The sequence below is a fragment of the Halomonas halmophila genome (genome assembly GCF_006540005.1).
Classification (GTDB): domain Bacteria; phylum Pseudomonadota; class Gammaproteobacteria; order Pseudomonadales; family Halomonadaceae; genus Halomonas; species Halomonas halmophila.
Genome location: NZ_BJOC01000031.1, coordinates 1 through 45,484 on the forward strand (window position 1 = coordinate 1; position 45,484 = coordinate 45,484).

29 protein-coding genes and 3 tRNA genes are annotated in these 45,484 nt (G+C 63.6%); 22 read left to right on the top strand and 10 right to left on the bottom strand.

Translation table 11 applies throughout. The features are described from left to right. The 4 genes from HHA01_RS14765 to HHA01_RS11400 all read left to right on the top strand — a co-directional run. Window positions 1–5,452: hypothetical protein (locus HHA01_RS14765; RefSeq protein ID WP_218023807.1), on the top strand; the 5,452-nt coding region annotated here is incomplete at its 5' end. 77 nt (window positions 5,453–5,529) lie between these two features. Next, window positions 5,530–6,591 carry an NAD(P)H-dependent flavin oxidoreductase gene (locus HHA01_RS11390; RefSeq protein WP_141320791.1) on the top strand — a complete coding sequence of 354 codons (1,062 nt, stop codon included), beginning with the start codon at window positions 5,530–5,532 and terminating at the stop codon, window positions 6,589–6,591. 929 nt (window positions 6,592–7,520) lie between these two features. Further along, entirely contained in the window at window positions 7,521–14,156 is a 6,636-nt protein-coding gene (locus tag HHA01_RS11395; RefSeq protein WP_170214871.1) for a YadA-like family protein, read from the top strand. A 17-nt stretch (window positions 14,157–14,173) separates the two neighbouring features. Beyond that, complete coding sequence (locus tag HHA01_RS11400) at window positions 14,174–14,989, top strand: OmpA family protein (RefSeq protein WP_141320795.1); 816 nt, start codon at window positions 14,174–14,176, stop codon at window positions 14,987–14,989. Window positions 14,990–15,062: 73 nt separating this feature from the next. Here HHA01_RS11400 and HHA01_RS11405 read toward each other — a convergent pair whose 3' ends face one another. The 5 genes from HHA01_RS11405 to HHA01_RS11425 all read right to left on the bottom strand — a co-directional run bounded on the left by HHA01_RS11405 (window position 15,063) and on the right by HHA01_RS11425 (window position 19,684). After that, on the bottom strand, window positions 15,063–15,974 hold the full coding sequence (locus HHA01_RS11405) for an SH3 domain-containing protein (RefSeq protein WP_141320797.1): 912 nt from the start codon (window positions 15,972–15,974) through the stop codon (window positions 15,063–15,065). Between the two features lie 125 nt (window positions 15,975–16,099). Beyond that, entirely contained in the window at window positions 16,100–16,507 is a 408-nt protein-coding gene (locus HHA01_RS11410; RefSeq protein ID WP_141320799.1) for a hypothetical protein, read from the bottom strand. A gap of 694 nt (window positions 16,508–17,201) precedes the next feature. After that, window positions 17,202–17,277: transfer RNA gene (locus tag HHA01_RS11415), tRNA-Thr, on the bottom strand. Window positions 17,278–17,352: 75 nt separating this feature from the next. Beyond that, window positions 17,353–18,663: a glycine cleavage T C-terminal barrel domain-containing protein gene (locus tag HHA01_RS11420; RefSeq protein ID WP_141320801.1), complete on the bottom strand. Its 1,311-nt coding sequence runs from the start codon at window positions 18,661–18,663 to the stop codon at window positions 17,353–17,355. Between the two features lie 199 nt (window positions 18,664–18,862). After that, the gene (locus HHA01_RS11425; protein WP_141320803.1) at window positions 18,863–19,684 is read right to left on the bottom strand and encodes an acyl-CoA thioesterase; all 822 of its coding nucleotides are present in this window, start codon (window positions 19,682–19,684) and stop codon (window positions 18,863–18,865) included. 92 nt (window positions 19,685–19,776) lie between these two features. On the opposite strand from HHA01_RS11425, the gene tadA reads away from it, so the two are divergent. Then, window positions 19,777–20,256, top strand: a complete 480-nt coding sequence (tadA, locus tag HHA01_RS11430; protein ID WP_218023808.1) for a tRNA adenosine(34) deaminase TadA — start codon at window positions 19,777–19,779, stop codon at window positions 20,254–20,256. Window positions 20,257–20,268: 12 nt separating this feature from the next. On the opposite strand, the gene mltF is transcribed toward tadA, so the two are convergent. Beyond that, window positions 20,269–21,738, bottom strand: coding sequence for a membrane-bound lytic murein transglycosylase MltF (mltF, locus tag HHA01_RS11435; RefSeq protein WP_141320845.1), 1,470 nt, complete (start codon window positions 21,736–21,738; stop codon window positions 20,269–20,271). A 233-nt stretch (window positions 21,739–21,971) separates the two neighbouring features. Between mltF and purL the strand changes: the two genes are divergently transcribed. Further along, window positions 21,972–25,925 (top strand): phosphoribosylformylglycinamidine synthase, encoded by a 3,954-nt coding sequence (gene purL, locus HHA01_RS11440; RefSeq protein WP_141320807.1) that lies wholly within the window; start codon window positions 21,972–21,974, stop codon window positions 25,923–25,925. Between the two features lie 102 nt (window positions 25,926–26,027). Here purL and HHA01_RS11445 read toward each other — a convergent pair whose 3' ends face one another. Next, a complete protein-coding gene (locus HHA01_RS11445) occupies window positions 26,028–26,228 on the bottom strand; it encodes a hypothetical protein (protein WP_141320809.1) in 201 nt (66 codons plus the stop codon). A gap of 134 nt (window positions 26,229–26,362) precedes the next feature. Here HHA01_RS11445 and radD point away from each other — a divergent pair, with 134 nt between their 5' ends. From radD to HHA01_RS11485, 8 genes are all read left to right on the top strand, one after another. Beyond that, the gene (gene radD / locus HHA01_RS11450) at window positions 26,363–28,156 is read left to right on the top strand and encodes a DNA repair helicase RadD (protein WP_141320811.1); all 1,794 of its coding nucleotides are present in this window, start codon (window positions 26,363–26,365) and stop codon (window positions 28,154–28,156) included. 86 nt (window positions 28,157–28,242) lie between these two features. Continuing rightward, window positions 28,243–29,286 (top strand): segregation and condensation protein A, encoded by a 1,044-nt coding sequence (locus tag HHA01_RS11455; RefSeq protein ID WP_141320813.1) that lies wholly within the window; start codon window positions 28,243–28,245, stop codon window positions 29,284–29,286. Beyond that, window positions 29,283–30,266 carry an SMC-Scp complex subunit ScpB gene (gene scpB, locus HHA01_RS11460; protein ID WP_141320815.1) on the top strand — a complete coding sequence of 328 codons (984 nt, stop codon included), beginning with the start codon at window positions 29,283–29,285 and terminating at the stop codon, window positions 30,264–30,266. Before HHA01_RS11455 ends, scpB begins: the two co-directional genes overlap by 4 nt. After that, window positions 30,259–31,122: a 23S rRNA pseudouridine(2605) synthase RluB gene (gene rluB, locus HHA01_RS11465; RefSeq protein ID WP_141320817.1), complete on the top strand. Its 864-nt coding sequence runs from the start codon at window positions 30,259–30,261 to the stop codon at window positions 31,120–31,122. The genes scpB and rluB overlap by 8 nt, the downstream gene beginning before the upstream one ends. Window positions 31,123–31,254: 132 nt before the next feature. Further along, a tRNA-Lys gene (locus HHA01_RS11470) sits at window positions 31,255–31,330 on the top strand. Window positions 31,331–31,362: 32 nt separating this feature from the next. Next, window positions 31,363–31,438: transfer RNA gene (locus HHA01_RS11475), tRNA-Lys, on the top strand. A 306-nt stretch (window positions 31,439–31,744) separates the two neighbouring features. Further along, a complete protein-coding gene (nadA, locus tag HHA01_RS11480; RefSeq protein ID WP_141320819.1) occupies window positions 31,745–32,773 on the top strand; it encodes a quinolinate synthase NadA in 1,029 nt (342 codons plus the stop codon). A 125-nt stretch (window positions 32,774–32,898) separates the two neighbouring features. Further along, a complete protein-coding gene (locus HHA01_RS11485; RefSeq protein ID WP_141320821.1) occupies window positions 32,899–33,999 on the top strand; it encodes an oxidoreductase in 1,101 nt (366 codons plus the stop codon). Window positions 34,000–34,036: 37 nt separating this feature from the next. Here HHA01_RS11485 and nudE read toward each other — a convergent pair whose 3' ends face one another. Then, window positions 34,037–34,618, bottom strand: a complete 582-nt coding sequence (gene nudE / locus HHA01_RS11490) for an ADP compounds hydrolase NudE (protein WP_141320823.1) — start codon at window positions 34,616–34,618, stop codon at window positions 34,037–34,039. A gap of 116 nt (window positions 34,619–34,734) precedes the next feature. Between nudE and yrfG the strand changes: the two genes are divergently transcribed. The 6 genes from yrfG to leuA all read left to right on the top strand — a co-directional run bounded on the left by yrfG (window position 34,735) and on the right by leuA (window position 41,456). Continuing rightward, window positions 34,735–35,415: a GMP/IMP nucleotidase gene (gene yrfG / locus HHA01_RS11495; protein ID WP_141320825.1), complete on the top strand. Its 681-nt coding sequence runs from the start codon at window positions 34,735–34,737 to the stop codon at window positions 35,413–35,415. Beyond that, complete coding sequence (locus HHA01_RS11500) at window positions 35,408–35,788, top strand: RNA-binding S4 domain-containing protein (protein ID WP_141320827.1); 381 nt, start codon at window positions 35,408–35,410, stop codon at window positions 35,786–35,788. Before yrfG ends, HHA01_RS11500 begins: the two co-directional genes overlap by 8 nt. 165 nt (window positions 35,789–35,953) lie before the next feature. Beyond that, entirely contained in the window at window positions 35,954–36,829 is an 876-nt protein-coding gene (gene hslO / locus HHA01_RS11505) for an Hsp33 family molecular chaperone HslO (RefSeq protein WP_141320829.1), read from the top strand. Window positions 36,830–37,253: 424 nt separating this feature from the next. Then, window positions 37,254–38,834 (top strand): phosphoenolpyruvate carboxykinase, encoded by a 1,581-nt coding sequence (locus HHA01_RS11510; protein ID WP_141320831.1) that lies wholly within the window; start codon window positions 37,254–37,256, stop codon window positions 38,832–38,834. 109 nt (window positions 38,835–38,943) lie between these two features. Beyond that, window positions 38,944–39,441, top strand: a complete 498-nt coding sequence (gene msrB / locus HHA01_RS11515; RefSeq protein WP_141320833.1) for a peptide-methionine (R)-S-oxide reductase MsrB — start codon at window positions 38,944–38,946, stop codon at window positions 39,439–39,441. Between the two features lie 308 nt (window positions 39,442–39,749). Further along, the gene (gene leuA / locus HHA01_RS11520; protein WP_141320835.1) at window positions 39,750–41,456 is read left to right on the top strand and encodes a 2-isopropylmalate synthase; all 1,707 of its coding nucleotides are present in this window, start codon (window positions 39,750–39,752) and stop codon (window positions 41,454–41,456) included. A 96-nt stretch (window positions 41,457–41,552) separates the two neighbouring features. Here leuA and epmB read toward each other — a convergent pair whose 3' ends face one another. Next, window positions 41,553–42,569, bottom strand: coding sequence for an EF-P beta-lysylation protein EpmB (gene epmB, locus HHA01_RS11525; protein WP_141320837.1), 1,017 nt, complete (start codon window positions 42,567–42,569; stop codon window positions 41,553–41,555). Between the two features lie 108 nt (window positions 42,570–42,677). Between epmB and efp the strand changes: the two genes are divergently transcribed. Then, window positions 42,678–43,244 (top strand): elongation factor P, encoded by a 567-nt coding sequence (gene efp / locus HHA01_RS11530; RefSeq protein WP_141320839.1) that lies wholly within the window; start codon window positions 42,678–42,680, stop codon window positions 43,242–43,244. A gap of 200 nt (window positions 43,245–43,444) precedes the next feature. Then, on the top strand, window positions 43,445–44,419 hold the full coding sequence (gene epmA / locus HHA01_RS11535) for an EF-P lysine aminoacylase EpmA (RefSeq protein WP_141320841.1): 975 nt from the start codon (window positions 43,445–43,447) through the stop codon (window positions 44,417–44,419). 29 nt (window positions 44,420–44,448) lie between these two features. Here the strand turns inward: epmA and asd are convergent, their stop codons facing one another. Further along, a complete protein-coding gene (gene asd / locus HHA01_RS11540; RefSeq protein ID WP_141320843.1) occupies window positions 44,449–45,306 on the bottom strand; it encodes an archaetidylserine decarboxylase in 858 nt (285 codons plus the stop codon). Window positions 45,307–45,484: the final 178 nt, after the last annotated feature.

A 45,484-nucleotide genomic window follows, 5' to 3' on the forward strand; every position in this document is an offset into this window, starting at 1 on the left:
CCTGAATGCACCTAGCCCCGTCGATACCGATGATCAGAATGGCGGTGAAGACGGCGATAACCCGGAGCTGCTGGGTGAGATTACCTTGACGCTGAGCGGTGACGCACCCGAAAGCACAACCTTGACCAAGGGTGACGATACAGCGTTAACGTTCAATGGCGAGGGCAACTACACCATCGTGATTGTGGAAAACTCGGGGGATACTACTCCTGATACGAGCTACCATCACGCGGACGTTGCAGGTGGTGACTCGGATATCAACTACCTGACTCAGGACGAATACGAAGCTATCAAGGCCCAACCGGGGGAAAATCGCCATGAAAACTTTGATGTCACGGCCAGTGTGACCAGCTATGAGGTCGACGACAGCGGCAACCCGCTGGATGGGGTAGATGGTGCCACCAGCGAAACCTCGGTGAATGTCGGCGTACAGGCGGTGACGGACGACGTCGAGCTGCTGTTCGATACGAGCGTGACCGACGGAATCACCAATGTCGACGATGTTAGTTACGGTGGCGACGGCGGCAATACCGAGGCAACGGCGACCATCGCCGAGGACACAAGCTTCGATCTCAGGGAAATGCTGAGTGCGCAGTTCGAGGATCTGGATGGTTCGGAAGCCCGCTCCATAACCATCGATAACACCACGGGAAGCGATATCCTCATCGATGGCTCGACACTGGCAAGCGGTGACAGCATCACCATTGGTGCCACTGGCCAGACCGGCGATATCGCCAGCTTCCCCGAGATAGAGATCGGGGCCGCGGCCGATTTCAGTGGTGATCTCAATGGCATCATCGCTACCATCAACGCTGATGATTTTGATGATGATGGTTTCGAGGGGGATGACTCTCCGCGAGATGGTGTCGCTGAAGCCGATCTCAGCAATAACAGTGTCGAGCTAAACCTGCGCGTAACGCCGGTAGCGGATGATGTGACGGTAGCCGATTCGCAAACCGAGGAAGATACGCCAGTGAACTTCCTCTCCGGCGTCGGCGTCAGCGATACCGGTACGGGCTCCGAGGTCATCGACTCCGTGGCCTTCGAGATTCCGACCGATTGGGAGGTCACCGAGGCCACGGTCAATACCGGTGGTTGGAATGTCTCAGGGGATGGCAGTGAGAGCGATCCGTACACCATCGAGTTCAATGATTCGCTTAGCCAAACCGAGCGCGAAGAGGTGTTGAGTGACTTTACCATCACGCCGCCTGCGCACAGCAGTGAAGATCAGGATATTGGACTGACCATTTCTGCCACGGATACCAATACGGTTGGCGGCAGCGAGGAAACGAATACACAGGAAACCACGGAAACGGTGACGGTCGAGGTCACCCCGGTCGCTGAAGTCACGGACCCACTGGATGATCCGGCTGAAGGTGATTTTGATAGCGACGGCGACGGCGCCGACGATCTGACCATGAACCCCGACCATACCTATGGCACCGGCGTGGATGGTACCGAGGACGAGTGGTTTGCGCTCAATATCGCAAGCGGAGACGATGCCTTCGACCTGTCCGAAAACTGGAGTAACCAGGATGGCACCGAGAATGGTGGTACCGAAGAGACCTCTGCGCTGCTGAAGCCTGAGCTTGTGGATAGCGAAAGCAATGTACTCAACGAGAGCGCCAATGGCGCCACCTTCCGCTATTCCACCAATGGCGAGACGGGGGATGGTGCTGAATGGGAAGAGTTGCCCTTCAACGGCTCCCCGGTGGAGGTGCCCATCGAGTATCTGGATACCGTGCAGTTCAGGGCCGCGCCAAATCAGAAAGGCCAGTTCGAGATCACTGTGCAGGCCAAGACGGTGGATACCGATGCCGAGGGCAATACGGATACCGCCATTTCCGGCGAATCGATCCTCGACGGTATCTATATCGACCAGCCGGTGGCCGACCAGGCCTCCATGAGCGTCACCTCGCCGGCCGAGGGCAACGAGGATGAGGCGATCCCGCTGGATATTCGCCCGCAAAGTTCGGATCCCAATGAGAGCTTCACGGTCACCATCAGCGATGTGCCGGATGGCGCAGGGCTGACCTACGACGGAAAGGAACTCACGCCTGACGGGGACGGCGACTATGTGATCGAGGACTTCGATAGTAGCGTGCCGCTGAAAGTGACGCCGCCGCAGGACAGTAACGAGGACTTTACGCTGCAGGCAGGGGTCGTCACCGTCGATGAGTATGGTGGTGTCACCGATACCCTGGACTCGCCGGTCACCAAGGACATAACAGTCGCTGTCGACGGGGTTGCCGACGAGCCTGATGTCACCACCGATACGCCGGTCTACGCTGAAGAGGACCTGGATGATGACAACAGCGACGCGAATAGTGGCGTCACGCTGAGCGATATCATCACCGACGCCAGCTCGGGCGAGACGGAAGGTGACGGTTCGGAAACCCTGACCTATCGCATCAGCGGGCTCAAAGAGGATTTCGATGTCGAGGGTGCGACCCTGATTCGCGGCAGCGGCGATAGCCGCGAGTGGGTGGCTACCGATCCGAATGCCGTCTCTATCACCACGCCGGAGAACTTCAGCGGCCAGGTGGATTTCTCGGTCACGCCCATCGTCACCGAGAACGACGGTGATACCCGGGAGGCTACCGAGCAGGACGTTTCCTTCCAGGTCACGCCCTCGCCGGAGGCGGAGTTCAGCATCCAGTCCAGCCTGTCCGAGGACCAGGTGGGGCAGCTCAACCTGAGTCTCGAGCAGCAGAATGGCGATACCAACGAAACGTTGACTGCAGTGCGGATCGATGTCGCCAGCGTCACGGGCAATCAGTTCGAGCTCTACTATGGCGAAGAAGGCACTACCACCCTGGCCGATGCCGTGGATAGCGAGTCGGGTGTGACCGAGGTGACGGTTGATGGAACGACGTACTATCAATTGACCGATGATGCCTGGAACGATATCTACGCCCAGGGCGATGCGCACGTCTCCGGCCCTGCCGGCACCCTTGAGGTGGAGTACGAGGTCACCGATACGCCCAACGACGGCTATGAGGGGAGTGTCGACGACACCACGGTGGTCAAGAACAAGACCCATGAGGTCGTCATCGACGCGGTGACCGATGAGCCCACGGTGACCATTGACGGAATCGCCAATGTCGATGGCAGCGATGCCGATATTGATGATGATACGAATGACGTGATTGCCGACGGTAACGATAGTGTGGCGGTGACCGTCGATATCACGCAGCCGGATACCGATGGCAGCGAGTCCCTCAAGTACCTGCTGATCGACAATGTCCCCGCCGGGGTCAGCGTCGTGGACGGTGAATTCGTCGGGCAGGTCGCCGGCGGCACGGGCAGCCAGTGGCGCATCGATATCGATCCCGATGTCGCCTTCGATGGCACCGATCCCCTGACGCAGACCGTCGGGTTCACCATGGGTGATGGCACCCAGGTGGATGCCATCGAGGATCATGAGATCACTATCACCGGCGTGACCCAGGACGAAGCCCCCGGTGTGGAGGAGCGCGCCAGCGATAGCTGGACGCTGACCGGCGAGGGCGAATTCGGTGACGGCGGTGAACCACCCGCGGATATCAGCTCCTGGCAAGACACCAATACCACCATGACCGAGGACACCAGCATGGCGCTGTCCGAGCTGGTGATCGCAGAGATCGGCGACCCCGCGGAGGGAGGCCGCAGCGCGGTGACCATTTCCAATCTGCCGCCAGGGGCCGTGGTCGACGGCATGCAGCAGACCACCTTTGATGGTGAGACGGTGTGGTACGCCAGTGCCGATGATGGCAGCAATACCGCTCTGCAGACCCTACTGAACGATATCACCGTGACGCCGCCGGCCGACTGGAACGATAACGATGGTCCCTTCTCCTTCGATACTACCCTGACCACCCAGTCGCCGAGCGGCGAGGAGAACTCGGAGACGATCAACGTTACGCCGCCGGTGGACCCGGTGACCGATACGCCGACCGTCGAGGTGTCCGGAGGCGATGTAGCCGACGGCGAGGATGTCGACTTCACCATCGATGTCTCCAGCCCGGCGGATGATCCCGATGTCAGCCTGGTAGATGGCCAGGTCGTGCTGACACTGGATGAGAGCGGGATGACTGCCGGCGATGGCGCCACGGTCGGTGGTACGCTTGAGTACAACGGTGAGGAGGTCACGCCGGATGGCGACGGTAACTATGTGATCGATGGCGTTGCCGTGGGCGATTCCGTCAATGTGAGCTATCGCCCGGCGGATAACACCTGGGGCAGCGTCTCGCTGACCGCTGAAGCGACGACCCAGGAGAATGGCGCGAGCAATGAAGAGACGTCGACCGGGTCGAGTTCTTCCGAGATTGCGCCGCCGCCGCCGGAGGTCACTGTCGATGATGTCAGCGGCTCTGAGGATCCGGAGAATCCGATCGAGCTGCAGGATCTGGGTGTTTCGCTGCCGGATGACTCCCAGAGCCTCGATGCCTTGCTGCTCGAGAATGTGCCGGACGGTTGGTTGGTCAAGACCGGCGATGCCGCCGGATCGGCGACGCTTGCCGAGAACGTCGGTGGAGGTAGCTGGTCGATTCTCGACAGTAGCGGCGACATGCCCGCTTTTGTCGGCCTTGAACCGCCGCGTAACTGGAGCGGTACTCTGGAGGATGCCCTGACCCTGACGGCGCGGACGAGCCAGGACGGCGAAAGCACCAATACGTCCACCGATTTCGCGGTGGATGTCGAGGCCGTGGCCGATGGCATCACGATGTCGCCTGAACTGAGCTTCGGCCAGGAAGGCGACAAGATCCCGCTCAACCTCAGCGCGGGGATGTCCGACATGGACGGTTCGGAAACCGCCACCATCGAGCTGACGGGGCTCGGCGAGCATGCCGGCTTCTTCACCGACGGCGGCGATACGCTGCTGGATAGCCTGCCGGACGCCAGCGTGAGCTACGACAGTGGCAGTGACACCTACACCCTGAGCGGCATTGCTTCAGACCAGATCAATGATCTGCATCTGGTGCAGGGTGCCACCGATGGCAACCAGAGCGTCAGCTACGAGGCATTTACCACGGATGGCAGCGATACGTCGGAGACGGTATCGGGTGACTTCGATGTCAATATCGAAGCCGTGGAGCCGACCTCCGGCGACGATACCCTGCTGTACACCGGGGAGGCTTTGGATGGTCTGGCAGGCGCCGATGTGGTCGAGATGCGTTTCGGCGAAGATCCGAACCCCGACGATCTCGATAATGTCGAGACGCTGGACTTTATGGGTGAAGGTCAGGATCACAGCGTCGCCCTGGAGGCACAAGACGTGCTCGACATGACCGACGAAGACAATGTGCTCAGCATTCTTGGCGATGATGGGGATAGCGTCGATCTCACCGGTGGCTCTTGGACAACAACAGGTGAGCCTCAAACCGAAGATAACGTGACCTATCAGCTGTATAACGGTCCTGATGATGAGGCCACCCTCAAGGTTCAGCAGGACGTATCGGTGGATATCTAAAGGAGGCGCCGCCTGCCTCGCTCGGGCCGCCGGCCCAGGCGGGGCGGCGGTATGCCGTAACAGCGAGGAATGTTGCCATGCCATATGTCGAGGCGTTCTGCCAGCGACTGGGTATACGCTATCCGATCATCCAGGCGCCGATGGCGGGTGTTTCGACGCCGGCCCTGGCGGCGGCGGTGACCAATGCCGGGGGTCTCGGTTCGCTGGGCCTGGGCGCCAGTGGTGTCGACAAGGCGCGTGAGCAGATTCGCGCTACCCGCGAACTGACCAGCGGCCCGGTCAATGCCAACTTTTTCTGTCATCGTCCCGCCGTGCGCGATGAGGCAGGGGAGGCGGCCTGGCTCGAGCATCTGGCGCCGCGTTTCGCCGAGTTCGGTGCGCAACCGCCGTCGGCGTTGCGGGAGATCTATCAGAGCTTTGTCGGCCATACGGCCATGCTCGAGATGCTGCTGGAGGAGCGGCCGGCGGTGGTCAGCTTTCACTTCGGCCTGCCGGGCGAGGCGGTCGTGCAGCGCTTGCGTGAGGCGGGTTGCCTGACGCTGGCCTGCGTGACGACGACCGTGGAAGCGGCCGAGGCCGAGCGTCAGGGCGTGGATGCGCTGGTGGCGCAGGGCGTCGAGGCGGGCGGCCATCGTGGTGTATTCGAGCCCGAACAGGATGACGCCATGGGCATGCTGGCCCTGGTGCGCTGCCTGTCGGTGCGCACCCAGCTTCCGGTGATTGCTGCCGGCGGCATCATGGATGGTGTCGGTATCGACGGGGCCTTGCGGTTGGGGGCCTCGGCCGTGCAACTGGGTACGGTCTTCATCCTCTGCCCGGAGTCCGCCGCCGATGAGGCGTATCGCCACCACCTCAAGAGTGATGCGGCCAAGCACACGCGCCTTACCCGGGCGATTTCCGGGCGGCCGGCGCGTGGGCTGGCCAACCGTCTGCACGAGATTCCCGACGCGCGAGTTACGGCCGATTACCCGGTAGTCTATGACGCCGCCAAGGCCCTGCATGCCGCGGCCAGTGCGCAAGGCAATCACGACTTTGCCGCTCACTGGGCCGGCCAAGGGGCTTCCATGGTGCGCGAGTTGCCGGCCGCGCAACTGGTCAGTGCACTCGCCGACGAATGGCAACAGGCCAGGGCTTCATGAGCTTTGGTCGGGCGGTTTCACAATAGTTCACGGGATATAGCTGGCTACGGCCGGCATAGGGTGTCTAGAGTGATGACTGCGGTATTCATCTCAGTGAGAGATCGTGGCTCGCCAGGGATGGCATCCTCCGGGGATCATCGGAAGGGCGCCCGACGAGATGTCTCCAACAGGGAAGTTGGGATACCGCAAACCCAAGGGTCCTCCATGCAGGGCGCTTGGGTTTTTTATTGGTTACTGCCCCGAGCCTCCCGACAAAAAGCTTGCAGTGAAAAGAACGGCCACCGCGTCAATGTGACGGGGTGGCCGTTGCCGTTTGTGGCATTGGTAGCTGGTGGACCTACAAGTGACTTCCTGCCTGGCGACTTCTTGGAAGCTCAGGTGTTCAAGTCGTACTAGCTTGGCAACCGCCGTTTGTCGAGTAACAAAGCAATAGGGGCTCTTGTTTTATCGAATGCTGGGTTTTTATCCACCCCTCTCTCCTCCTCCCTCCTCTGGATCTTAAAAATAGGGTATCAGAGGTGGTTACCATTACCCGCGCTTCTGGTTTAAATACTTTAATTTCAATTGGTTATAAGTCAATCCGGCTTCTTCTGGGAAGGGATTAGAAATCTAACCTTGATGGTATTAGTTAATTAAGACTACCTTGGTGTCGCGGGATGGCTTTATTAGTCTCGCTTTGTTTAGTTTTCGATAAGCTTTTGGAATGAAAACTAGTATCTGAAAGCTCGTTGCCACATTCGGCTTCGTGACCGAGGCTCGGTACGCACGTGCTGGCTCAGGTGGTAGCAAAGCGCTCGGCGTGACACGGAATCTTGCTTTGGCCTTAGAAGAAGGAAGCGCCTGAGGAATCAGGGTTGTCGCATGAGAACAAAATTTGCGCTAAATGAAGCAACCTGGTCTCGCGCATGGGGATTAAGGAAGGGAGCAGTATGAATACTATCTTTTGCATCGTTTGGAACGCTTCCCGCGGGCAGTCCGTCGTGACGTCCGAGCTGGCTAAACGTCGCACCAAGTCTCGTGATGGGGTGGTGCGCCGTATCTCGCTGGCCTTGGGACTGGTTGCTGGCATTGGTGCGCTTTCGCCGGCCCAGGCCTACGAGGCCGGCGGAGGAGATGACTGTAATGACAATGATGGACGTGTTGCCATTGGCAATGGTGCCACGGCGTGTAACGACTTAGCCATTGCGCTCGGGAATAACTCTGAAGCTGGCGGCGAGAGTGCCATTGCTATCGGCCGAGGTTCGTATGCTGAAACTGTCGATACCGGAGCGGGCACCACCGCAGGTGGCGTAGCCCTGGGTGGACTGGCGGAATCCTATGGTGGGGTCGCTGTAGGGTTTGGTGCTGTCGCGGGAGCTGGCGGTGCCGGAACGCAGTTGTCGGCGACAGCCTTGGGGATTGGCACCCAAGCGACAGGTAACCGGTCGATCGGCATCGGGACGACGGATGCAGCGCCGGTATCTGCGACTGGGTTTGCCTCTATGGCCATTGGCAACGATGCGACTGCCTCGTCACTAAGGAGCATGGCGATCGGTCGGGGAGTCAACGCTTCCGCGTTCGATGCGATGGCCTTTGGTAACAACACCGAGGCCAGTGCGAACAGTGCGATAGCCTTCGGTGATGTCTCTACGGCGTCGGCCACTTCGGCTATCGCCATGGGTACAGGAGCAACGGCCGATGCCGAGGACGCGGTGGCCATCGGCACGAATGCTTCCGCCACCAACGGCAAGGCGGTGTCGATCGGGGCGGAAAACGTCGCCTCGGGCGATGGTGCCGTGGCGATCGGCGATCCCAATACGGCGACCGGCAACGGCGCCGTGGCACAAGGCATGGACAATACGGCGACCGGCGACGGCACAGTGGCGCTCGGCAACACCAATATGGTGGGTGGCGGTGGCCAGGCGGTGGGCACCGCCGGCACGGCGGCCCAGGGCGCAATCGGTATCGGTTACCAGAACGAGGTGATCGGCCAGGGCTCAGTGGCACTTGGTAACACCAGCAGTGCACTGGGTGCCGGGGCTGTGGCCATCGGTGACACCGCGGAAGCCACTATTGTAGACAGCGTGGCGCTCGGCAGCGGCTCGCTTGCCAATGGCGACACCCTGGGTGATGCCGCTTTCCAGCCACTGGATGCTGCAGGCAACCCGATTGCCGTTACGGCGCCGACGGCCACCAGCGAGGTGTCGGTGGGCGATGCCGGCAGCGAGCGGCGCATTACCAATGTGGCCGCCGGTTCGGCAGATACCGATGCGGTGAACGTCTCGCAATTGGCAGCGGTAGATCAGAAGGCCGGCACGCCGCTGACCTTCGCCGGCGACAGCGGCACTAACGTGGATCGTCAGTTGGGTGAAACGTTGAACGTCACCGGCGGTGCCGCGGGCACGCTGACTGACGACAACATCGGCGTGGTGGGCGACGGCACCGATACGCTGGCCATCCAGCTCGCCGAGAACATCGACCTGGGCACCAACGGGAGCGTCACCACCGGCAACAGCACCCTGGACGACAGCGGGCTGGCCGTGGGTGACGGCAGTGGCAACGTCACCACCGTGACCAATGACGGCCTGACCGTTGCCAACGGTGGCCCCAGCGTGACCAATAGCGGTGGCATCGATGCCGGAGGCCAGGTGATCAGCAACGTGGCCGATGGCGTGGCGGATGGCGATGCCGTCAATGTCAGCCAGCTCAACGGCGTCAGCGACGTGGCCAATGCCGGCTGGAACCTCAGTGCCCAGGGCGGTGGTGCCACCAACGTGGCGCCGGATGGCGAGGTCAATCTGCGCAACGCCGACGGCAACCTGAATGTGACTCAGGCGACCGCCAACGGCCGCGAGGAAGTGACCTTCGATCTGGCCAATGAGGTGAGCATCGGCACCGATGGGCCGACCCTCAATGACGACGGTATCGATATGGGCGGCGACACCGTCACCAATGTCGGTGATCCGGTGGATGGCGGCGATGCGGTCAATCTCGACTACTTCGACGAGAACCGTGCCCACTACTACAGCGTCAACGATGACGGCGTTCAGGGTGGCAACTACGACAACGACGGCGCGACCGGCGTGAACGCCATCGCCGCCGGGGTGGATGCCACGGCCACCGGGGACGGCAGTCTCGCCATGGGCTTTGGCGCCGACGCGCGGCAGGCCGATGGCATCGCCTTGGGTAGCAGTGCTATCTCACAGGGTGCTTCCTCCATTGCCATGGGGGATGGTGCCACCAACGATGTATTCGGCAATAACCAGATCGCCATTGGCAGCAATGCTTCTTCGTTCGGTGAAGACGATCTGGCGATCGGTACGGGTGCCGCGGCCAGCGGTCAGCGCAACATAGCACTGGGTACGGACGCCTCCACGGATGTAGGGATCCTGGACGGTATCGCCATCGGTACGGATGCCTATGTCGGTGCCAACAACGGCATCGCCATGGGCAATGGGGCATCGGCAGACCATGCCGGCAGCGTGGCGCTGGGCACCGATTCGGTGACCGCCGCGCCGGTGGGGACGACGGACATCACCCTGGCGGGAACCAACTATACCTTTGCCGGTGGCACGCCGACCGGCACGGTGAGCGTGGGTGACGTCGGTAACGAGCGCACCCTCACCAATGTGGCGGCCGGCCGGATCTCGGCCAGCAGTACCGATGCCATCAACGGCAGCCAGCTGTTTGCCACCAATCAGGCCGTGGAGGACGCGGCGGCCACTGCCAGCCAGGGCTGGAATCTCAGTGCCCAGAACGGTGGTGCTACCAACGTGGCGCCGGGTGGCGAGGTCAACCTGCGCAACGCCGACGGCAACCTGGAAGTGACCCAGGCGACCGCCAACGGCCGGGAGGAAGTGACCTTTGATCTGGCCAATGAGGTGAGCATCGGCCCCAATGGGCCGACCCTCAACGACAGTGGCATCGATATGAACGGCGACACCATCACCAATGTCGGCGATCCGGTAGATGGCGGCGATGCGGTCAATCTCGATTACTTCGACGAGAACCGTTCCCACTACTATAGCGTCAACGACGGCGGTACCCAGCAGGACAACTACGCCAACGACGGTGCCGATGGCGTGGATTCCATGGCGGCCGGTGTGGCGGCGTCCACCGGGGCTGGTGCCGAACGCGCCCTGGCGCTGGGCTATAACACCAGTGCCACTGGCGTGGACAGCGTGGCCATCGGCCAGTATGCCAGCGCCGAGTCAGGGGGGGCCGTTGCCATCGGGCGTGACGCCACGGCCAATGGCGGCCAGGCGATCTCCATCGGCTACGGCAATACCGCCACGGGCGATGGCGCGGTGTCGATCGGCGACCCGAGTACCGCCATCGGCGACGGCGCCCTGGCGCTGGGCAAGGACAACTACGCCGAAGGGACCGGTGCGGTGGCCGTGGGTAACAACAACACCTCCGAGGGTGACGGGGCCCTGGCGATCGGTGACAGTAATACCGCCGATGGCAATGGTTCGATCACCATGGGCGTCAATAACCAGGCCACCGGTGACGGTGCCGTGGCCATGGGCAACGACAACATGGTGACCGGCGACGGGGCCTTCGCGGTGGGCAACAACGCCACCAGTGGGGCGCTCGACACCCTGGCCCTGGGCACGGAGGCTTCGGCGACATCGCAGCATGCCATGGCGTTGGGCAACAGCTCGGACGCCTCGGGCTTCGGGGCCTTCGCCGCTGGTAATACTGCCGAAGCGTCGGGCGACGGAGCCATGGCGGTTGGCCAGGTTTCTACGGCCTCGGGGCTGCGCTCTTCGGCGATCGGGCTTGAAACCGTATCCAGTGCGGAAGACGCCTTGGCGGTGGGCACCGAGGCCGAGGCCAGCGGGCTGCGGAGTACGGCAATCGGTAATTTCAGTGTCTCGAGTGGCCAGGCAGCCCTGGCGATGGGCTCTAATTCTCAAGCCAGCGTGGAAGGTAGTGTGGCTTTGGGGGCACGTTCCAATGTGCTGCACGAGCAGAGTGTCGCTCTGGGGGCGGCGACCGAAACCGTGCGCGGTGCTCAAACTGGCTACACGGGCTACGGCAAGGACACTACAGAGGATTCGGTAGGGGAGATCGCGATTGCCCAGGTTGCGGTCTTCGACGATGAAGGCGTTCAATTGACTGAACCCGGCAATCGCCAGATTACCGGGGTAGCGGCTGGTGTCGAGGACACCGATGCGGTGAACGTCTCGCAGCTCAAGGGCATTGAGACGCACTACTACAGCGTCAACGACGATGGGGTGATCGGTGGCAACTACGACAACGATGGGGCCACCGGCGCCAATGCGATTGCCAGCGGGGTAGACGCCCTGGCGTCCACCGAAGGCAGCGTGGCGCTGGGCAGCGGCTCGGTCGCCAATCGTGCCCTGGCATCGGCTTCGGGAGCCATCCCGGCGGGTAGCGCGACCATTACCTACAACACCACCGACAAGGAATTGCTGGGGGCTGTCTCCGTGGGTGACAGCGACTCCTACCGCCAGATCACCAATGTGGCGGATGGTACCCAGTCACAGGACGCCGTGACGGTGCGTCAGCTGCAGGGGGCCATGGAATCGGTAACCATCACCGGCACAAAGTACTTCCATGCCAATTCGGACCAGCCGGACTCGCTTGCGGTGGGCGAGGACAGTATCGCGGTGGGGCCGACCACGGTGGTCAACGGCGATGCCGGCATCGGCATGGGCAACGGTGCCACCGTTGGTCAGATGGCTCCCGGCGGCACCGCCATCGGTGACGGTGCCGAGGTGATGCTGGCCGATGGCATGGCGCTGGGGACCGAATCGCTGTCCGAGGCTCAGCAAGGCATCGCGCTGGGGGCCGGAGCGACGGTCAGCCACGACCAGAGCGTGGCACTGGGCAGCAACTCGGTGACCGCCGAGCCGGTGGCCACGCCGGGGACGACGATTGCCGGTACTGACTATGACTTCGCCGGCATCACGCCGGATAGCACGGTTAGCGTAGGCGATGCGGGCGATGAGCGCACCGTAACCAACGTGGCCTCGGGGCGTGTCAACGAGACCAGCACCGATGCCGTCAATGGCAGCCAGCTGTATGCCGCCACCCAGTCGATCGAGTCGCTGAGCGATGAGGTCGAGGCCGGCCAAACGCACTACTACAGCGTCAACGACGGTGGCACTCAGGGGGGCAACTATGCCAACGATGGTGCGACCGGCGTGAACTCCATCGCGGCCGGGGTGGATGCCACCGCCACGGCAGATGGGGCCATCGCCATGGGCGACGGTGCCACGGCCAGTGAGACCGACAGCGTGGCGATGGGCTCCGGGGCCACGACCGAGGCGGCGGTCGGCACGGCCGATATCACGGTCGGCGGCCAGACCTATGCCTTCGCCGGTGCCTCGCCGGTCGGTACGTTCAGCGTCGGCTCCGCCGGTGCCGAGCGGACGATCACCAACGTGGCGGCCGGCCGCATCTCGGCGGACAGCACCGATGCCATCAACGGTAGCCAGCTATATGCCACCAATCAGGCGGTGGAAAACGTGGATGGTCGTGTGAGCAACGTCGAAGGCGACGTCAACGAGCTCGATGATCGCGTGACCAACGTCGAGGGTGACGTGTCGAATATCGGTAATGAAATCGATCAACTGGATAACCAGGCGGTGCAGTACGATACCAACGGCGATGGCAGTGTCGACTACGACTCCATAACCCTGGAAGGCGATGAAGGCACGACCATCAGCAATGTCGGGGACGGGGAAGTGTCCGAAACCAGTAGCGACGTGGTGAATGGTAGCCAGCTGTGGGAGGTTCAAGAGCAGATCACCAACATCGAAACGGGTGAGACGAAGTACTTCAAGGCCAACTCGGAAGCGGCGGATGCGCGTGCCGAGGGTGCCGAGAGCGTGGCCATGGGGCCGGAGAGCGTTGCCCGGGGTGATCACAGCGTGGCGACCGGCGACGGCGCGGTGGCCGAGAGCGAAGGCGGCGTGGCGCTGGGGGCTGGCTCGCAAGCCACTCGTGAAGGCATGAACGGTGCCGAGGAAGCCTTCTCGGGCGAATCCGTGGCCTCGGCCCAGGGCGCGGTCTCGGTGGGCAGTGAAGGTGGCGAACGCCAGATCACCCACGTGGCGGGCGGTACCCAAGCCACGGACGCGGTCAACGTTCGCCAGCTGGAATCGGTACAGGCCGGCTCGGTGAGCTACGACCGGAACGATGACGGCAGTGTGGACTACAGCTCGGTGACGCTGGGTCAGGAAGGCACGCCGACGCAGATCCACAATGTGGCGGCTGGCGAAGCGCCGACGGATGCGGCCAATGTGGGGCAGTTGCAGGAACTGAACCAACAGTTCAATCAGCAGATCGGCGGGCTCAGCAACCGCATCGATGACGTCGAGGACTATGCCAATGCAGGTTCGGCCAGTGCCATCGCGGCTGCTTCCGTGCCCCAGGCTTACTTGCCGGGCAAGAGCATGGTATCTGCCGGGGCGGGTACCTACAGCGGTGAATCGGCGGTTTCCGTGGGAGTGTCTCGCCTCTCCGAAAATGGTCGCTGGGCCGTGAAACTCAATGCCACGGGTGACTCGCAGGGTAACTTCGGTGCCGGTGTCGGCGCTGGTTTCCACTGGTAATCGCAAGGGGATCAATCATGGAACATAGACGCTGTTGCACCACGGTACTGGCGATTGGAGCCGCCGGCATGATGTCCCTGGCCTTGCCGGGGTGTGCCACCAGCGGCCAGGGCGAGGCGGCAACCTCGCCCACCGCCGGGGCCGAGAGCGAGGTGACGTTTCCCGAGCCAGGCGATGCCTGGCTCGAACAGGGGACCTACGTCAACATCGAGAATCTGCGCAAGATGCAGGCCGGGGTCTCCAAGGATCAGATCTATGATCTGCTCGGGCGACCGCATTTTTCCGAGGGCCTGTTCGGGGTGCGCAAGTGGAACTATATCTTCCATCTGCCGGCCGGTGATGGGAGCTACATGACTTGCCAGTATCAGGTACAGTTCGATGACGCCATGCTGGCCGAGAGCCTGCATTGGCGTGAGTCACGTTGTGCCGCCCTGCTTGAGCCCCGCGCAGATGAACCGACACGTATGTCCCTGGCGGCCGATACGCTGTTCGATTTCGACAGCGCCCAATTATCGCCGGAAGGGAAACGGCAGGTCGACGAACTGGCAGAGCGTATCCGTAGTGACTTCGTTGATCCCGAGGTGATGGTCGTTGGCCACACGGACCGGCTAGGCAGTGATGCCTATAATCAAGCCCTGTCCGAGCGGCGTGCCGCTACGGTGCGCTCTGCCCTGATCGATAACGGCATCGAGTCGATGGTAATTCAAAGTCGTGGTTTCGGAGAACATCAACCGGTATCGCGTTGCGAGGGGAGTCGGGGGGCGATTGGATTGAAGGAGTGTCTACAACCCAATCGGCGTGTCGATATCGAGGTGAAGGGCGAGCAGCGCTGAGCCCGCCGGCTGTTTCGAACACTCCCATAGGGGCCTGGCTCCCAGGGAAGTGTTCACGCTGACGGGGGCGCCGTTACTCCAACAGGCTGGAGGATATCCAGCCGAGTCCTTCCTTTTGTGTCAGGTAGACTTGGCTCCAACCACCAGAGCTTCCCAGGATGCGTAAGGTATCGCCTTGATGAACCTTGGTGATGATATCGTGGTCGGTGGAATTGCCGGCACGAATGTTGGCGGTTCCCACCTTGACCTTCCTGGCTTGTAAATGCTCCAGGCTGCTGTCGATATTGTCGGCGGCGGCGTGGTTACCTTGCTGAGCCGACATAGCAAACCAGAAGACCGCCCAGGCGTGGTTGCTCTCTATACCCTTGCCCTGAGCGTACATGGCACCCAGATTGTTCTGGGCATAGGCATCTCCGCTTTTAGCTGCCTTTCGATACCATTTCATTGCTTGGGTATTGTTCTGCTCTACACCACGGCCATTTTCGTATAGTGAGCCAATATTATTCTGTGCGGGGGCCACGCCCTGCTTGGCAGCGGCTTCAAGCCACTTGGCAGCTACTGCATCGTTTTGCTTCACCCCTTTGCCTTCCAGATAGAGCAGTCCCAGCCGAAATTGGGCCTGGGCATTTCCTGCTTCGGCCGCGCGTTCATACCAGCCTGCTGCCAGCTTCGGGGCTGTATCCTCACCCGCAAGATACTGCTCGGCCAATGCCGTCTGGGCAGGAAGGTAGCCTGAATCCGCCGCCAGTGTGTACCACTTGTGGGCCTTCTCCAGGTTTTGGCTGGTGCCTTTTCCGCGTTGGTACATCTCGGCCAGGCGAAACTGTGATTGAGCGTCGCCTTGCTCGGCAGACTGGCGCCACTCGTAAAGGGCAGAAGCAAAATTGCCGCGCTGGTACTCGTCGGCTCCCTTTTCGTAGTCGGCGATAGCCAAGGGAGTAGTATGTAAGCAGAAGAGGCCTATGATGGCCTTTTTCCATTGCATGATTAGCCCCTTTTCGTTCGCAAGCATTACCCGGAACGGGCATGGTCTGCAGCAGGCGCCGGACAGTGCCCGGCGCCTGTCATGAAGGTATCACTTCCGTATCGATTTGGCACCGGGGCAGAGGGTTATTGAGCATTGGTGTTAGCGGACTGGCCGTCCTGCGACGTATTCTCCGATGAGGGCTGCTCCGATTCCATGCCCTGGGAGCTGGAATCGCCACCGGTGAGCATGTCGATGCGCTGGTGTGTCATGACACATATGATACCCGCGTCATTCTCGAAAATGGGGTAATTGGTGTCACAGTAAAGTGCTGCCGTGTTAAGTGTATTAAAGGCGCGTAGGTCACGCTTTGATGGTGTCAGCCTGGCCATGAATAGCTCTCCTTCTGGGCACTCCATTGCCTGTTTATCTGTAGTGGCGATGCACAGGCTTGACTGATCAATCTGGGCAGGTTCTGACTGTTCTGGCAGACACCCTGTCATCAGAAAGGAAAAGCCTAAAATCGCTACAGAAAGAGGAAGGTTGCGTATCATTATTGAGATGCCTTGTACGTTGGTGATGTTGTAGTACTTTATGGGTTTTTGGTATTATTGATAGTGTCTTATGAATTTTGAAGGACTATTTCGTTTGTAGCAAGGGGATGAGTGCAACATATCTCTTGGTCTGTTGGCGGGCTTTTGTGGTACTACGCCATCAATCCGGTTGTCATCTCAATGGTATCTTTGACGTCTCATGTTGGGGAGAACACGATGACGCTCAGGTTTTCCTGGTCGTGATCAGATTAAGTCGACCCCTGGCAGCAAGTGCTGACGAACCGGACCATGCTTTACCAAGGCTGTTCGTATCTTAGATCAGGTAACCTTCCCTGTTGTCGTAAATTGCGAACTCTGGCGGTCATAGGTTAACGCTGACCATGCAGGGTATCTGCCACGTCGACCAATATCGTAACGACGCGGCTTGTACCTATGGTGACAGGAGATACGCTTTGTTTGGTGCGTTTGCTGGACCAGGTGAGCACAGTATCGGCTATCGCTTACGTAAGTGTGCTGCATAAGGGCTGGTGCCGGTTATCTGGCTCCCGTTTAAGGCGTATCCTTGGGCTAAGAGTATGTTGGCTAACGGTGAAGCTCTGTATTGGCCATTACGGTGTGTGACGCCGATAAAGGGTGGACAGTAAAAGAACGGCCACCGCGTCAATGTGACGGGGTGGCCGTTGCCGTTTGTGGCTGGTGCCGGTGAGTGGACTCGAACCACCGACCTACGCATTACGAGTGCGTTGCTCTGCCAGCTGAGCTACACCGGCTTCATGCCGAGCGTAACGCCTGGCGTGCCGCTGTTTCCAGAGGCCTGCCTCGGCGAGGCAGGCCTCTGCCGTCCCTCAATAGGCATAGTCGCGACCGGCGGCCCTGGCGCGCTCGCGCGAGCTCGGGTTGACGGACTCGCGGAAGGGCATCTCGCATACGGTGGCGGCGACGGGCTGCCCCGGGATGTCGAGAAACTCGTCGGGGAGCCAGGCCACCAGCTCCGTGCCCAACACCGCCGAGGCGACCGGCACATAGGCCATGGCGATGTTGGTGCCGAGTTCCGGCGAGTACCAGGGCGAGGTGATCCAGCCGCAGGGGTCGCTCTCGGCGTCCGGGCCGACCAGCCAGAAGTCCGGTGCGTAGTCCTCGATGGGTTTGCCGTCGAGCTTCAGGCCCACCAGTTGGTGGGTGAAGGGCGGGTTGCCGGCATTGACCTGGGCACGCGTCTCTTCCAGTACGTCCTTGCCGATGTAGTCGGCCTCCTTGCCCTTGGGCACCATGTGGCCCAGGTTGCACTGAAAGGGGTTGGTCTCGTGGTCCAGGTCCTGGCCGTAGGAAAGGATGCCGGCGGCGATACGGCGATGGTGGGCCGGGGCGATGACCATCAGGTTGTATTTCTCGCCGACGCTTCGAATGGTGTTCCATACGGTCTCGGCGTTCAATGTCGAATCGTAGGCATAGACTTCGTAGCCCTTCTCGCCGGAGAAGCCGGTCTGCGAGATCAATACATCGACGCCCTCGATTTGCGCGGCCATCAGCCCGTAGTAGGGCACGTCGCGTACCGCCTCGCCCACCAGGTCGGCGACCAGGTCCTCGGACTTCGGGCCCTGGATCTGCAGCGGGCTGACGTCGATTTCGTCGATCTGTACGTCGTAACCCATGCCGTGGTTGATGCCGCGGAACCAGTAGGCCAGGTCGGAGTCGCTGATGGTGAACCAGAACTCGTCGTCGGCGACGCGCAGCATCACCGGGTCGTTGAGCACACAGCCGCGTTCGTCGCAGAGCACCACATAGCGACCCATCATCGTCGGGACCCGAGTCACGTCGCGGGTGCAGACGTAATTGCAAAAGGCCTCGGCCTCGGGTCCCTTGACGCGGATGGGGCGCTCCACCGCGACGTTCCACAGCGTCACGTCGTTGACCAGGGCGCGATACTCTTCCATGGCCCCGCCGTCCTCGGGGCGTACATAGGCGCGTGGATGGTACATGCGGTTGTAGACAGTCGCCTTCCAGCAGCCGGCCTCGACGGAGAGGTGCCAGTAGGGCGATTTGCGCACCCGGTTGGAAAGCAGCAGTTGAATGCCGGGGTCACCGCTCTGACGGAGGTTGACCGGCACCAGGCGATCACTTTGATCGATGGAAGTTTGGAAGTTGACGTTGGACATGGCGCGGCACTCCTCGTCCTTGGCTGAAAGTTCGAGACGGGTCTCATCACGAGCTCCTGGTGGATATCCGCTTGCCGGTGAGGGCCGGTGGTGGATGCAATCCGCCATTATTTTCAAGGTAGGAGTGCAGCTGTGTGCCAGCGTCTCCATGACGACGCTGGAGTTGCTGGTGGCGACACGGGGCCGGGATTGGCCTTCTTCAGGCGTCGGTATCGCGCACTCGCGTCAATCCTTCCTGAGCACTGGAGGCGACCAGCCGACCGCTGCGGTCGAAGATGCTGCCGCGACTGAAGCCGCGTGCGCCGCCGGCCCAGGGGCTGTCCATGTCATACAGCAGCCAGTCGTTGACCCTGACGTCATGGTGAAACCACAGCGAGTGATCGAGGCTGGCGATCTGCAGCCCGGGGTCGCCGAACTGGATGCCGTGGGGGACCAGTGCCGTGGTCAGCAGATTGAAGTCCGAGCTGTAGGCCAGCAGGTAGCGGTGCAGGGCAGGGTCGTCGGGCAGCTCGCCGGCCAGGCGGAACCACAGGCGCTTGCGGGCCGGCTGGCCGGGTTCGGCGCTGTCCTCGACATGGCGGAATTCGATGGGGTGGCCGGGGAAGCGGGTGATGCGGTCGTCGTCGGCCTCCGGCGCTTCCGGCGCGGCCACGTCCGGCATCCGTGGCTGGTGCGCTATGCTGGTTTCCTGGCCATGGAAGGAGGCGCTGCAGAAGAAGATTGGGCGGCCTTTCTGGATGGCGGTGATGCGGCGCGTGGTGAAACTGGCGCCATCGCGGACCGCATCGACCTGATAGACCACCGGCATCTGTGGATCCCCGGGGCGCAGGAAGTAGCCGTGCAGCGAGTGAACGCGACGGCTGGCATCGACGGTATGCGTGGCGGCCGAGAGCGCCTGGCCGAGCACCTGGCCGCCGAACAGCTGGGGCAGGCCCAGGTCCTGGCTGTGGCCGCGAAACAGGTTCTCTTCCAAGGGTTCCAGGGCGAGCAGTTCGACCAGGGCGTTTAGCGAGTCGGACATTGGAGGGGTATCCTTGATCCTTGACGCGTGCGGTATGCGTTGTGTCGCACGCCATTATCTTCATGTCGAGCAGTCTACTGGAGTCCAGGGTGATACGCAGCGATGAATACTACATGCACCGTGCCATGGATCAGGCCCGGCGCGCCGAGCAGGCCGGCGAGGTGCCGGTGGGCGCGGTGGTCGTGGATGCGGCCGGTGACATCATCGGCGAGGGCTACAATGCTCCGGTGTCGACCCATGACCCCAGCGCCCATGCCGAAGTGCGCGCCCTGCGCGATGCCGGCGCCAGAGTCGGCAATTACCGGCTGGAGGGGTGCAGGCTGTTCGTCACCCTGGAGCCCTGCCTGATGTGCACCGGCGCCATCATTCACGCCCGGCTGGCCGGTGTCGTCTATGGGGCCGCCGAGCCCCGCAGTGGCATGGTGGAGTCGCGTGCCAATCTGTTTGCCCAGCCCTGGTACAACCATCGTGTCGAGGTCACCGGAGGCGTGCTGGCAACGCGTATCGCCAAGCAGCTGAAAGGATTCTTCCACCAGCGGCGGGAAGGTCAGCGTGACGACAGTGCTGGATGACGGACGCCCTGCTCAGGATCTGGGGGGGATGACATCGAAGCTGCCGCTGCTCGGCACGGCATCCTCCGGCAGTCGCGCATTGATGGGATGGAACTGCTCCTGACTGCGGTCCACGTAGGTCAGGACTTCGTAGTAGCGGCGGATGTTGCGTACATATACCACTGGTTCGCCACCTCGCGCATAGCCATGCCGGGTCTGCTCGTACCACTGCTTTTCCTGTAGCAGTGGCAACGAGCGCCGCACGTCGACCCAGACATTCGGGTTGCCGCCACGCTGCTTGGTGATATCGCGGGCATCGTAGAGGTGGCCGAGGCCGACGTTATAGGCCGCCATGGCCATGTAGAGCCGATCCTTGCCCGTGATGGACTTGGGTAATCGTTGCTCCAGGCTGCGCAGGTAGCGCGCTCCCCCCTTGATGCTTTGCTCGGGGTCGAGACGGTTGTCGACGCCCAGGTCACCGGCGGTGGGCAGGGTCAGCATCATCAGACCTCGCACGCCGGTGGGCGAGGTGGCCTTGGGGTCCCAGTGAGATTCCTGGTAGCCCACCGCGGCCAGCAACTTCCAGTCGAAGCCGTTGGCACGCGCCGCTTCACGAAAGAGCTCGGCGTAGTCGGGCAGTCGTTGCTTGGCATGCTTGATGAAGGTGCGGGCGCCAACGTATTCGAGATAGTTGTCGCGGCCGAAGTAGCGAGTCTCGAGGCGCTGCAGCAACCCGGAACTCTGTATGTCGGCCAGAAAGCGGTTGGCCTCGCGGACCAGGCCGAGACCCTGGCCGGCGGGGAAAGCCCAGGCCAGCGAGAGCGGCTTGCCCAGCGTGAAACCATCCTCCACCTCCGGGAAGAAGAGCCGGTTGAGGCGGAATTGACGCTGGTAGACCACGGCAGCATCCAGCTCACCGCTCGCCACCCGGCTCAGCAGGGAGGCGATCTCCATGTCGTTGGATTCCTTCCAGCTGAGCTCGGGGTGCTCGGCCTGCAGCTCGCGCATCACGGTGTCGGTGCCGGTGCCGCTCAAGGTGCCGACCTCCAGCTCCACCAGGTCTGCGATGCTCTCGGGAGGCGTGATGCCGCGGCGATAGACCACGAGCGGCTGCAGCGGCATGATCGGCCGACTGAAGATCAGGCCGTCGCGACTCGGGTCGAGGGGCAGGGCGGCTGCTCCCATGTCGCCCTGCTTGCGCACCGCATCCAGTACTTCGCTGCTGTTATGGCCATCGTTCAGTGCCAGGCTGACGCCCAGATGGTCGGCGAAGCGCCGCATCAGTTCGTATTCGAAGCCGGTCGGACCCTGGCGGCCTTCGTAATAGGTGGTCGGCGTGTTGCGGGTTTGCACGCTGATGAAGTCGCGCTCCAGCACGTCCTGCAGGTGCTCGCCCGGCTGACGATCCGGGGACACCGGCAACATGGCCAGCAGCATAGCGCTGCACGCTGTCAGGTAGCCACGCCAGTGGCGACGGAAATGGGCGAGCCAGGTTGCGGACATAGTGGCGCTGAGCGGTGAAGGGATCTTCACCTTACCCAGCGAACCCGCGCCTGTCATCATTCCCGATTTCTCGCCATCCATGCTTTCCAGTATCATGTGGCCATTCAGTCGCCGCTGGATCCATCCCGATGCGGCTCCCCGAGGGCGTGTGGCGGGGAGATCCGGGTCGAGGTTCGGCGTTGTCGGCGCTTTATGCTTCCTTCACATTTCGCTTGCTTCAGAGGTCCGAGGATATGCTCGAACTGCGCGGTGCGCCCGCCCTATCCGCTTTTCGTCACGCCAAGCTGCTGGAAGCCCTGTCTCGCGTGGCGCCAGGTGTCGAGACGCTGGAAGCCGACTATGTGCACTTCGTTGACCATGAAGGCGAGCTGGCGGAGTCGGAACAGCGGCTGCTCGAGGGGTTGCTCGACGATGGTACGTCGCCTGAGGCAAGGTCGAGTGGTCGGGGGCATCTGTTTCTGGTGGTGCCGCGCATCGGCACCCAGTCGCCCTGGTCGTCGAAGGCCACTGATATCGCCCATAACTGCGGACTGAAGCGGATTCGTCGACTCGAGCGCGGTATTGCTTACCGCGTGCGGTTCAGCGGCGAGTTTTCCGAGGCAGACTTCGAGGCCGTCACGGCGCAGTTGCATGACCGCATGACCGAGACCGTGCTGTTCGATGCCTCGGATGCCGCCAAGCTGTTCGAGCATCATCAGCCGGCGCCGCTCGGCAAGGTGGCCCTCCTCGAGGGCGGTCGCGAGGCACTGTCCACTGCCAACGTCGAACTGGGTCTGGCCCTCGCCGAGGACGAAATCGACTACCTCTGCGAGGCGTTCCGCAAGCTGGAGCGCAATCCCACTGATGTCGAGCTGATGATGTTCGCCCAGGCGAACTCCGAGCACTGTCGTCACAAGATCTTCAATGCCGACTGGGTGGTGGACGGCGAGGCCCAGCCGCGTTCGCTGTTCAAGATGATCAGGAACACTTATGAAAGCTCGCCGGACGATATCCTCTCGGCCTACAGCGACAATGCCGCGGTCATTCGTGGCAGCGAAGCGGGACGCTTCTTCGCCGCACCCTTGACCGGCAAGGCAGCCGAGAGCGCTGTCTACGGCACGCATCAGGAGTCCGTGAATATCCTGATGAAGGTCGAGACCCACAACCACCCCACGGCCATTGCGCCGCACCCCGGGGCGGCCACCGGGGCCGGCGGCGAGATTCGCGACGAGGGCGCCACCGGCATCGGCGGCAAGCCCAAGGCCGGCCTCACCGGTTTTACCGTTTCCAACCTGCGCATTCCCGACTTCGTGCAGCCCTGGGAGGCCTTCGATTACGGCAAGCCCGAGCGCATCACCAGCGCGCTGTCGATCATGCTCGAAGGTCCCATCGGGGGCGCCGCCTTCAATAACGAATTCGGGCGCCCGAACCTGACCGGCTACTTCCGCACCTTTGAGCAGGATGCGCTGGGCGCCGAGGGCATCGAGCGCCGCGGCTATCACAAGCCGATCATGATCGCCGGGGGCTACGGCAACATCCGCGAGGATCACGTTCAGAAAAGCGAGATTCCGGTGGGCGGCAAGCTGATCGTCATGGGCGGGCCGGCCATGCTGATCGGGCTGGGCGGCGGCGCGGCCTCGTCGATGGCCTCGGGGGCGTCCAGTGCCGATCTGGACTTCGCCTCGGTGCAGCGCGGCAATCCGGAGATGGAACGGCGTGCCCAGGAAGTCATCGACCGTTGCTGGTCCCTGGGCGATGGCAACCCGATCTGCTTCATCCATGACGTCGGCGCGGGCGGGCTGTCCAATGCGCTGCCGGAGCTGGTCAAGGATGGCGAGCGCGGCGGGCGTTTCGATCTGCGTGAGGTGCCCAATGCCGAGCCGGGCATGAGCCCGCTGGAAATCTGGTGCAACGAGGCCCAGGAGCGCTATGTGCTGGCCGTGGCGCCGGAAAACCTGGCGGCCTTCGAGGCGCTGTGTCAGCGCGAACGTTGCCCCTATGCCGTGGTCGGCGAGGCCACCGAAGCGCACCACCTCGAGGTGCGTGATGGCCACTTCGAGGCGACCACGGCGCAGACGCCGCCGGTGGATCTGCCGATGAGCGTGCTGTTCGGCAAGCCGCCGAAGATGCAGCGGGAATTCGCGCGGCAACGCCGCGACCTGCCGGGCATCATGCTCGACAACCTGGATCTGCGTGAGGCGCTGGATCGGGTCCTGAGCCTGCCCACCGTGGCCTCCAAGAGTTTCCTGATCACCATCGGCGATCGCTCGATTACCGGTCAGGTGGCACGCGACCAGATGGTCGGCCCCTGGCAGGTACCGGTGGCCGATGTGGCGGTGACCACGGCGACCTTCGACACCCATGCCGGTGAAGCCATGGCGATGGGCGAGCGGCCGCCGGTGGCGCTCATCGACCCGGCGGCCAGCGCCCGTCTGGCGGTGGCCGAGACCATCACCAACCTGGCCGCCGCACCGATCGCCAAACTGGGCGACATCAAGCTGTCGGCCAACTGGATGAGTGCGGCCAGCCACCCTGGCGAGAACCAGGCGCTGTATGACGCCGTGCATGCCGTCGGCATGGAGCTGTGTCCGGCGCTGGGGATTGCCATTCCGGTGGGCAAGGATTCGATGTCGATGCGCACCGCCTGGCAGGCCGCGACCGGCGACGCCGGCGAGCTGGAGGAGAAGAGCGTCACGGCACCGCTGTCGTTGATCACCACCGGCTTCGCACCGGTGACCGATGCTCTGCGCACCCTGACCCCCGAGATCGACATGGCGCGGGATGAATCCGACCTGATCCTGGTCGACCTGGGCGGCGCTCGCAACCGTCTCGGCGGCTCGGCGCTGGCGCAGGTCTATGGCCAGGTCGGTGACGAGTGCCCGGATCTGGACGACTCGGAGGATCTCAAGGCGTTCTTCTCGGTCATCCAGGGCCTCAATGCCGATGGCAAGCTGCTGGCCTATCACGATCGCAGCGATGGTGGTTTGCTGGTCACCCTGCTGGAGATGGCCTTTGCCGCGCATGCCGGCCTGGAAATCAAGCTCGACTGGTTGATCGACGAGCCCGGCGAGGCCGTCAATGCGCTCTTCGCCGAAGAGCTCGGGGCGGTGATTCAGGTGTCCCGCGAGCACACCGAAGAGGTGCTGACCCAGTTTGCCGGCGCCGGGCTCGAGACCTGTGGGGTCATCGCCCGTCCGCGCTATGACGACCAGGTACGCGTCACCCTGTTCGAGGAGCCGCTGCTCGAGACCACGCGCATGCTCACCCAGCGCACCTGGAGCGAACCCAGCTATCGCATGCAGGCGTTGCGCGACAACGCCGACTGTGCCAAGAGCGAATTCGATGAGCTGCTGGATGCGCGGGACCCGGGCCTCTCGGCCACGCCGAGCTTCGATGTCGACGAGGATATCAGCGCGCCCTTCGTCAACACGGCCCGTCCTCCCATGGCGGTGCTGCGCGAACAGGGCGTGAATGGCCATGTGGAGATGGCCTGGGCCTTCGACAAGGCCGGGTTCGAGGCCGTCGATGTGCACATGAGCGACATTCTCGAAGGACGCGTCGGCCTCGAGGACTTCAAGGGCCTGGTGGCCTGCGGCGGCTTCTCCTATGGCGACGTGCTGGGGGCCGGCGGCGGCTGGGCCAAGTCGGTGCTGTACAACGCGCGGGCACGGGAGCAGTTCGCCGCCTTCTTCGGTCGTGACGACAGCTTTGCCCTGGGCGTGTGCAACGGCTGCCAGATGCTCTCGCAGCTCAAGGAGCTGATTCCGGGCGCCGAGCACTGGCCGCAGTTCCTGCGCAACGAGTCCGAGCAGTTCGAGGCGCGGGTCTCCATGGTCCGCGTGGAGCAGAGCCCGTCGATTCTGCTCGCCGGCATGCAGGGCTCGAAGCTGCCGATCGCCGTGGCGCATGGCGAGGGTCGCGCGGCCTTCCGTGACACGGCCCACCTGCGCCAGGTGCAGAGCAGCGACCAGGTGGCGTTGCGCTACCTGGACAATCATGGTCAGTCGACCACGCGCTATCCGGCCAACCCCAATGGCTCACCGGCGGGTATCACCGGCCTCACCACCCCGGACGGCCGGGTGACGATCATGATGCCGCACCCCGAGCGCGTGGCCAGGGCGGTGACCAACTCCTGGCGCCCCGCCGAGTGGACGCAGGATGGTGCCTGGATGCGCATGTTCCGCAACGCCCGGCACTGGCTGGGCTGAGTGGCGCCGGGCCTGACCTGACGCCGTAACGCAAGACGCCGGCGCCCGTGGAGACAGGCGCCGGCGTCTTGCCCATGCACTCAAGCATCGCGGTGATGCGTCTTAGGCGTCGTCCTTGTGCTTCAGGCGTGACTCTACGTCATCGAGCAGATCACGGAGCTGGGCCTGAAAATGGTCGAAGCGGCCGAAGTCGTGATCGCATTCGTCACAATAGACGTGATACTGCCCTTGCCGTCCGGGTGGCACGCGCTTCCTGCGGCTACCGCACTCCGGGCATTCAGGGCCAGTATGTTCGGTGGTCATGATGAGCTCTCCTTTTCAATCGAACACTTCAGGTATCGTGCCGACAGGCCGGAAAATCAAGCTTGACGGCATGATGTAGTAAATTTTGGCATGAAACCCGGCAGAATGGCGAGTCGGTATCGCGCAGAGGCCCCATGAACGCTGTTGTTCCTCCCCAATTGCGGCCCTACCAGCAGGCGGCGGTGACGCGCGTCGTCGAGCACTTTCGTGCCACGCATGACCCCGGGGTGGTGGTGCTGCCGACCGGCAGCGGCAAGTCGCTGGTGATCGCCGAACTGGCCAGGCTGGCACGTGGTCGCGTGCTGGTGCTGGCGCATGTGCGCGAACTGGTGGAGCAGAACCATGCCAAGTACGAAGCCTATGGGCTCGAGGCGGACATTTTCAGTGCCGGCCTGGGGCGAAAGCAGGCGGCGCGTCAGGTGGTGTTTGGCTCGGTTCAATCGGTCGTGCGTAATCTCGAGGCCTTCGATGACTCGGCAACGGCTTTTTCGCTGCTGGTGATCGACGAGTGTCATCGCGTCTCGCTGGACGAGAACTCGAGCTATCGGCGCGTCATCGATGCGCTGAAGCGCTGTAACCCGAGCCTCAAGATACTCGGCCTGACGGCCACGCCCTACCGGCTGGGGCAGGGCTTCGTCTATCATCGCCACCATCATGGCATGGTGCGCGGTGATGAAGACTGCTTCTTCCGCGACTGTGTCTTCGAGCAACCGCTGCGGCTGATGGTCAAGCAGGGCTATCTGGCCGAGCCGCGCCGCGTGGATGCGGCCGTGGCCCGCTATGACTTCTCGCGGCTGGCGCCGGGGGCGGGCGGTCGCTACCAGGAAGCCGAGCTGGATCAGGTGGTGGCCGGCAACCGCGCGACCCCGGCCATCGTCGCCGAGGTCGTCACGGCCGCCGCCGAGCGCCGGGGCGTGATGCTGTTCGCCGCCACCGTGGCGCATGCCGAGGAAGTCCTGGGGTTGCTTCCGTCGGGCGAGGCGGCGCTGATCACCGGGGCCACACCGTCTGAAGAGCGCCAGGCGCATATCGCGGCCTTCAAGGCGCAGCGTCTCAAGTACCTGGTCAATGTCTCGGTGCTGACCACCGGCTTCGATGCGCCCCATGTCGACCTGATCGCGATCCTGCGACCCACCGAGTCGGTCGGGCTCTATCAGCAGATGATCGGTCGCGGCCTGCGCCTGGCCGAGGGCAAGCAGGACTGCCTGATTCTCGACTATGCCGGCAACCCCTGGGATCTGTATGCGCCCGAGGTGGGGAGCCCGCGGCCGGCGTCGGATACCGAACCGGTGCAGGTGCCGTGCCCGGCCTGTGAGCACGCCAACCTGTTCTGGGGGCGACGTGACGGCGAGCTGGTCATCGAGCATTTCGGGCGGCGTTGCCAGGGGCTGGTCGAGGATGACGACGGCCGCCGGCGGCAATGCGACTTTCGCTATCGCTTCAAGGAGTGCAAGGAGTGCGGTACCGAGAATGATATCGCCGCGCGGCGTTGTCATGGCTGCCAGGCGATGCTGGTGGATGCCGACGACAAGCTGCGCGAGGCCCTGAAACTGCGCGATGCCATGGTGCTGCGCGTGACCGGCATGCAGCTCGAGGCCACGCACAACGGACGCGGCCTGCCACGCCTGAAGGTGACCTATCATGACGAGGACGGCGAGACGCTCAGCGAATGGTTCGCCCTGGAGAGCGCAGCCCAGCGTGGCGCCTTTGCGGCGGTATTCCTGCGCCGCCACCTGCGTGCGCCCGGCAGCGACTGGTGGCCGGGCAGCCCGACCGAGGTGGTGGCGGAGCGTCGTCGCCTCAAGGCCCCGGACTTCGTCATCGGCCGCAAGGTCGGGCGTTACTGGCAGGTGCGCGACAAGCTCTTCGAGTACGAGGGGCGCTATCGCACCGCCGCAGCCGCCGAGGCGGTGCATGGCTTACCTTGAGGGGGGCGGTCTTGGTAGACTCTCCCCTTTGACGAGAGGCGCACTCCCGCCCGGCTTCTCGTCCCCTGCAGGAGGCCAGGCCACGCGTGAGCGATACGCCAACGACCGCCGATGGTGAGACAGTCAGCCGCGACCCGGCGCCGTCGGATGCCGGCCCGGACGCCGTAACGAGCGCTGCCGAGCACAGCGCCGCGCAGCGGGCGGCGTCCCTCGGTCGGCTTTTCGATGAGCCGATCACCCAGCTTCCGGAGGATCTTTACATCCCGCCGGAAGCCTTGCGCGTGTTTCTCGAGGCCTTCGAAGGACCGCTCGACCTCCTGTTGTACCTGATTCGTCGCCAGAACCTGGATATCCTGGCCATCGATGTGGCCAGCATCACGCATCAGTACATCGAATACGTGCAGTTGATGAAGGCCATGGAAATCGAGCTGGCCGGGGAGTACCTGCTGATGGCGGCCATGCTGGCGGAGATCAAGTCACGCACCTTGCTGCCGCGCCCGCCGAAACAGAACGAGGAGGACGAGGAAGAAGACCCGCGGGCCGAATTGATCCGCCGGCTTCAGGAATACGAACGGCTCAAGAATGCCGCGGAATCCCTCGGGGATCTGCCGCGCCAGGGGCGTGACTGGTTTCCGGCCAGGGCCGCCTTGCCGCCGCTCGAATCACGGGTGATCCATCCGCATGTCGAGCTCGATGAGCTGCTGGGCGCGCTGGCCGGCATCCTGCGCCGGGCCGAGCTCAACCAGTCGCACCAGATCAGTCGCGAGGTGCTGTCCACCCGCGAGCGCATGCAGGTGATTCTGGGGCGCCTGAGTCATGAACATCACACTCCCTTCGAATCGCTGTTCAGCCTCGAGGAAGGGCGGGCCGGCGTGGTGGTGACCTTCATGGCGATCCTCGAGCTGGCCAAGGAAACGCTGATCGAGATCGTCCAGAATGCGCCCCTGTCTCCGATCCATGTGCGGGCCAGGGCGCAGACCGAGGCGGTCGAGGGCGACGAAGACTTCTACGCTGAGGGCGAGGAGGGAGAAAGTCCCTTTGCCGCCGAGGACGATGGGCAGGATGGCCCGGCGGATGACATGCCGCATGAGAGTGAGCCGCCGCAGGAAGAGGAGCAAGGCTCGGCATGAGTGCCATGGAATATTCCGAGACCCCGCTGGACGAAATCCTCGAAGCGGCCCTGCTGGCGGCAGGCTCGCCCTTGCCACTGGAACGCCTCGAGGCCCTGTTCGATGATCAGGAGCGGCCGTCGCGCCGGGCCCTGCGCGAGTCGCTGGAGCGCGTCGAGTCGCGCCATGAACAGGGCGCCATGGAAATGCTGGAGACCGTCTCGGGGTATCAGCTGCGCATTCGGCCGCGCCTGTCGTCCTGGGTCTCGCGGCTCTGGGACGAGCGCCCGCAGCGCTATTCGCGGGCGCTGCTGGAAACGCTGGCCATGGTCGCCTATCGCCAGCCGGTCACGCGTGCCGATATCGAGGAAGTGCGGGGCGTCTCGGTCAGCGGCTCGATCATGCGCACCCTGTCCGATCGTGGCTGGGTGAGGGTGGTCGGGCATCGCGATGTGCCCGGTCGCCCGGCGGTCTATGCGACCACGCGTGCCTTCCTCGATGACTTCGGGCTGAAGACCCTGGATGAACTGCCGCCGATGCATGAGCTCAAGAGCTTCGGCGAGGAACAGGCCGGCCAGGACGACGCGCCGCCACCGCCCCAGGAGGCCTTGCTGGCGCAGGCGGATGAGCCGCTGGACGCACCGGACGACGCCGCGGCCGAGCAGGCCGGGGAGGGCGCTACAGACGAGACGGCCTCGGCGGATGACGCCGTGAGTCATGATCGCGATGCCACCGACGCGACACGCCCTGATGAAGACGGGGCGCCGGCAGCCGAAGTGGCCGATGAGGCAGACGCCACCGCGTCCGCGGCAGCGACCGAGGACCCGGCATCGGCCGGGACAGCCGATGCCTCAGCAACACACGCCGGGACGGCGTCCGAGCGGATGAGCCCGAGCTTTGCCGATCTGGAAGCCCGGCTCTCCGAGCGTGCTCGAGGCCGCGTCGAGGATGACGCTGCCCCGGGGACGGAATCCACGACAAGTGAGACAGACGATGAGTAACACCAGCGAGAAACTGCAGAAGGTGCTAGCCCGAGCAGGCCTGGGGTCGCGCCGCGAGATGGAAACGGCGATTGCCGATGGGCGCGTCAGAGTCAATGGCCAGGTCGCCACCCTGGGTGACCGCATCGAGCCGCATGACCGGGTGGCGCTCGATGAGCGCCCGGTCACCCTGCGTTCGGCGGCGGAAGTCCCGCGTCGGGTCATCATGTACAACAAGCCCGAGGGCGAGCTCTGCACGCGCAAGGACCCGGAGGGTCGCCGCACGGTCTTCGACCGCCTGCCGCGTCTCAAGGGCGAACGCTGGATCGCCATCGGCCGCCTGGACATCAATACCAGTGGTCTGCTGCTGTTTACCACCGACGGTGAACTGGCCAATCGGCTGATGCACCCGGCGACGCAGATCGAGCGCGAGTACGCCGTGCGTGTCATGGGGGAAGTGACCAAAGGGCAGATCAAGGCCATGGCCGAGGGCGTCATGCTGGATGACGGTCCGGCGCGCTTTACCGATGTTCAGGAGTTCGGTGGCGAAGGGATCAACACCTGGTTCCATGTGGTGATCATGGAGGGGCGCAACCGTGAGGTCAGGCGTCTCTGGGAGTCCCAGAACCTGACCGTCAGCCGCCTCAAGCGGGTGCGTTACGGCAATATCTTCCTCGACAAGCGCACCAAGGCCGGCGAGTGGATCGAGCTCGGTCAGGACGAGATCGACGACCTGGCCGCTCAGGCAGGCCTGGAGTCGCGCCGGGTACCGGAGCTGACGCCGGACGAGAAAAACCGCTGGAGTCGCGACAAGAACAAGCGGCGTCCAGTGCAGGGGGTGCGCAAGCCCAAGGCACCCAGGAATCGTGGCCACTGAGGGGCGTCAGTCTGCCGATCATGAGCAGGGCGGATAACCCGCCGGGACCGGGCAAGGCGGATTCTCGTGCCGAGCATGAAAAAACGCTTGCCACCGAAGGGGGTTATCCGTATTATGTGCACCCGTTCGGCAGGGTCGTTAGCTCAGTTGGCAGAGCAGTTGGCTTTTAACCAATTGGTCGTAGGTTCGAATCCTACACGACCCACCATCCGAACCTGTGCCTGGCCGTCAAGGTCATGCGGGTCGTTAGCTCAGTTGGCAGAGCAGTTGGCTTTTAACCAATTGGTCGTAGGTTCGAATCCTACACGACCCACCAGATTCCGCGCCCCCGTCTCCCCGGAGACGGGGGCGTTCTGTTTGTACGCGCGCCAGCGGCATCGGGCGGGCGCCGCGCCCGCCCCGGGCAGGCTTGCAACCTGGGCGTCGGGGCGTCATCATCAAACAACGTCATTCAGCGGGCAGCCGACATCGCCGAGCGCGAGCCGCATGCCCCGGACGCGGGTCGACCACCGCGATAGACGCATTGGTTGGCCCTCTGGTGTGTCGCGCCGTGCGGAGCGCACGTAGCCCGGCACCTGGTGTAACGCAGGGGGAGCCCCTGCTGGTCACAGTGGTAGACACGATGACGATCATGACTTCCCGTGCCGAGCTGCGCGATCAGCTGGCACGCAGCTATTGCCCGACACGTATCCCCGCCGAGGACGAAGCGCGCGTCGAAGAAATCAAGCGCCTGCTCGAGGACAACAACGCTGTCCTGGTGGCGCATTATTATACCGACGACGCCATTCAGCAGCTGGCCGAGGAAACCGGTGGCTGCGTGGCGGATTCCCTGGAAATGGCCCGCTTCGGTGCGCGCCACCCGGCCGATACCTTGGTGGTGGCCGGGGTGCGCTTCATGGGCGAGACCGCCAAGATCCTGTCCCCCGAAAAGCGCGTGCTGATGCCGACCCTGGAGGCGACCTGTTCGCTGGATGTCGGCTGCCCGGCGGATGAGTTCGCGGCCTTCTGCGATGCCCATCCCGATCGCACCGTGGTGGTCTACGCCAACACCTCGGCGGCGGTGAAGGCGCGTGCCGACTGGGTGGTGACCTCCTCGATCGCCGTGGATGTCATCGAGCACCTTCAGGCCAGGGGCGAGAAGATCCTCTGGGCTCCCGACAAGCACCTGGGCAGCTATATCCAGCGCCGCACCGGAGCCGACATGCTGCTCTGGGACGGTGCCTGCATCGTGCACGAGGAGTTCAAGGCCAAGGGCGTCGAGGATCTCAAGGGGCTCTACCCGGAAGCGGCCGTGCTGGTGCATCCCGAGTCGCCGGAACCGGTGGTCGAGCTGGCCGATGTGACGGGCTCCACCTCCCAGCTGATCAAGGCGGCCAAGGAGCTGCCCCAGCAGGAGCTGATCGTGGCCACCGACCGCGGTATCTTCTTCAAGATGCAGCAGGCGGTGCCCGACAAGACGCTCTTCGAGGCGCCCACGGCGGGCGATGGCGCGACCTGCAAGAGCTGCGCCCACTGCCCGTGGATGGCGATGAACGCGCTGGACAACCTGGCCGGTGCCCTGCGCCATGCCAGCGGCGAGATCCGCGTCGATGAAGCCCTGCGTCTGCGGGCCCTCAAGCCGCTGGAGCGCATGCTCAACTTCAACGCCTGAGGCTCACCAGCGCCGACAGGGGTGTGGTACGTTATCTGACACGGCCCGACTGACGTTTTTGGTTTCGATGACGCCGGCCGCTGATGCGGCCGGTGCCTTTTCTTTGTTGTTCAGGACGCCTCGTTATGAAGACGCAGACCCTCAATGTTGGCCTGGTCGGCTTCGGCATGGCCGGCAGGACCTTTCATGCGCCCCTGGTCGCGGCAGCGCCTTGGCTGGAGCTGTCCGCCGTGGTCAGCGGTGACGCCGCCAAGGTGCAGGCGGTCTACCCCGGGATGACGGTGCATGACAGGTCCCAGACCTTGTTTGCCGACCCGGAAATCGACCTGGTGGTGATCGCGACCCCCAACGAATGGCACTTTCCGCTGGCCAAGGCGGCGCTGGCGGCGGGCAAGCATGTGGTGGTCGACAAGCCCATGGCGGTGTCGCTGGCCGAGGCTCGCCAGCTGAAAACGCTCGCCGAGAATGCCCAGCGGCTGTTGAGCGTCTTCCACAATCGCCGCTGGGACAATGACTTCCTGACGCTCAAGGCCCTCTTCGAGCGCGGCGATCTGGGCCGTATCACGGCGCTGGAATCGCGCTTCGACCGTTTCCGCCCGCATGTCGGCGATCGCTGGCGCGAGCACCACAGGCCCGGCAGTGGGGTCTGGTTCGACCTGGGGCCGCATCTGCTGGATCAGGCCCGCGAGCTGTTCGGCATGCCGCGCGCCATCCTGCTGGAGCTCTCCAACGCGCGGGACGGGGCCGAGATCGACGACGATTTTCTCGCCGTGCTGGATTACGACGCAGGTCCGCGTGTCACGCTGAGCGCCAGTTCGCTGATTGCCGAGCCGACACCGCGTTTCGCGGTGCATGGCACCCGCGGCAGCTTCACCAAGTACGGACTCGATCCCCAGGAAGACTGGCTCAAGGCGGGGGCGATACCGGAGCCCGGCTGGGGCGTGGATGAGACGCCGGCCCGCCTGATGCTCGATGAAGGGCAGGGCGAGGAGATCGACCTGGTGCGCCATGAGCTGCCCTGTGAGGCCGGTGATTATCGCGCCTACTATGACGCCATCGCCGAGACCCTGTTGCATGGCACGCCGCCCCCGGTCACGGCCGAGAGTGCCCTGGACACCATGGCGCTGCTCGAGGCCGGGCTGGACAGCTATCGCCAGGGGCGCTGGGTCAAGCTCAAGGAAGGTAACGGCGCGCGCCGCCGCCTGCTTCACGGCAAGGGCGAGTGATGCCCGAGCGTCCCCGGCGGTTCGCTCGGGGACGCGCTCACCACAGCAGGGAGGTGCTCGGCTCGGCGCGCAGCTTGTCGCGGGCAATGAACAGCGCGGCAATGGCGCGGGCTTCATGAAAGTCTTCGCGTGCCAACAGCGCGCCGATGTCGTCGAGGGCATGCGTCTCGACGATCAGTGGCTCGGGTTCGTCACCGGGCAGGCGTTTGGGGTAGAGGTCGCTGGCGAGGATCACCTGCATGCGGTGGCGCATGTAATTGGGGGCCAGGCTCAGCTCCACCAGTGGCTCGAGGCGGTGCGCGCCGAAGCCGCATTCCTCCATCAACTCCCGGTTGGCGGCGGTGATGATATCTTCCCCGGGGTCGACCAGCCCCTTGGGCAGGGTCAGGGCATAATCTTCCAGGCCGGCCGCGTACTCGCGGATCAGGAGCACATGCTCCGGGTCGGGCATGGCGACGATCATCACGGCACCGCTGGCATTGGCATTGCCGCCCAGGCGCTCGAAAGTGCGCTCGGCGCCATTGGCAAAGCGCAACTCCATTTCCTCGATGCGGAACAGGCGGCTGGATGCCAGGTCGCGGCGTGCCAGTACACGGGGTTTGTCGAGAGGTTCGCTCATGCGGTCTCCAGTCAAGGGCGAGGCGGGCCTGCTGAAATGCGTCCCTGTTGTCTATTGGTTACACTACCACGTCTGTTAAGCCCACGAGACGCTACCGCGCCGCCCGCGAGGATTCCATGATTGACTGGCGTGCCATTGATACCGTCCTGCTGGACATGGACGGGACCCTGCTGGACCTGCACTTCGACAGCCACTTCTGGCTGGAACACCTGCCGCGCCGTTATGTGGAGCTGCATCGCCTGGATGATGCGACCCAGGAAGAGGTGCGTGCCCGTATCATTCGCGAACAGGGTAGCCTGGACTGGTACAGCCTGGCCTACTGGCGCCGTGAGCTCGGCGTCGACATCGTCGCCCTGAAGCGCGAGGTTCAGCACCTGATCGGCCTGCGCAGTGATGCGCTGGACTTCCTGAACTGGCTCAAGCAGGCCCATCCGCGTGTCGTGCTGGCGACCAACGCGGATCGCGAGAGCCTGGAGCTGAAGTTGCCGCTGACCGGCCTGGAAGCGTATCTGGATGCGGTCGTGTCCTCCGCGGATGTCGGGGCGCCCAAGGAAGAGCAGGCGTTCTGGTGGGCTCTCCAGGAAATCGAACCCTTCGATCCGGAACGAACGCTGTTCATCGATGACAACCCTTCGGTGCTGGAAAGCGCCCGCGAGTTCGGCATTCGCCACTTGCTGGGCATTCTTCAGCCCGACAGCCGGCGCCCGGAGCGTCGGATCGAGTCGTTCATCGCCCTGGACCGCTTCGCCCGGCTGTTGCCGCAGGACTTGCCGCCGCAGGAGGATCCCCATGGATAACGTCAGGCTGGATAAATGGTTATGGGCGGCGCGTTTCTTCAAGACGCGAGCCCTGGCCAAGAAGGCCATTGAAGGAGGCAAGGTCCACTACAACGGTGGACGAGCCAGGACCAGCAAGCATGTCGAGGTGGGGGCCCTGATTCGTGTGCCTCAGGGCTGGGACACCATGGAAGTCGAGGTGCTGGCGCTCTCCGAGCAGCGTCGCGGTGCGCCGGAAGCCCGCGAGCTGTACCAGGAAACCGCGGAGAGTGACAAACGCCGCCGCACCGAAGCCGAACAGCGACGCCAGGCCAAGCAGGTCATGCAGCACCCCTTCAAACGCCCCGACAAACGCGACCGGCGCGAAATCAAACGGTTCATGCGCGGGGAGTAATGACGTAAGGGAAAAGAGGTAAGGGGTAAGGGGTAAGGAGCAAGGGTGTGGCGCTGGTGCAGATCGCATATGTCCACCGCTTTCTTCTTCCTTCTTCCGTCTTCCTTCTTTGCCCCTGCCGTGCACTTTCCCGCTGACCTCTCAACCCAATTCCAGGCAGTACTCATGACGGATCAGATACAACGTTTTCTCTTCGATAATACCAACGTGCGCGGTGAGGTCGTCTCGCTTCAGCAGGCTTATGCCGAGGTGGTCGAGCGGCATGACTATCCGCCGGCGGTGACGCGTCAGCTGGGTGAGCTGCTGTCGGCAGTTGCGCTGCTGACCGAGACCATCAAGCTGAATGGCACCATGAGCATCGAAGTGCGCGGCAAGGGGGCGCTGTCCCTGTTGATGGCGGAGTCCAATCCCGGCGGCGAGCTGCGTGCCATTGCCCAGCTCGACGAGAATGCCGCGATTCCGGATGAAAACGCCGGCTTTGCCGAGCTGCTCGGAGAGGGGCAGATCACCATCACGCTGGATCCCGACGAGGGCCGTCGCTATCAGGGCATCGTCACCCTGGAACAGGACAATCTGGCCGGATGTCTGGAAGATTACTTCAGCCGTTCCGAACAGCTGCCCACCCGCCTGTGGCTGGCGGCGGACGATCAGCGCTGCGCCGGCGTCATGCTGCAACGCCTGCCGGACGAGTCGTTGAATCAGGATGAGGACGCCTGGGAGCGTATGGTTCACCTCACCGACACCCTGAAGAACGACGAGTTGCTGTCGCTGGAGCACCATGAGCTGCTGCATCGGCTCTTCCATGAAGAGCAGGTGCGTGTCTTCGATCCCAAGGCACTGCACTTTTCCTGCAACTGTTCGCGGGAACGCATTGCCAGTGCGCTGTTGACGCTGGGAGAGGAGGAGTTGCGCGATATCCTGGCCGAGCAGGGCGGTATCGCCACCCAGTGCCATTTCTGCAACACCCGCTATGAATTCACCGCGGCCGAAGTCGACGCCATGCTGGAGGATCCGTCAGCGGAGCCGCCGACGGTTCATTAGGCTTCCCTCGGTATCTTGGGAAGCTGCCTGCGCTCGGTGTGGTCTTCCGCCCCAGCCTGGTCTGTGGTGTGGGCAGGGTGGCGTGTATGAAAACTACCGATAGTGGCGACTTTGTCATGCAAGTTGCCGGCGCGGCCCGTGTTCTGTCTTCATCCTCGAGCAGGCTGTGCGGGGCGGGCCGGCATCGGGGTGGATCATGAGGTGATCGGGCTTGATGTAGTAGGAAAACTACATGAACGTCGGGCAATGTCGGCGTTTCCCGCCGCACGGGTTTTTGCCATAATGCGCGCACTCATCCTTCAGCGGGTGTTGCCCAAGACGAGACGGGTAACCGCATGCGACGCCTGCAGGATGGGCTGAGACGCGTCCAGGAAGACGCCCGGCAAACCGAGAGAGAATTGGCCGCAAGGCCCCAGGAATCGACATGACCACGACTCAAGCCGTCCCCGCAACTGCCAGCACGCAGCCCGCCATTGCCCATGTCAATCTGAGCAGCGCCGAGTTGATCGAGCGTGCCGTGGCCAATGGTGAAGGCCGTCTGGCGGCCAATGGTGCCTTGGTGGTGAATACCGGTGAGCGTACCGGTCGTTCCCCAACGGATCGTTTCATCGTCGACGAGCCGTCCACCAGCGGCAAGATCGACTGGGGCAGTGTCAATCGCCCCTTCGATGCGGACAAGTTCAGTGCCCTCTGGGAGCGTGTCGAGGCGTATCTCAACGCCCGCGAGCGCTACGTCTCCGAGCTGCATGTCGGCAGTGATCCGGTGCACTATCTGCCGGTCAAGGTGACCACCGAAACGGCCTGGCACAATCTCTTCGGCCGCACCATGTTCGTGCGCCCCGAGCTCTACAACCCGGCGACCAAGGGTGAGTGGACCATCCTCAACGCGCCCTTCTTCGAGTGCGATCCGGCCCGCGACGGCACCAACTCGGAAGGCACGGTGATCATCAACTTCGCCGAGCAGAAGGTGCTGATCGCCGGCATGCGCTACGCCGGCGAGATGAAGAAGGCGATGTTCTCGGTGCAGAACTTCCTGCTGCCGGACGCCGACGTGCTGCCCATGCACTGCAGTGCCAATGTCGGCGAGGATGGCGAGACCACGCTGTTCTTCGGCCTGTCGGGCACCGGCAAGACCACCCTGTCCGCCGATCCGGCACGCTACCTGATCGGTGATGATGAGCACGGCTGGGGTGTGGGTACCGTCTTCAACGTGGAAGGCGGTTGCTATGCCAAGTGCATCGATCTGTCCGAGCAGAATGAGCCGGTCATCTGGAATGCCATCCAGTTCGGCACCGTGCTCGAGAACGTGGTGCTCGATGATCGCCGCCAGCCGGATTACGCCGATGGCAGCCTGACGCAGAACTCGCGGGCCGCTTATCCGCTCGAGCATGTCGAGAAGCGTGTCCCCGAGAACCGGGCCGGCGAGCCCAATGCCATCGTCTTCCTGACCTGCGACATGAGCGGGGTGCTGCCGCCGGTGTCGGTGCTGTCCAAGGAAGCCGCGGCCTATCATTTCCTGTCCGGCTATACCGCCAAGGTGGGCTCCACCGAAATGGGCGCCTCCGAGGGGCTGGCCGCGACCTTCTCGACCTGTTTCGGGGCGCCATTCTTCCCGCGTCCGGCGCGCGAGTACGCCGATCTGCTGATCAAGCGCGTCGCCGAGCAGGATGCCCAGGTCTACCTGGTCAACACCGGCTGGACCGGTGGCGCCTATGGCGAGGGTGGCGCGCGCTTCGCGATTCCCACGACCCGCGCCATCATTCATGCCATCCAGACGGGCATGCTGCGCGATGTAGAAACCAAGCGCATCGCCGGCCTCAACCTGGATGTGCCGACCGCCGTGCCGGGTGTCGAGACGCGCCTGCTCGACCCGCGTGAAACCTGGTCCGATCAGGCGGCCTATGACCGTCACCTGCATGAGCTGGCCGCCAAGTTCGTCGACAACTTCAGGAAGTTCGACGGGGTCAGCGAGGCCATCGTGCAGGCCGGTCCGCAGATCGACTGAGTCGACTCGTGAACCCTCGGGGCGCCCGGGAGTCGAAAGCGGGGAAGGGTGACCTTCTCCGCTTTCTTGCGTGAGGGGTTCGGCCATCTACCGAACGAGGAGCCATACCATGCAGCGTCGTCATTTTCTTGGCCTGCTGGGGCTGGGCGGGCTTGCTGGCCTGGCGCCGGGCATTGCCAGTGCCCGGCCCAAGCCGGATCTGTCCGCCGCCCCGGGGCTGGAGCCCCTGGAGCTGAGTGAAGCCGAATGGCGTGACAGGCTCTCCGACGAAGAGTTCGAGGTGCTGCGCGAAGCCGGCACCGAACCGGCCTTTTCCAGCCCGCTGGACCAGGAGAACCGCGAGGGCACCTATCACTGTGCCGGCTGCGATCTGCCGCTGTTCGAGAGTCACATGAAGTATGACTCCGGCACCGGCTGGCCGAGCTTCTTCACCCACATCGAGGGCCATCTGCTGGATGAGCTGGATCTGGTCTTGCTGATCCCGCGAACCGAGTATCACTGCGCACGCTGTGGTGGCCACCAGGGTCATGTGTTCGATGATGGCCCCGAGCCCACCGGTCTGCGTTGGTGCAACAATGGCCTGGCACTGACCTTCAAACCGGCTTGATGGCTTGACATCCGGTCCCGCGCCTGATTTTCTAGACACATGAACATGAATCGCGCCAACCTCGTTCTCGACCTACGACTACTAGCCCGCCGCTGAGCGCGCCGGGCGACGTTGATGTCGCCCATTCGTACGTCGACAACGAGGTTGCAGCATGTTCATCGCCATACCCAATGCCCAGATTCCCGCCTTTCGTGACGCATCCGTCTGCCGCTGCGCAACGTCTGGTGAAGTGTCCTGCGCCCCGCTTGCCTTTCGGCAGGCGGGGCGTTGTCATTTGGAACCGTCAATGTCTCAGGGAGAACGCCGCCATGATGCTCGATAATCCTTCCACCAAGTACCGCCCGTTCGTGGGCGTCGACCTGCCGGACCGACAGTGGCCGAGCCGGCGCATTGAGGCGCCGCCCCAGTGGTGTGCGGTCGACCTGCGTGATGGCAACCAGGCGTTGATCGATCCCATGGACCAGGAGCGCAAGCAGCGCCTGTTCGACCTGCTGGTCAGGATCGGCTTCAAGCAGATCGAGGTGGGCTTTCCCTCGGCCTCGCAGACCGATTTCGATTTCGTGCGCTCCCTGATCGACAACGACAAGGTGCCCGAGGATGTGCACATCCAGGTGCTGACCCAGGCGCGCCCGCATCTGATCGATCGCACCTTCGAGGCCCTGAAGGGCGCCAGAAACGCCATCGTGCATGTCTACAACGCTACGGATCCGGTATTTCGGCGCGTGGTGTTCAACGTCAACCAGGCCGAGTGCGTGCAGATCGCCGTGGATGCCACGACGCGCATCCGCGAGCACATGGCGGCCGCGCCGGAGACCCACTGGACCTTCCAGTATTCGCCGGAGCTGTTCTCGACCACCGAGATGGACTTCGCCGTGGAAATCGTCGATGCGGTGTCGGCCACCTACGAGCCCACCAGCGAAAAGCCGATGATCGTCAACCTGCCGGCCACCGTGGAGTGCGCGACCCCCAACAACTATGCCGACCAGATCGAGTGGTTCTGCCGCCACGTGGCCAGGCGCGACTGTCTGATCGTCAGCGTGCACCCGCACAATGACCGGGGGACCGGTGTCGCGGCCGCCGAGCTGGCGGTCATGGGCGGTGCCGACCGTATCGAGGGCTGCCTGTTCGGCAACGGGGAACGCACCGGCAATGTCGATCTGGTCACCCTGGCCATGAACCTCTATACCCAGGGCGTGCATCCGCAGCTGGACTTCTCGAACATCACGCCGGTCATGCGCGAGGTCGAGTACTGCAACCAGCTGCCGGTGCACCCGCGCCACCCCTATGTCGGCGACCTGGTCTTCACGGCCTTCTCGGGCTCGCATCAGGATGCCATCAAGAAGGGCATGGCGGCACGCCGCGAGGATCCGGACGGTGTCTGGGCGGTTCCCTACCTGCCGATCGACCCGCTCGACGTGGGGCGCAGCTATGAGGCCGTGATCCGCGTCAACAGCCAGTCCGGCAAGGGCGGGGTGTCCTATCTGCTCGAAGAGGAACACGGCATCGAGCTGCCGCGTCGCCTGTCCATCGAGTTCAGTCAGGTGGTGCAGGAAGTCGCCGACCGGCTCGGCAAGGAAATCACGTCCGAGATGATCTATCAGGCCTTCCGTGACGAATACCTGGAGAAGAACCAGCCATTCGCCCTGGCCAGCCATCGCATGTCCTCCGAGCCCGACAGCCCGGTAGTCAATCTCGAGGCAACCATCGAGGAAGGCGGCGAACGGCGCACCATCCAGGGGCAGGGCAATGGCCCGCTGGCCGCCTTCGTCAAGTCGCTGGTCGCCGAAGGCCACGACGTCGAGATCATCGACTACCACGAGCACTCGCGGGGGCAGGGCTCCGACGCCGAGGCCATCGCCTATGTCGAGGTGCGCATCAACGGCGAAGCCGTGTTCGGCGTCGGTACCGACGAAAGCATCACCAGCGCCTCGATCAAGGGCGTACTCAGCGCCATCAATCGCCAGCTCTCCAACGAAGCCCCGGCACCCAATGTGACGGTGGAAACGCTGGCCTGAGCCCTGAGAGATGCGGCTACGCCGCTAGAAGAAGGAAGACCGGCGCTTCGCGCCTTGAAGAGGGAAGAGGAACCGCTATCCTGGCTTCTTCCTTCTTCATAGCGGTGTCTTGCTGGCTTCGCCGGGGATTTCCCTGACCAGCCTCGGCATCAAAAAGCCCGGCAGGGTCGTGCGCAGTTCGGCGACCAGGCTGCGTGCGGTGTCGTCGTCGATGTCGAAGTGAGCGGCGCCTTCCACCGGGTCCAGCACGTGCAGGTAGTAGGGCAGGATGTCGGCTTCGAAGAGTCGTTCGGACAGCTCGGCCAGGGTCGTTACCGAGTCGTTGACGCCGCTGAGCAGGACGCTCTGGTTGAGCAGGGTCACGCCGGCCTGGCGGAGTCGCTGGCACGCCGAGATGACGCTGTCGTCAATCTCCGCGGGGTGATTGATGTGCAGCACCATGACCTTCTGCAGGCGAGTCCTGCCGAGCCAGTCCAGCAGGGCGTCATCGATGCGGTCCGGGATGACCACGGGCAGCCGTGTGTGCAGCCGCAGTCGTTTCAGATGCGGAATGGCCTCGAGCTGGTCCACCAGCCAGCCCAGCTGGCGGTCATTGGCCGCCAGGGGGTCGCCGCCGGACAGGATGGCTTCCCGGATGCTGGTGTCCTGGCGCAGGTAGTCCAGGGTGTCGGCCCACTGGGCGCGCGAGGGGGCGTTTTCCTCATAGGGGAAGTGGCGTCGAAAGCAGTAGCGACAGTTGATGGCACAGGCCGGGCTGGTGATCAGCAGGACGCGCCCGGCGTACTTGTGGATCAAGCCGCGGCGGGCGGTGTGCTCGCGTTCTTCCAGGGGGTCGCTGACGAAGCCGGGGGTCTGCTGTTGTTCGGCCTCCAGCGGCAGCACTTGGCGCAGCAGGGGGTCATGCGGGTCGCCCGGGCGCATGCGCGACAGGTAGGCTTCCGGTACACGCACCTCGAACAGGGCATGGCCGGCCTCGGCGCCGGGCCACCACTGCGCGTCGAGCGCCAGGCGGCGACACAGCTCGCGGGGGTCGCGAATGGCATGGGCCAGCTGCCGCTGCCAGGTGTCTGCCGAGCCATGGCGCTGCAAAGGGATGGGGCTTCGGGTTATCATGCGCGACACCTATCGAGGCGAGCGAGGGGGCAACCCTCGACCACTATCATTTGCTTGCTCGCGCCCGGGAGCATCATGCCCGGCGCGACGGAATATGGAATCACTCTCATGGCGAATTATTCTACCAATGAATTCAAGGGCGGTCTGAAGGTCATGCTGGATGGTGACCCCTGCGCCATTCTCGAGAATGACTACGTCAAGCCCGGCAAGGGCCAGGCCTTCAATCGCGTCAAGCTGCGCAACCTGATGACAGGCCGTGTCTGGGAGCGCACCTTCAAGTCCGGCGAGTCGCTGGAAGCCGCCGATGTGCTCGAGCTCGACATGGAGTATCTGTATACCGATGGCGAGATGTGGTACTTCATGCTCAGTGACGGCTCCTTCGAGCAGTACCCGGTGGAGAGGAAGGCGCTGGGCGAGACCGAAAAGTGGCTCAAGGAGCAGGTGGTCTACACGGTGACCCTGTGGAATGACAATGTCATCAATGTCACGCCGCCCAACTTCCTCGACTTGGAGGTCGTACAGACCGACCCCGGCCTGAAGGGCGATACCGCCCAGGGCGGCTCCAAGCCGGCCACGCTCTCTTCGGGTGCCGTGGCGCGCGTGCCGCTGTTCATCAACGAGGGCGAAGTCCTGAAGATTGATACGCGGACGGGCGAGTACGTCGGCCGCGCTTGATTTCGGGCCCTTCCTACGCTCGCTCATACGGCGTTGACTCCTGGGGGCGGCTTGCTCATTTAGCGCTGCTAAACTCCGCCGCCTTACCCATGAGTCGCCTTGTCTGAGCATCGCTCGGAGAGGGCGCTAGCTGGGCGGGACTCGCCTGCAAGGCCACATTCTTTCGGGTGTGGCCTTTGTCGTCTCTGGAGGAAACATAGATGTCGATGGATTGGCGGCCCTCGGCCGATATCGAGACGTTGCGCGAGCGCGCGCGGTTGATTGGGGAGGTGCGGGCCTTCTTCGCCGAGCGCGGGGTCATGGAAGTGGAAACACCGGTGCTCGGCCGGGCGGGCAGCACGGATGTGCATCTGGCCTCCCTGCATTGCACAGCCACCACGCCGGCGGGGCGGCAGCCACTGTGGCTGCAGACCTCGCCGGAGTTCCACATGAAGCGCCTGCTGGCCGCCGGCAGCGGGCCGATCTTCCAGCTGGCCCGCAGCTTTCGGGATGGCGAGGTCGGCTCGCGTCACAATCTCGAGTTCACCATGCTGGAGTGGTATCGGCCGGGGCTCGACCTGGATGGTTTGATGGCGGAGACCGAGGCGCTGATCCGCCGGCTGTTGCCAAGCGACCCCGGCGCGCTACGGCGCCATCGTTATCGTGAGCTGTTCCGCGAGGACCTGGATCTCGACCCCTTCCATGAGCCGCTCGAAGCCCTGCGCCGCCTGGCCACCGAGCGGGGCGGGCTCGATATGGCCGAGGCCTGTCGCGACGATTGTCTCGACCTGCTGATGAGCCTTGTCATCGAACCGCGACTGGGCCGGGATGGCCTCGATGTCGTGCTGGACTACCCGGCCAGTCAGGCGGCGCTCGCCCGCCGCCATCGCGATCCGGAAGACGGCGAGTGGGTTGCCTCGCGCTTCGAGGTCTACGTGAATGGACTCGAGCTGGCCAACGGTTACGACGAGCTCACCGACGCCGAGGAGCAAGGCACTCGCTTCGCTGAAGATAACGCCGCCCGCCGCGCGGCCGGTCTGCCCGAAGTGGACGTCGACCGGCACCTGCTGGCCGCCCTCGAGGCCGGCATGCCCGAGGCCAGCGGAGTGGCCCTGGGCCTGGACCGGCTGATCCAGCTGGCGCTGGGCAAGGCCAGTGTGGCCGAGGTCATGGCCTTCGCCACGCCGCGCGCCTGAGGCCTGCGCGCCGCTGAAGGTGTCGCGCGTCAGTCGGCGGCGTGCGCCTCGCCGCTCGTCTCGCCCAGGCGCTGGCCCATCTGCACCTTGCCGCCGGCCTCGAGGGTGTCGAAGTCCAGCGAGTCGGCGAAGGCCATGACCACGGTGGAACCCAGCTTGAAGCGCCCCATCTCGGCACCTTTCTTCAGGGTGATGGGGGTGTCGAAGCCCAGGCGCTGGACAGCGTGGCGCGGCAGGGGAGCGATCTGCCCGGCCCAGACGGTCTCGATGCCGGCGACGATCATGGCGCCGACCAGCACCATGACCATGGGGCCGTGTTCGGTGTCGAAGTGGCAGACCAGGCGCTCGTTGCGCGCGAACAGGCCGGAGACGTGCTGTGTGGTGGCGTGGTTGACCGAGAACAGCCGGCCGGGCACATAGACCACCTCGCGCAGGGTGCCGGTCAGCGGCATGTGCACGCGGTGATAGTCGCGCGGCGACAGGTAGACCGTGGCGAAACTGCCGTGGCGATAGCGTGCCGCGGTGCTGTCGTCACCGCCCAGCAGGTCGCCGATGGTGAACTCATGCCCCTTGGCCTGGACCAGGCGGCCCTGAGCGATGGCGCCGAATTGAGACAGGGTGCCATCCGCCGGCGACACCACACCCTGGCCCAGCGGCCGCGCGCCTTCCTTCAAGGGGCGGGTAAAGAATTCATTGAAGGACGGATAGGCACTCGACTCGGGTTGCTGCGCCTCGCTCATGTCGACCCGGAAGCGGCGAATGAAGGCCCGAATGGCCAGGTTCTTGACCGCCGTCACCCGGCAATCGGCGAGACGCCCCACCAACCGCGACAGCAGGTGGTGGGGCAGGGGGTACTGAACGAGCGCAAAGAGCTTGGATGGGGTCACGGCACGGGGTTCCTTGGTGTGGGCTGGGGCTGGAAGAACGCGGCTGGCGCCGCTTGAAGAGGGAAGAACGGCGCTTCGCGCCTGGAAGAGGGAAGGAAACCACCCGGGCTTCGCCCGGAGCTATAAGCCGTAAGCTTTAAGCTGGAAGAAAAAACCTTGATTCCATGCCGTCGGGGCT

What these genes read in the sequence shown, in the direction of transcription:
- yrfG (WP_141320825.1), top strand. Translation starts at nt 34,735, where the DNA reads ATGATTGACTGGCGTGCCATTGATACCGTCCTGCTGGACATGGACGGG.
- HHA01_RS11500 (WP_141320827.1), top strand. Translation starts at nt 35,408, where the DNA reads ATGGATAACGTCAGGCTGGATAAATGGTTATGGGCGGCGCGTTTCTTC.
- mltF (WP_141320845.1), bottom strand. Translation starts at nt 21,738, where the DNA reads ATGTCCGCAACCTGGCTCGCCCATTTCCGTCGCCACTGGCGTGGCTAC.
- efp (WP_141320839.1), top strand. Translation starts at nt 42,678, where the DNA reads ATGGCGAATTATTCTACCAATGAATTCAAGGGCGGTCTGAAGGTCATG.
- HHA01_RS11390 (WP_141320791.1), top strand. Translation starts at nt 5,530, where the DNA reads ATGCCATATGTCGAGGCGTTCTGCCAGCGACTGGGTATACGCTATCCG.
- HHA01_RS11420 (WP_141320801.1), bottom strand. Translation starts at nt 18,663, where the DNA reads ATGTCCAACGTCAACTTCCAAACTTCCATCGATCAAAGTGATCGCCTG.
- msrB (WP_141320833.1), top strand. Translation starts at nt 38,944, where the DNA reads ATGCAGCGTCGTCATTTTCTTGGCCTGCTGGGGCTGGGCGGGCTTGCT.
- epmB (WP_141320837.1), bottom strand. Translation starts at nt 42,569, where the DNA reads ATGATAACCCGAAGCCCCATCCCTTTGCAGCGCCATGGCTCGGCAGAC.
- HHA01_RS11510 (WP_141320831.1), top strand. Translation starts at nt 37,254, where the DNA reads ATGACCACGACTCAAGCCGTCCCCGCAACTGCCAGCACGCAGCCCGCC.
- hslO (WP_141320829.1), top strand. Translation starts at nt 35,954, where the DNA reads ATGACGGATCAGATACAACGTTTTCTCTTCGATAATACCAACGTGCGC.
- rluB (WP_141320817.1), top strand. Translation starts at nt 30,259, where the DNA reads ATGAGTAACACCAGCGAGAAACTGCAGAAGGTGCTAGCCCGAGCAGGC.
- epmA (WP_141320841.1), top strand. Translation starts at nt 43,445, where the DNA reads ATGTCGATGGATTGGCGGCCCTCGGCCGATATCGAGACGTTGCGCGAG.
- nudE (WP_141320823.1), bottom strand. Translation starts at nt 34,618, where the DNA reads ATGAGCGAACCTCTCGACAAACCCCGTGTACTGGCACGCCGCGACCTG.
- purL (WP_141320807.1), top strand. Translation starts at nt 21,972, where the DNA reads ATGCTCGAACTGCGCGGTGCGCCCGCCCTATCCGCTTTTCGTCACGCC.
- HHA01_RS11405 (WP_141320797.1), bottom strand. Translation starts at nt 15,974, where the DNA reads ATGCAATGGAAAAAGGCCATCATAGGCCTCTTCTGCTTACATACTACT.
- leuA (WP_141320835.1), top strand. Translation starts at nt 39,750, where the DNA reads ATGATGCTCGATAATCCTTCCACCAAGTACCGCCCGTTCGTGGGCGTC.
- nadA (WP_141320819.1), top strand. Translation starts at nt 31,745, where the DNA reads ATGACGATCATGACTTCCCGTGCCGAGCTGCGCGATCAGCTGGCACGC.
- HHA01_RS11410 (WP_141320799.1), bottom strand. Translation starts at nt 16,507, where the DNA reads ATGATACGCAACCTTCCTCTTTCTGTAGCGATTTTAGGCTTTTCCTTT.
- HHA01_RS11445 (WP_141320809.1), bottom strand. Translation starts at nt 26,228, where the DNA reads ATGACCACCGAACATACTGGCCCTGAATGCCCGGAGTGCGGTAGCCGC.
- HHA01_RS11395 (WP_170214871.1), top strand. Translation starts at nt 7,521, where the DNA reads ATGAATACTATCTTTTGCATCGTTTGGAACGCTTCCCGCGGGCAGTCC.
- HHA01_RS11400 (WP_141320795.1), top strand. Translation starts at nt 14,174, where the DNA reads ATGGAACATAGACGCTGTTGCACCACGGTACTGGCGATTGGAGCCGCC.
- radD (WP_141320811.1), top strand. Translation starts at nt 26,363, where the DNA reads ATGAACGCTGTTGTTCCTCCCCAATTGCGGCCCTACCAGCAGGCGGCG.
- HHA01_RS11485 (WP_141320821.1), top strand. Translation starts at nt 32,899, where the DNA reads ATGAAGACGCAGACCCTCAATGTTGGCCTGGTCGGCTTCGGCATGGCC.
- HHA01_RS11425 (WP_141320803.1), bottom strand. Translation starts at nt 19,684, where the DNA reads ATGTCCGACTCGCTAAACGCCCTGGTCGAACTGCTCGCCCTGGAACCC.
- scpB (WP_141320815.1), top strand. Translation starts at nt 29,283, where the DNA reads ATGAGTGCCATGGAATATTCCGAGACCCCGCTGGACGAAATCCTCGAA.